The 57671-nt window shown below is 46.9% G+C and carries 52 protein-coding genes and 7 pseudogenes (1 of these 59 running past the window's edge); 53 read left to right on the plus strand and 6 right to left on the minus strand.

Annotated features, from left to right (window positions below):
- Window positions 1-597: 597 nt before the first annotated feature.
- The 3 genes from DXA13_RS15520 to DXA13_RS15530 all read left to right on the plus strand — a co-directional run bounded on the left by DXA13_RS15520 (window position 598) and on the right by DXA13_RS15530 (window position 4225).
- A complete protein-coding gene (locus DXA13_RS15520; RefSeq protein WP_118245760.1) occupies window positions 598-1266 on the plus strand; it encodes a response regulator transcription factor in 669 nt (222 codons plus the stop codon).
- Window positions 1263-2615, plus strand: a complete 1353-nt coding sequence (locus DXA13_RS15525) for a HAMP domain-containing sensor histidine kinase (RefSeq protein WP_118245762.1) — start codon at window positions 1263-1265, stop codon at window positions 2613-2615. Before DXA13_RS15520 ends, DXA13_RS15525 begins: the two co-directional genes overlap by 4 nt.
- Window positions 2616-2770: 155 nt before the next feature.
- Window positions 2771-4225 carry a DUF6034 family protein gene (locus DXA13_RS15530; protein ID WP_147348041.1) on the plus strand — a complete coding sequence of 485 codons (1455 nt, stop codon included), beginning with the start codon at window positions 2771-2773 and terminating at the stop codon, window positions 4223-4225.
- A 109-nt stretch (window positions 4226-4334) separates the two neighbouring features.
- On the opposite strand, the gene DXA13_RS15535 is transcribed toward DXA13_RS15530, so the two are convergent.
- Window positions 4335-5117 (minus strand): PhzF family phenazine biosynthesis protein, encoded by a 783-nt coding sequence (locus DXA13_RS15535; protein WP_118245766.1) that lies wholly within the window; start codon window positions 5115-5117, stop codon window positions 4335-4337.
- A gap of 431 nt (window positions 5118-5548) precedes the next feature.
- Here DXA13_RS15535 and DXA13_RS15540 point away from each other — a divergent pair, with 431 nt between their 5' ends.
- The 9 genes and pseudogenes from DXA13_RS15540 (at window position 5549) to ugpC (ending at window position 13346) form a co-directional block, all read left to right on the plus strand.
- On the plus strand, window positions 5549-6256 hold the full coding sequence (locus DXA13_RS15540) for an SIS domain-containing protein (protein ID WP_118245768.1): 708 nt from the start codon (window positions 5549-5551) through the stop codon (window positions 6254-6256).
- A gap of 69 nt (window positions 6257-6325) precedes the next feature.
- Window positions 6326-7654, plus strand: coding sequence for an FAD-dependent oxidoreductase (locus DXA13_RS15545; RefSeq protein WP_118245770.1), 1329 nt, complete (start codon window positions 6326-6328; stop codon window positions 7652-7654).
- Window positions 7655-7678: 24 nt separating this feature from the next.
- Complete coding sequence (locus tag DXA13_RS22535; protein ID WP_118245772.1) at window positions 7679-8428, plus strand: FAD-dependent oxidoreductase; 750 nt, start codon at window positions 7679-7681, stop codon at window positions 8426-8428.
- A complete protein-coding gene (locus DXA13_RS22540) occupies window positions 8350-9060 on the plus strand; it encodes an FAD-dependent oxidoreductase (RefSeq protein ID WP_181995705.1) in 711 nt (236 codons plus the stop codon). Before DXA13_RS22535 ends, DXA13_RS22540 begins: the two co-directional genes overlap by 79 nt.
- Window positions 9041-9304 (plus strand): sugar ABC transporter permease, encoded by a 264-nt coding sequence (locus DXA13_RS15560; protein WP_118245774.1) that lies wholly within the window; start codon window positions 9041-9043, stop codon window positions 9302-9304. Before DXA13_RS22540 ends, DXA13_RS15560 begins: the two co-directional genes overlap by 20 nt.
- Before the next feature lie 23 nt (window positions 9305-9327).
- Window positions 9328-9927, plus strand: a complete 600-nt coding sequence (locus tag DXA13_RS15565; protein WP_118245776.1) for a sugar ABC transporter permease — start codon at window positions 9328-9330, stop codon at window positions 9925-9927.
- A gap of 13 nt (window positions 9928-9940) precedes the next feature.
- Entirely contained in the window at window positions 9941-10774 is an 834-nt protein-coding gene (locus DXA13_RS15570; RefSeq protein WP_181995706.1) for a carbohydrate ABC transporter permease, read from the plus strand.
- Window positions 10775-10870: 96 nt separating this feature from the next.
- Window positions 10871-12208, plus strand: a complete 1338-nt coding sequence (locus DXA13_RS15575; protein WP_118245780.1) for a sugar ABC transporter substrate-binding protein — start codon at window positions 10871-10873, stop codon at window positions 12206-12208.
- A 30-nt stretch (window positions 12209-12238) separates the two neighbouring features.
- A pseudogene (ugpC, locus tag DXA13_RS15580) lies at window positions 12239-13346 on the plus strand (sn-glycerol-3-phosphate ABC transporter ATP-binding protein UgpC).
- 116 nt (window positions 13347-13462) lie between these two features.
- Here the strand turns inward: ugpC and DXA13_RS15585 are convergent.
- Window positions 13463-14128 carry a hypothetical protein gene (locus tag DXA13_RS15585; protein WP_118245781.1) on the minus strand — a complete coding sequence of 222 codons (666 nt, stop codon included), beginning with the start codon at window positions 14126-14128 and terminating at the stop codon, window positions 13463-13465.
- Between the two features lie 226 nt (window positions 14129-14354).
- Here DXA13_RS15585 and DXA13_RS21995 point away from each other — a divergent pair, with 226 nt between their 5' ends.
- The 10 genes and pseudogenes from DXA13_RS21995 (at window position 14355) to thiI (ending at window position 24349) form a co-directional block, all read left to right on the plus strand.
- A complete protein-coding gene (locus DXA13_RS21995) occupies window positions 14355-14594 on the plus strand; it encodes a helix-turn-helix domain-containing protein (RefSeq protein WP_243009173.1) in 240 nt (79 codons plus the stop codon).
- 92 nt (window positions 14595-14686) lie between these two features.
- Window positions 14687-14839 carry a hypothetical protein gene (locus DXA13_RS22000; RefSeq protein WP_243009174.1) on the plus strand — a complete coding sequence of 51 codons (153 nt, stop codon included), beginning with the start codon at window positions 14687-14689 and terminating at the stop codon, window positions 14837-14839.
- Between the two features lie 4 nt (window positions 14840-14843).
- Window positions 14844-16586, plus strand: a complete 1743-nt coding sequence (locus DXA13_RS15595; RefSeq protein ID WP_118245784.1) for an ABC transporter ATP-binding protein — start codon at window positions 14844-14846, stop codon at window positions 16584-16586.
- Between the two features lie 134 nt (window positions 16587-16720).
- A pseudogene (locus DXA13_RS15600) lies at window positions 16721-18492 on the plus strand (ABC transporter ATP-binding protein).
- A 57-nt stretch (window positions 18493-18549) separates the two neighbouring features.
- The gene (locus DXA13_RS15605) at window positions 18550-18936 is read left to right on the plus strand and encodes a hypothetical protein (protein ID WP_118245786.1); all 387 of its coding nucleotides are present in this window, start codon (window positions 18550-18552) and stop codon (window positions 18934-18936) included.
- A gap of 471 nt (window positions 18937-19407) precedes the next feature.
- On the plus strand, window positions 19408-20166 hold the full coding sequence (locus tag DXA13_RS15610; RefSeq protein WP_118245788.1) for a TSUP family transporter: 759 nt from the start codon (window positions 19408-19410) through the stop codon (window positions 20164-20166).
- Between the two features lie 78 nt (window positions 20167-20244).
- A complete protein-coding gene (prmA, locus tag DXA13_RS15615; protein ID WP_118245789.1) occupies window positions 20245-21201 on the plus strand; it encodes a 50S ribosomal protein L11 methyltransferase in 957 nt (318 codons plus the stop codon).
- A 43-nt stretch (window positions 21202-21244) separates the two neighbouring features.
- A complete protein-coding gene (locus DXA13_RS15620; protein WP_118245857.1) occupies window positions 21245-21982 on the plus strand; it encodes a 16S rRNA (uracil(1498)-N(3))-methyltransferase in 738 nt (245 codons plus the stop codon).
- A gap of 26 nt (window positions 21983-22008) precedes the next feature.
- Window positions 22009-23163, plus strand: a complete 1155-nt coding sequence (locus DXA13_RS15625; RefSeq protein WP_118245859.1) for a cysteine desulfurase family protein — start codon at window positions 22009-22011, stop codon at window positions 23161-23163.
- Window positions 23164-23168: 5 nt separating this feature from the next.
- Window positions 23169-24349: pseudogene (gene thiI, locus DXA13_RS15630) on the plus strand (tRNA uracil 4-sulfurtransferase ThiI).
- 455 nt (window positions 24350-24804) lie between these two features.
- Here thiI and DXA13_RS15635 read toward each other — a convergent pair.
- On the minus strand, window positions 24805-25038 hold the full coding sequence (locus DXA13_RS15635) for an HPr family phosphocarrier protein (RefSeq protein ID WP_118245791.1): 234 nt from the start codon (window positions 25036-25038) through the stop codon (window positions 24805-24807).
- A 118-nt stretch (window positions 25039-25156) separates the two neighbouring features.
- Here DXA13_RS15635 and mtaB point away from each other — a divergent pair, with 118 nt between their 5' ends.
- From mtaB to DXA13_RS15665, 6 genes are all read left to right on the plus strand, one after another.
- Window positions 25157-26506: a tRNA (N(6)-L-threonylcarbamoyladenosine(37)-C(2))-methylthiotransferase MtaB gene (gene mtaB / locus DXA13_RS15640; protein ID WP_118245793.1), complete on the plus strand. Its 1350-nt coding sequence runs from the start codon at window positions 25157-25159 to the stop codon at window positions 26504-26506.
- Window positions 26507-26576: 70 nt separating this feature from the next.
- Window positions 26577-26840: an IreB family regulatory phosphoprotein gene (locus DXA13_RS15645; RefSeq protein WP_118245795.1), complete on the plus strand. Its 264-nt coding sequence runs from the start codon at window positions 26577-26579 to the stop codon at window positions 26838-26840.
- A 115-nt stretch (window positions 26841-26955) separates the two neighbouring features.
- Window positions 26956-27390: a Holliday junction resolvase RuvX gene (ruvX, locus tag DXA13_RS15650; protein WP_118245797.1), complete on the plus strand. Its 435-nt coding sequence runs from the start codon at window positions 26956-26958 to the stop codon at window positions 27388-27390.
- On the plus strand, window positions 27384-27659 hold the full coding sequence (locus tag DXA13_RS15655; protein ID WP_118245798.1) for a DUF1292 domain-containing protein: 276 nt from the start codon (window positions 27384-27386) through the stop codon (window positions 27657-27659). The genes ruvX and DXA13_RS15655 overlap by 7 nt, the downstream gene beginning before the upstream one ends.
- Window positions 27660-27675: 16 nt before the next feature.
- Window positions 27676-28134, plus strand: a complete 459-nt coding sequence (locus DXA13_RS15660; protein WP_118245800.1) for a Fur family transcriptional regulator — start codon at window positions 27676-27678, stop codon at window positions 28132-28134.
- 16 nt (window positions 28135-28150) lie between these two features.
- Entirely contained in the window at window positions 28151-29827 is a 1677-nt protein-coding gene (locus tag DXA13_RS15665; protein WP_118245802.1) for a ribonuclease J, read from the plus strand.
- Between the two features lie 173 nt (window positions 29828-30000).
- Here the strand turns inward: DXA13_RS15665 and DXA13_RS15670 are convergent, their stop codons facing one another.
- On the minus strand, window positions 30001-30240 hold the full coding sequence (locus DXA13_RS15670) for a ribonuclease HII (RefSeq protein ID WP_118245804.1): 240 nt from the start codon (window positions 30238-30240) through the stop codon (window positions 30001-30003).
- 357 nt (window positions 30241-30597) lie between these two features.
- On the opposite strand from DXA13_RS15670, the gene DXA13_RS15675 reads away from it, so the two are divergent.
- From DXA13_RS15675 to DXA13_RS15765, 20 genes and pseudogenes are all read left to right on the plus strand, one after another.
- The gene (locus tag DXA13_RS15675) at window positions 30598-30999 is read left to right on the plus strand and encodes an endolytic transglycosylase MltG (protein WP_118245806.1); all 402 of its coding nucleotides are present in this window, start codon (window positions 30598-30600) and stop codon (window positions 30997-30999) included.
- Window positions 30996-31658 (plus strand): O-methyltransferase, encoded by a 663-nt coding sequence (locus DXA13_RS15680; protein ID WP_118245808.1) that lies wholly within the window; start codon window positions 30996-30998, stop codon window positions 31656-31658. The genes DXA13_RS15675 and DXA13_RS15680 overlap by 4 nt, the downstream gene beginning before the upstream one ends.
- A 110-nt stretch (window positions 31659-31768) precedes the next feature.
- Window positions 31769-32998 carry a U32 family peptidase gene (locus DXA13_RS15685; protein ID WP_118245810.1) on the plus strand — a complete coding sequence of 410 codons (1230 nt, stop codon included), beginning with the start codon at window positions 31769-31771 and terminating at the stop codon, window positions 32996-32998.
- Between the two features lie 39 nt (window positions 32999-33037).
- Window positions 33038-33844 carry a YdcF family protein gene (locus DXA13_RS15690; RefSeq protein WP_118245812.1) on the plus strand — a complete coding sequence of 269 codons (807 nt, stop codon included), beginning with the start codon at window positions 33038-33040 and terminating at the stop codon, window positions 33842-33844.
- Between the two features lie 27 nt (window positions 33845-33871).
- A pseudogene (locus DXA13_RS15695) lies at window positions 33872-36804 on the plus strand (insulinase family protein).
- A gap of 12 nt (window positions 36805-36816) precedes the next feature.
- Window positions 36817-37721, plus strand: a pseudogene (gene era / locus DXA13_RS15700) (GTPase Era).
- Between the two features lie 113 nt (window positions 37722-37834).
- Window positions 37835-38428, plus strand: coding sequence for a DNA repair protein RecO (recO, locus tag DXA13_RS15705; RefSeq protein WP_347559886.1), 594 nt, complete (start codon window positions 37835-37837; stop codon window positions 38426-38428).
- 153 nt (window positions 38429-38581) lie between these two features.
- On the plus strand, window positions 38582-39217 hold the full coding sequence (locus tag DXA13_RS15710) for a hypothetical protein (RefSeq protein ID WP_118245816.1): 636 nt from the start codon (window positions 38582-38584) through the stop codon (window positions 39215-39217).
- 69 nt (window positions 39218-39286) lie between these two features.
- Window positions 39287-40674, plus strand: a pseudogene (locus DXA13_RS15715) (glycine--tRNA ligase).
- Between the two features lie 238 nt (window positions 40675-40912).
- The gene (locus tag DXA13_RS22005) at window positions 40913-41752 is read left to right on the plus strand and encodes an MATE family efflux transporter (protein WP_243009175.1); all 840 of its coding nucleotides are present in this window, start codon (window positions 40913-40915) and stop codon (window positions 41750-41752) included.
- Window positions 41753-41799: 47 nt separating this feature from the next.
- Complete coding sequence (locus DXA13_RS22010) at window positions 41800-42225, plus strand: MATE family efflux transporter (protein WP_243009176.1); 426 nt, start codon at window positions 41800-41802, stop codon at window positions 42223-42225.
- A 16-nt stretch (window positions 42226-42241) separates the two neighbouring features.
- Window positions 42242-42826 carry a hypothetical protein gene (locus tag DXA13_RS15725; protein WP_118245818.1) on the plus strand — a complete coding sequence of 195 codons (585 nt, stop codon included), beginning with the start codon at window positions 42242-42244 and terminating at the stop codon, window positions 42824-42826.
- A 240-nt stretch (window positions 42827-43066) separates the two neighbouring features.
- A pseudogene (gene ppdK, locus DXA13_RS15730) lies at window positions 43067-45693 on the plus strand (pyruvate, phosphate dikinase).
- 510 nt (window positions 45694-46203) lie between these two features.
- Window positions 46204-47247 carry a sigma-70 family RNA polymerase sigma factor gene (locus DXA13_RS15735; protein WP_118245820.1) on the plus strand — a complete coding sequence of 348 codons (1044 nt, stop codon included), beginning with the start codon at window positions 46204-46206 and terminating at the stop codon, window positions 47245-47247.
- A 23-nt stretch (window positions 47248-47270) separates the two neighbouring features.
- Window positions 47271-48851 (plus strand): hypothetical protein, encoded by a 1581-nt coding sequence (locus DXA13_RS15740; protein ID WP_118245822.1) that lies wholly within the window; start codon window positions 47271-47273, stop codon window positions 48849-48851.
- A gap of 138 nt (window positions 48852-48989) precedes the next feature.
- Entirely contained in the window at window positions 48990-49307 is a 318-nt protein-coding gene (locus tag DXA13_RS15745) for a hypothetical protein (protein WP_118245824.1), read from the plus strand.
- Window positions 49308-49393: 86 nt separating this feature from the next.
- Window positions 49394-49954 carry a hypothetical protein gene (locus DXA13_RS15750; RefSeq protein ID WP_118245826.1) on the plus strand — a complete coding sequence of 187 codons (561 nt, stop codon included), beginning with the start codon at window positions 49394-49396 and terminating at the stop codon, window positions 49952-49954.
- A gap of 183 nt (window positions 49955-50137) precedes the next feature.
- Complete coding sequence (locus DXA13_RS15755; protein WP_118245828.1) at window positions 50138-51223, plus strand: hypothetical protein; 1086 nt, start codon at window positions 50138-50140, stop codon at window positions 51221-51223.
- 40 nt (window positions 51224-51263) lie between these two features.
- Window positions 51264-52109: a hypothetical protein gene (locus tag DXA13_RS15760; RefSeq protein WP_118245830.1), complete on the plus strand. Its 846-nt coding sequence runs from the start codon at window positions 51264-51266 to the stop codon at window positions 52107-52109.
- Between the two features lie 159 nt (window positions 52110-52268).
- Complete coding sequence (locus DXA13_RS15765; protein WP_118245832.1) at window positions 52269-52622, plus strand: TnpV protein; 354 nt, start codon at window positions 52269-52271, stop codon at window positions 52620-52622.
- Window positions 52623-52665: 43 nt separating this feature from the next.
- Here DXA13_RS15765 and DXA13_RS15770 read toward each other — a convergent pair whose 3' ends face one another.
- Both DXA13_RS15770 and DXA13_RS15775 read right to left on the minus strand, forming a co-directional pair.
- On the minus strand, window positions 52666-53568 hold the full coding sequence (locus DXA13_RS15770) for a hypothetical protein (RefSeq protein WP_118245834.1): 903 nt from the start codon (window positions 53566-53568) through the stop codon (window positions 52666-52668).
- A gap of 59 nt (window positions 53569-53627) precedes the next feature.
- Window positions 53628-54380 carry a sigma-70 family RNA polymerase sigma factor gene (locus tag DXA13_RS15775; protein WP_118245836.1) on the minus strand — a complete coding sequence of 251 codons (753 nt, stop codon included), beginning with the start codon at window positions 54378-54380 and terminating at the stop codon, window positions 53628-53630.
- A gap of 336 nt (window positions 54381-54716) precedes the next feature.
- Here DXA13_RS15775 and DXA13_RS15785 point away from each other — a divergent pair, with 336 nt between their 5' ends.
- The 5 genes from DXA13_RS15785 to mobC all read left to right on the plus strand — a co-directional run.
- A complete protein-coding gene (locus DXA13_RS15785; RefSeq protein WP_181995707.1) occupies window positions 54717-54920 on the plus strand; it encodes a transposon-encoded TnpW family protein in 204 nt (67 codons plus the stop codon).
- Window positions 54920-56731, plus strand: coding sequence for a recombinase family protein (locus tag DXA13_RS15790; RefSeq protein WP_118245840.1), 1812 nt, complete (start codon window positions 54920-54922; stop codon window positions 56729-56731). The genes DXA13_RS15785 and DXA13_RS15790 overlap by 1 nt, the downstream gene beginning before the upstream one ends.
- 75 nt (window positions 56732-56806) lie before the next feature.
- On the plus strand, window positions 56807-57079 hold the full coding sequence (locus DXA13_RS15795; protein WP_118245842.1) for a hypothetical protein: 273 nt from the start codon (window positions 56807-56809) through the stop codon (window positions 57077-57079).
- 285 nt (window positions 57080-57364) lie between these two features.
- Entirely contained in the window at window positions 57365-57574 is a 210-nt protein-coding gene (locus DXA13_RS15800; protein ID WP_118245844.1) for an LLM class flavin-dependent oxidoreductase, read from the plus strand.
- Between the two features lie 60 nt (window positions 57575-57634).
- Window positions 57635-57671, plus strand: the start of a protein-coding gene (gene mobC, locus DXA13_RS15805; RefSeq protein WP_118245846.1) for a plasmid mobilization relaxosome protein MobC. It continues 299 nt past the right edge of the window; 37 of the gene's 336 nt are visible here — the first part of the coding sequence; the start codon lies at window positions 57635-57637; its stop codon lies off the right edge, out of view.

A 57671-nucleotide genomic window follows, 5' to 3' on the forward strand; every position in this document is an offset into this window, starting at 1 on the left:
GAACACGATCGAAGAAAAATATCCTGTCTCTTCAGGAGTCGAAAAAGACCCTGGCAGAGCAGATCATATCAGAGGGAACCGTTTCCCTCGCAAGCCTCTCAAAGAGCGACCTGATGGAGCTCCTTGGGGATTAATAGAACCGGGGCATGGTACTCTGTGCAGAAGCAGAAGGATACCGTGCCCCGATTTTTATGAGTTTTTCATGAATTCTACCGTCTGCTGTTACAACGTGAACACACCTCAGCTGTGGAAAGCCGCCGAATTCCGCTATTGTCTTACCATGACTTGATTATCGGCAACAGCAGACGGATGAGCAGCCGGCATGTCATGTACATTATAAAATATTTAGCTACAAAATATTTTACATTTCGATAAAGATTTCGCGACGGGGAAATGATATAATGTCCGCAAAGCGGCATTATATCGGCGCATTAACGGTTTCTGCGCCTGCCGCAGAAAGCCGTGCGCTAAAATCCGCCGGAGGCACATGACCGCGCAGCGGTTATGATATAATGACCGCAAAGCGGCATTATATCAGCGCATTAACGGTTTCTGCGCCTGCCGCAGAAAGCCGTGCGCTAAAAAGGGGAACGATTGATGAAAAATAGAATCTTAGTGATCGAAGATGATATAGATATATCCGATTTAATCTGCATGAATCTGGAAGCGGCCGGCTACGAGGCTGATCCTGTATATGAAGGTGATCAGGCAGAGTCCCGTTTGCTGGAAGGCGGTCGCTATGACCTGGCACTGTTGGATTTGATGCTGCCTGGAAAAGATGGATTTTCTCTTATTGAACCGTTGAAAAAACAAGACATTCCCGTCATATGCCTGACCGCCAGGGCAGACGTGCTCAGTAAGGTACAGGGGCTTAAAATGGGAGCAGAAGATTATATGGTAAAGCCATTTGAAGTTCTGGAGCTTCTGGTACGCATGGAAAAAGTACTGGAGCGTACGGGAAAAAGAAAAAATGAACTTACCTGCAGGGGCCTGACTGTGGATTTAAAACGCCATACAGTTTATGAGGATGGGAAAGAAGTGCATTTAAAACCGACAGAATATAAGCTTTTGACAGTATTTCTTCAAAACCGCAATATTATGCTGGGACGAGAAACCCTTCTTGACCTCGTGTGGGGAGAAGAATTTTACGGAGAGACGAGAACCGTTGACGTCCATGTAGCAAAACTGAGAAGGAAGCTGAAAACCTGCGGAAATATTGTGACGATTCCAAAAGGCGGATATTTATTTGAGGATGACGGAGTATGAAGATCAGGACAAAAATAATAGGTCTGGTGACAGCAGTACTTTTTCTGTCTTTTCTAATCTGCGGAGCGTTTTCCGTCAGCCAGTTTATGAAAGCGAGTATAGAAGGCATTGTTCAAAATGAAACGGAAAAGCTGGCCATTGCGGAACGTGCATTTCGTCAGGTTGGAACGAGAGAAGATTTTGATGAAATGGGGGAACTGGCTAGGGATGCATATCTGAAATATCAGTTTGAACGATGTTATCAGAGAGGATATGCGCTGTTGAAGGACGACATCTGTATGAAAAACATGACGGATTACGACATTACAAATCCCTCGGCGCTAAAAGAGGCGTATACAATACAGAAGATAAGCGGCAGGTACATACTGATTATGAAAGGAGAGCTGGAATATCCCCAGGGATTTTCCGTGCTGTCGGTAAAGGATATCTCATCTGCCTGGACATCGGCCAGAGACCAGATAAAGATGTACTTCCTGATCTTCTTACTGGTATTCGGAACGGCAGTCTCCGTTCTGATTCTGTTGATCCGCCGTATTCTGAAAGCGCTGGAGGACCTGCGGATTCAGGCGGAAGCCATCAGCCGTGGGGATTATTCCAGAAAAGTAAATATAACCTCAGGTGATGAGCTTGCTGCTCTTTCCGGCAGTCTGAACCGTATGTCCGACCGTATTGAGCAGCAGATTGAAGACCTTGAACTCCTTTTAGGGGCGCTTTCACATGAAATGAAAACTCCGGTAACGAACATTATGGGATATTCAGATTCCCTTCTGCATGTCCGGCTAAACGAGCTGCAGAAGGAAAAGGCGCTGGAGGCGATTTACCGTTCCGCAGGCCGTCTGAATCAGATGTCGGGGAAACTGCTGCAGTTGATCGGACTGTATGAAAATCAGGAGATTGCTATGAAGGATATTGAACTGGGAAAAGTCCTGATACCGGTTCTTGAAGAACATAAAACTTCATTATCAGATAAAAAAATCCGCATCAGCCTGGACAATGAGGCGGTTAGTCATTTTATTGTAAGGGGAGATGAAATTCTGCTGGGCAGTCTGCTGGACAACATTATTTCCAACAGCATAAAAGCTCTGGACCAAGGAGGCAATATCCGGATTACGTGCCTGGACAGGATGGTTATCATACAGGACAGCGGCTGTGGAATACCGGAAAAAGATATTCCCCATGTGAGAAAGGCATTTTATATGGCCGACAAATCCAGAAGCCGGAAGCAGCAGGGGGCAGGACTGGGGCTCGCACTGGCAGACAGGATTGTATCTTTCCACAGGGCTTCAATGGAGATTAAAAGCAAGGAAGGGGAAGGGACAGAGGTAGGCATCACGTTTCCTGAAGTTTGATCAGGATATGATTTACAAAAGGTTTACATGACGGTGAATTCTTCTGCAGGAAATTCTGCTATGATAGTTTCAGCAGACAGAAATGCAAAAATAGAAAAAAGAGCAGAGGAGGATGCGGTGTGAGGAAGAAATGCTGTAGGTACTTGAGGAAAACAATGAAAAGTATGAGAAAGAAGGGATTACGTATTTCGGTCATACTTATGACTGGATTCGTGATATCCTGCTTTACAGGGTGTATCCCACAGACGGAGGTACCGATTATTTCTGAAAAAACAGGAGAAACAGAAGGGAAAAAAATCGTATCCGAAGACGAAACGCCGCCCGATAATGAAACGATATCAGGAAAAAAGCAAGAAGAGGAAGAACAGGAAAAGGGACTTATAAAAGATATAACAGAAGCGCCCGAACGTTACAAGGCAGAAGTATCCGGAGACCAGATCAAGGTAACGGCAGACGCTTATGTGGATATTCCAAAGGTTTCAGAAGCACCTGTAATTGAAATTGAAGCCTCCTGTTATCAAACGGAGGATTATACAAAATACCTGACACTTTTAGAAAATGAAATTGGAACGTTGGAGTGGACCGCTAATACCGGTCTCATAAAAGACACGAAAAAAGATACCAAAAAAGATACGGAAGGATTTGACGTGGATGAGACATCGTCTAATGGACAGTATCATTTTTCGTTCCATACGGGGATTAATCGAAACGGAACACCGATGATATGGCTGACAAATACGAAGTTGAGGGACGGGACCAACGGGGAGTTTGATAACCGGGATCTGTCGGGATTTTCATTAACAGAAGAAGAAAGAGAAAAACGGGAAATTGAGCTGAAAAAGCGGAGCGAGGAACTGATAGCAGATTTTTCAGAAGGAGACTTTCGTCTGGAAAGCGGTCAGTGGAAAAGGCTTTCTTCGAGTGAAAGCGGCCGATGGGTTCCAAGTTCCCAATACGGCTACCGAATGGTCTATGTGCGTTCGGTCGGTGAAATTCCAGTAATTAATCACAGATATAGAAGTGCTTTTTCAGAAATATCCGCCCCCGTACAGTATATGGAGATCCTGTATACAAGCGACGGAACGCTCCTGGAATTTAAAAATATAAATAAAGAGGTTGTAAAGAAGAATGAAACTGGTACGGATAAAAAAGAAAATTTTCTTCTGCCGTTTTCAGCTGTCAGCCAGATTTTTGAGCAGTATATGAAGTCCTATTATTTCGTACACAACATGAAACCGGAGTATTCCTATCCAAATGACGAAAGCCTGTACAGCATAGCAGCTGAGGGGATGGAGTCATGTGTTTATGCGGATGTTACGAAAGTAGAGTTTGGATACCGGCTGGAGTATGACGGGTGGGATTATCAAACGGGAGATAAAGGAAGTGGAACGGGAAGGCTTGTTCCGGTGTGGTCATTCTATGGAACAGCCTCCATTGGATACGTGAATAAAGACGGTACGGACTCAGGAAGTACAAAAGGACAGCTGAGCGCGGAACAGGAGAGCCTTCTGCTGGCTGTGAACGCTGGGGATGGAACTATATATGGAAGGGATGATCTCAGGATAAGCGACGGGGTCAACCAGGAGTACCAGAAGATTAAAAGGGAGTAAATGTACCTAAAAAAGGGACTTTGACAGGCAGTTTATAGCAGCCGGTACAAAGTCCCTTTTTTAATTCCATAGGAAGTTTTTCTGGCAGGATATCGCTTCTGTTATTTTCCTAAAGAATACCTTTGATTTGCGCAGCATAAAACAGAACGGCTCTTCCGCTGATCAGCACCCGGCCGCCCAGGTCCTGGCAGTACAGCGTGCCGCCCCGCTCCGACAGCTGCCTTGCAATCATTTTTTCTCTGCCAAGCCGCCTGCTCCAATACGGAATCAGATTGCAGTGGGCGGAACCGGTTACAGGATCCTCATTAACGCCGCATTTTGGATAAAAACAGCGGGATACGAAGTCAAAATCGTTACCCGGAGCAGTCACGATGACGCCGTCCCCCTGAGCGAGCGCTTCCAGCCTGGAGAAATCAGGCTCCATTTCTTTTATCATATCTTCGTTTTCCACCACAGCGATCAGATCTCTGGAAAGGTAAAATTCCTGAACAGGAATGCCAAGTGCCTGCTCGGCAGCCTCCAGCCGGCCAATCGCCGGGGCAGGGCGGGATGGAAAGTTAAGCGTATACAGACCGTCCCTGCATTCCACATACAGATTACCGCTTTGAGAAGTGAATACGGCGGAGGAAATACCTTTGTCAATAAAGTTGTGAATTACAAAAGCGCTGGCGAGTGTGGCATGGCCGCAGAGGTCAATTTCATATCTTGGAGTAAACCAGCGGATTGCATATGTTTCCCCTTCTTTTACAAGAAACGCTGTCTCAGGCAGGTTGTTTTCTGCTGCAATTTTCTGCATGATTTCGTCGGCAGTCCATTCAGAGGCGTAACAGACGGCGGCAGGATTGCCTGTGAACAGTTGATCAGCAAATGCATCTACAAAATACATGTTCATGTGTGATCCCTCTTCTTTCGTCAATCGATTTATATTACGGGAACCGCCTTGACCAAAAGCAAGGCGTAGCGAATAGTACCGCGCTTTTCCTGCGCGTTACTATTTTTTTATTCCGCTCGAACCGAGCTCCATAAAAACATACGGGAACCGCCTTGACTATAAAGTCAAGGCGTAGCGAATAGTATCGCGCTTTTCCTGCGCGTTACTATTCTTCATTTTACTATAATCTGGAGGTAAGTGAAACAAAAAAATAAATCTTATAATGGCGCATAATAGGAGGAAAAATAGTGAATTTTCTCACGAATGCATGAACAAAGACATGATTGTCTTGAAAATATTGAAAAAGGCTGACAGTATATCTATAATTGCGGTATAGAAACCGGAGATATAAAGGGTGAAGCAGACGGATGAGGCGTAAAGGAAGATAACAGATGCAGAGGATGATCATTGAGAGGCTTTCCGTATTAGAGAAGGATGTATTAAATTCCATCAAAAACGACGTACAGGATGAAAAAATGGACATGACAATCAGCGCCGTAGCCAGGAGAAATTTTGTTTCTCAGGCTCTGTTAGTAAAGCTGGCGAAGAAAATGGGATTTTCCGGTTATCGTGATCTGTTGTTTTATCTGCGTCAGGCGCAGACAGAGGAGGAAAACCAGAGCGGATTTTTGGGATCGGGCACAGAACCGTGCAGGTCAATTATCCGCAATTACAGCGAGACCTTACAGCAACAGTTCACAGAATACTTTGAAATGAGCAAAGGAACCGTCATTTCTGTTTTTGGAATCGATGATTCCGCTTTGGTTGCAGACTTTTTTGTCAGACACATTATGGAAAAAAAGAACGGCTGTATCGCATACAGGGGCAGGCCTTTGGAGGCCCGAAGCAAGGAAGGACAGGCGGGTCTGGCGGTAATCGTATCGGATACGGGAGAGACAGAAACGAGTGTGGAAATGGTAAAACATGCGAAGCGTCTGGGGTATCACACCATTGTCTTTACAAGCAATGAGAGGAGCCGGGCGGCTGCAGAGACCGATCTTCCTGTGATTATATCGGAAAGAAGCGTAGAGTTTCCGGAGTCCAATATGTTTGTGCCATTTGCCATTACCGCGTTTATCCTGCTGTCTGAGAAGTTGTAACAGTTTGGACGAGACGTCTGAATTGTTACGAATGAAGTGTAAATTTGTGAGAAGGAGGAAATATCAGGGATGCTGGAGTATGATATCGTAATTGTAGGCGGGGGAACCGCGGGAGCGGTAGCGGCGCTGGCAGCGGCCAGAAACGGATGTCAGAGGGTACTTTTAGTGGAAGCAGGTTCCCATGTGGGAGGGCTTTCGGCGATCGGAATGACGTGGGGAGGATTTTTTGATAATAATTATAGGCAGGTAATCGGAGGAATTCCTCATGAACTGGTGAAAAAATGTCAGGAAATTGCAGGGAGAGGGTATTTCCAATATCATGGGGACGGTGATAAATGGATCACAGGGCTTGCTTCCGTAGATGGGGAAACAGCCCGCTACGTGATTGAGAAGGAACTGTATGACACAGGCTGCGATATCATGCTGTTTTCCATTCTGGACGGGGTGAAAATGGAAAACGGGCGCATTGAACAGATCGAAGTCGTATCCCGCCTGGGGAAGGAATCTATCCGCGCCAAATATTTTATCGACGCCACGGGGGAACTGGTACTGGCGGATAAGGCAGGCGTCCGGTGGGAACACGGGCGGGAAGGCGAGACCCAGTGTACGTCCAACATGTTCCGGGTTTTAGGCGTGGATATGGACAAGTACGAAAAATTTCTCAATCAGTACATAAACACGGAAGATCTGGATCCGTGGAAAAAGGAGACAGGAGCGATCAGAAGGGGAATTGAGTACTGGTGCCCGTGGAAGCCCAATGGATTCAGCAATATGCCGAAATCTCTGGGAATCTACTATCACGGCAAGAATAACGACGTGATCTTAAACTGTACGAGCATCAGTATCAATCCTCTGGATATTATGGAACTGAGCCGCGCCAGCTATATGCTGAGAAAAGAGGCGTTCCAGGTGCTGGAATATCTGAAGGAACATGTGGACGGATTCCAGGAGGCATATATCGCGGCCGTTTACGACCTGGCGGCCAGGGAGACGAGACGGATGATCGGAGATTATGTGTTGACCATGGACGATATCGTGGTCCACAGAAGATTTGACGACGCAGTAGGGATGGGAGCTTATCCACCGGATATTCACGATGTGGAAGGGTCTGTCCATATTCCGTCAACGAGGGAGTTTAACGAAAAGAGCGACGGCGCTTATGACATACCGCTGAGAAGCATGACTACTTCCATTGCCAACCTTCTGGTGGCGGGAAAATGCATTTCAGCCACTTTTGAGGCACAGTCGGCGGCGAGAGGGATCGGCCCGTGTATGGTAGAGGGACAGGGAGTGGGGACGGCCGCGGCCCTGGCGCTTGATTCAGGCGTTTCGGATATTCATGAGATCAGTATCCGGAAGCTCCGTCAGATGCTGGAAGAGCAGGGAGTTATTTTTTAATCAACAGTCCGGGAGGAAGCAGTTATGCTGGAATATGATGTGGTAGTTGTCGGGGGAGGGACGGCCGGTTCCGTAGCCGCCCTGGCGGCGCTTAGAAATGGCTGCAGAAAGGTACTGATCGTAGAGGCGGGCGCTCACATCGGCGGCCTGTCCGCGATCGGAATGACGTGGGGAGGATTTTTCGACAATAATTATGAGCAGGTAATCGGGGGAATTCCCAATGAACTGGTAAAAAAATGCCAGGAAATAGCGGGACGCGGTTATTTTGAATATCATGGGGACGGTGATAAATGGATCACAGGACTTGCCTCAGTCGACCCGGAAACGGCCAGGTTCGTGATAGAAAAGGAGCTTTACGACGCAGGCTGTGAGATCATGCTGTTTTCCATTCTGGACAGCGTAAAGATGGAAAACGGAAGGATAAAGGGAATTGAAGTGGTGTCGAAGCTGGGAAGAAAAGAGATTCGTTCCAGATACTTTATCGATGCCACAGGCGACCTTATGCTGGCGAATATGGCGGGAATCCGCTGGGAACACGGCAGTCAGGGAACGACCCAGAGCACGTCCAATATGTTCCGGGTGGTTGGGGTGGACATGGACCGGTATGAACGATATCTGGACAAATACATCAACACGGATAACCATGACCCATGGAAAAAGGAAACGGGCGGCATACGGCGGGGGATTGAATACTGGTGTCCCTGGAAGCTGGACGGGTTCGATTATATGCCAGATCCCTGGGGATTTACTATCACGGAAAAAATGACGACGTGATCCTCAACTGCACCAGCGCCAGTATCAATCCGCTGGATATTATGGAGGTCAGCCGGGCCAGCTTCCTTTTGAGAGAGGAAGCGTTCCGGGTGGTGGCATATCTGAAAAAGCATGTGGACGGATTTCAGAACGCGTATATCGCCGAAGTCTATGACCTGGCTGCAAGAGAAGCCAGGAGAATGATCGGGGACTACGTGCTGACTATGAAAGATATCGTCGAGCACAAGACGTTTGAGGACGCCGTCGGCATGGGCGCTTATCCTTTAAATTTCCATGATGCCACAGGCGCCGTACATATCCCGTCCACAAGAGAATTTAATGAGAACAGCGACGGGGCGTACGAGATTCCTCTGCGGTGCCTGACGTCTTCTATGGCGAACCTGATGGTCGTGGGAAAGTGCATATCGGCCACCTTTGAGGCACAGTCGGCGGCTAGGGGAATCGGTCCGTGTATGGTAGGAGGCCAGGGGGCCGGAACGGCCGCCGCTCTTGGAACACTGGAAAATATTGACGATATCCATGAAATCGATATAAAAGAACTGAGATCGAGCTGGAGGAACAGGGCGTTCTGTTCTCTTCCGGAAAGTCGCAGAGAGATGAGGGGGGACCGCAGTGAAAAGAAAGATAACTGAGGCGGAAGCGAGGCGCAGGAGAGAAGGATGGCTGTGGATTGCTCCGGCATTTATCATCGTCAGCCTGGCGACGATTTTTCCTCTTATATTCGCCTTTGATTACAGCCTTTTCGAAAGCAACGTGTTCCAGAAAGTCCGGTTTGTAGGCTTTGGACAGTATTTGAAGCTTTTCCATGATTCCCGGTTTTGGGCAAACGTGTTTAATTCCATGTTTTTTACCGTAGTCGGCATATTGATCGCCTGATCGCAGGCTTTATACTGGCGCTCATGATACGGAAGCCGGGCAGGGCCAATTCCGTATACAGAACGATCATTCTGATCCCATGGGTGACAAACGAGGTGGTTCTGGCTCTTATGTGGACCTGGGTCCTGAATCCGCAGATGAGCATCATTTATTACTGGAGCGACCTGCTGGGAGTCACCCTTCCCAATTTTTTTGAAGGGAAACTCACACCTCTTGTGACGGTAACCGTGCTGAACGCATGGCGTTCCCTCGGATTTTCCCTGGTCATGATCCTGGCCGCCCTGTCGGCCATACCGAAAGAACTGGAAGAAGCGGCTCTTGTAGACGGATGTTCCAGGTTTCAGAGAATCTGGTATATTACTCTGCCTCTGATACGGTCGGTTGTGCTCGTTATGATTATCGTTCTGACCATGAGCTTTTTCAATATCGTTTCCTTCGTACTTTCCATGACAGGCGGGGGACCTATGTATACGACGGAAATTCTGAGTATCAGACTGTATAAGGAGACGTTTACATTTTTCAATATATCGCTGTCGTCGGCGCTCACTACAGTTATGCTCGTACTGAATCTGGTGTTTGTTTTTATCTATAAAAAGCTGATTACAGATGAGGATTATTATTGAGAGGGGGAGTGATATGAAACTAAAGCTTGGAGAAAAAATACTGATACAGGCCCTGCTGGTGCTGTTTATTGTGCTGACGCTGGTGCCGTTTTTATGGACGATCAGTACGTCGTTTAAAGAAACCTCGGAGATTTTATCGTACCCGCCGAAGCTGTTGCCGTCCCACGCCACGATGAAAAACTATATCAAAGTGCTTATGCAGGATCATTTCCTGAAATTTATGCTGAACAGCACGATCGTCACCGTCGCCTCTGTGGCGGTAACGCTGCTGGTTTCCATGTTTGCAGGTTACGGGGCGGCCAGATATAATTTTCCGGGAAAAGGATTTGTGATGTTCGTAATCCTGGCAGGCATGGCGGTGGGACGTTTTGCCAATGCGATGCCCATGTATTTTATGGCAAATAAACTGGGACTTCTGGACACATACGTCATTCTCGTATTCGTCTATTCTGCTTTTATCATACCTCTTGTGACATGGCTTATGCAGTCCTATTACAGGACCATACCAAAGACGCTGGAAGAGGCTGCGAAGCTGGACGGCTGCAATTCATGGACTGCTTTCTGGAGAGTGATTGTGCCCCTGATGAAGCCGTCGATCATAGCGGGAGGGATCATCGCGGCTACAAATGCGTGGAACGAGTTTATACTGGCCCTTAATCTCACAAAATCAGAAGGGATGAGGACGTTGCCGGTAGCCCTTCATCTGTTTCAAACAGATTATGGGGTAGAATGGGGAGCGCTGTCGGCGGCCAGTATCATTTCAATCCTGCCCATCGTCATAATCTTTCTGATTCTTCAGAAATATTTTGTACAGGGAATGACCGCAGGCACGTTGAGCGCCAGCTGATCGGGAACATATGAATTTTGTACACAAGGTGTTGGGGTCGAAAGGTCTTTTGATCCTGTAATATATATACGAATCTAAGAAAAGGAGAGGGAACTTATGAAGAAAAAATGGATGAGTTTACTGGTGGCGGGGATTATGGCAGGTTCACTGGCGGCGTGCGGAGGCGGCCAGGACGGCGCGAAGGAAGAGGTTCCTGGAGAAGCTAAGGCAGAAAGCAGGGAGGAAGCAAAAACGGAAGGGGAAAAGACATTGTCCCTCCTTGGATTTTTAAAGCCGGGAGGAGATTCTCCAAGGGAAAAGGGGGCTGGAGAGCTTTTAAAGACATTTACAGAGAAAACAGGATACGGCCTGACGTCGGAAATCGTCGGATGGGAGCAGGTAGAACCGAAACTTCTCGTGTCTGTGGAATCCGGTAATCCTCCTGATGTTACATTTGTCCGCATGCAGTCTCTGAGCATCGAAGCAAACGCCGATGCGCTGATGCCGCTGGATGAATTCATAGAGAGGGATTTCGACGAGGCTACAAAAGCGGACTTCCTTATGTGGGATGAGATCGGCACTTTTAACGGAAAAAAATATGCGCTTCCCATGTCGATTATTCCTTACGGCCTGTACGTAAGAGACGATATCCTGAAAGATGCTGGAATTACGGAAGATCCTAAAACGTGGGACGAATTCATAGAAGTGGCGAAAAAGGCGAACAGCAATGCGGCCTCCGGCTTTATGCTCTGGGGATCTGCGGCACAGCCGGCTGCCATTGATTACCTTCAGCCCATGGTGGAAAGCTACGGAGGAAAGCTGCTGGATGAGAGCGGAAAGGCGGTATTCGACTCTCCGGAAGCGATGAAAGCATTTAAAATGATTAAATCGATGGTTTTTGACGCTAAAATTGTACCAGGTAATGTAGCCAGTCTCAAATATGACGAAACATCTGACATGTTTACGGCAGGCAGAGCCGTTATGTACTGGGATGGAAGCCACAGATCATCGAAATATATCGAGGGAATCGGTCAGGAAAAACTGCGGTTGATTCCGCTTCCAAGCGAAGATGGAACCGTGCCGGGGCCGTCATACATCAGTTACTGGGCGTTGGGAATACCGAAAAACAGCAAAAATCCGGAGATGGCATGGGAATATATAAAGAATTTTGTAGAAGCAGACAGTCAGGCCACTTATGCAAAAATATCGGGAGAGGTTCCGATCCGCAAGTCGGCCATGGAGGATGAGTTTTTTAAAACCGACCCTAACGGACAGAGAATCAAATGGTTTGTAGACTATGTTTCAGAGAGCGGAACGATCGGAGTCGCTCCGGTAGACTTCAGCAATCTGAGTGAAATTCTGTCTCTGGCGGTGCAGCAGATCATTACAGACCCGGACAGCGATGTGGAGGCGATCGTAAAACAGGCATGTGAAGACTACAATGCGGATAAGTAACTGAGAAAAGACGAGAAGGAGATGAGGATTATGGCAAGTGTCTCTCTAAAAAATATCTGCAAGGTCTATCCGAACGGCGTAAACGCGGTGAAAGACTTTGATCTGGAGGTAAAGGACAGGGAATTCGTTATCTTTGTGGGCCCGTCAGGCTGTGGAAAATCTACGACGCTGAGAATGATTGCAGGTCTCGAAACGATTACCTCAGGGGACCTCAGATCGATGGGAAAACGGTCAATGATATGGAACCGAAGGACCGCGATATTGCCATGGTATTCCAGAATTACGCGTTGTATCCTCATATGACGGTTTACGGAAATATGGCTTTTTCCCTGAAGATGAGGAAGATGAAGAAAAAGGATATTGATACTGCCGTACGGGAAGCTGCGAAAATTCTGGATCTGGAAGAGCTTCTTTCAAGAAAACCGAAAGCTCTCTCCGGAGGACAGAAACAGAGAGTCGCCATGGGGCGGGCAATTGTGCGTAATCCGAAAGTGTTTCTCATGGATGAACCGTTGTCCAATCTGGATGCGAAGCTCAGAGTGCAAATGAGAACGGAAATCGCGAAGCTCCATCAGCGACTTGGAGCGACGATTATTTACGTAACTCATGACCAGACGGAGGCCATGACGCTGGGAACCAGAATTGTAGTTATGAAGGACGGAATCGTACAGCAGATCGATTCGCCGCAGAATCTGTATAACAGACCGGTGAACCAATTTGTCGCTGGTTTTATCGGATCGCCTCAGATGAATTTTTTGAATACGGTTTGTGAACGCAGAGGAAATGTGGCTGTTCTTTTATCAGCAGGTAATGAATTTGCACTTTCAGAAGGAAAGTCGGAAAAGCTGCTGAAGGGCGGCTATGAAGGCAAGGGTGTTGTCATGGGGATCAGACCGGAAGATATAACAGAAGGCAGAGACTGCGCAAAATCAGGCAGCGGGGCAATTCCTGCGGCTGTAGACGTTTACGAACTGCTGGGAGCGGAAGTATTCCTGTACTTTGAGGTTAATCAGACACAGATCGTTGCAAGAGTCAGTCCAAATACGAAACTCAGGCGGGAGACCGGGCCGTGTTTCAAATGGACATAGAGAAAATACATGTTTTTGATCAGGATACAGGAAAGACAATTACAAATTAAAATACAGTTCCATATGACAAAATACAGGCCGTGTGAAACTGCTGTATGGAAATCAAGAAAGAGAGCGACGAAACGCTCTCTTTCTTGATTTTACATTGGATAAGATGAAAGTAAGATCAGATATCTCCGTCTCGGCCTTCCGGAAGGATGTATCTGACCGCATATATTCGGCTGCCGAATTGTGACAGGGGTACAGGCTGCTTTTCTGAATTCAGAGGATCCATACACCAGAACTGCCGGCCATCACTTTTTGTAATCAGCACATAATGAAAACTTCCAAGGCCTTTTACCCGGACGCGCACGATTGGACATATATTTTGGGAAAGAAGCATTTCCAGTCCGCCGGCCGTAACTTCTGAAGCCGACTTTGTAACTACCGTTCTGCCGATTGCGGCTTCCAGCTGTTTCCACTGAATATTTCCGGCACCGTCGTATACGTGATGTGTAGCGAAGAATCGGTTCAGGCTGCCGGGATTTACCGCTTCCAGTTCAGGAATTATGATGCCTGTCAGTTTTATGACGCCTGTAAGGCAGGAAGTAAGGCAACCGGAAGAAGCCATTGTAAATTCAGAATCGCCAAGGCGGTCACCGGCCCATAAGGGGTCCTTCTGGAGATAATAAACGCTTTCGGAAAAACCGGCGCTTTGGAGTGGTTTTACGGAAATGCTGCCCCGCAGCCGGAAAAACAGGGCGCAGAAGGCGGCAGCCGCCAATATGAAAAACAGTCCAATGCAGAATCGGATGACCGGTTTCTTTTTTCCAGCTTTCATAATCGTATTCATATAAGTACCTCACTGCTTTCATCGGAAGAATCTCTGAAGATTTATATTATCACATACAAAAGAGAAAGTCACTTATTTTTCCTGTTGCATTTTCCCATGTGTAGGAATATAATATAATAATTAGCTAGCTAATAATAAGAAGGCTAATTGTTAATAGGCTAATTATTGCGGCGGTTTCGGCTGGCTGATCAAGCGGATGTGAAGAGTGGAGAAAGAAGGAGTGAATATGAGATACAGAGAGAATAGAGGGGAATCGGCTGCAGAATTCAGCGTGCATAAAACAGTGGAAAAGGCGGTCTATGTCGTACGCCTCCACCGCCTGCTGCTGGAGCGGCTGCTGAATAAGACGGGAGTCTACAGAAGCCAGCATCAGATCCTTATGGATATCGCCCGTTTTCCGGAAGCTTCCCAAAAGGATATCGCCATGCGCCACCACGTCTCAACGGCCACAATTGCAGTTCCTTAAAGAAACTGGAAAAAGGCGGGTATATTATAAGAGAGGCGGATAAAGCAGACAACCGTTTCAACAATATCTACATGACAGAAAAGGGACGCGCAGTGATTGAGAAGAGCAACATTGTGTTCCAGAAGGTGGAAGAGGCTATTTTCGCCGGCTTTTCACAGGAAGAGGTTGAGCTGTTTGCAGCCTGCCTGGAACGGATGCAGAACAATCTGCTGAATGCCGTCTCTCAGACAGAAAGAGAGGAGTGATATTATGAAACGATATGGAAAATACGTAAGGCCTTATATGAGTGCATTCATTCTTGGGCCGATTCTCATGCTTACGGAAGTATTCGGCGAGATCATGCTTCCTAAGCTGATGTCGATGATCATCAATAACGGAGTCACGGAAAAGGATGTCGGATACATCATACGGATCGGAATTGTCATGGCCCTTGTCGCCGTCGTTATGGCTGCAGGAGGAATTGGCGGAGCCTATTTTTCGGCAAAGGCATCGATCTGCTTTACAAGCGACCTGAGAAATGACCTCTTTGCCAAAGTGCAGAACTTTTCATTTAAAAATATTGATGACTTCAGTACAGGTTCCTTGATCACCAGGCTGACGAACGACATTCAGCAGGTGCAAAACGTCATCATGCTGGCGCTGCGCCTGATGATGAGGGCGCCGGGAATGCTGGTGGGAGCGCTGATTATGGCATTTTTAATGAATGCGAAACTGGCTATGGTAATCCTGGTGGTAATCCCTGTGCTGAGTCTTGTGATCGGCCTGATTTTAAAGACCGCGTTTCCAAGATTCCAGGTTATGCAGAAAAAACTGGATAAACTGAATTCCGGTATTCAGGAGGCGTTTACCAACGTCCGTGTAATCAAATCATTCGTAAGGGAAGATTACGAGGAAGAGAAGTTTAAGGAGAATAATACAGATTTAAAGGAAACGAGCCTGAAAGCCATGAAAATCGTTATCGTCACGATGCCGGTCATGATGGTGGCCATGAACGTAACCACACTGGCTGTCGTCTGGTACGGAGGAAATATTATCATAGCAGGAGATATGCAGGTGGGGGATCTTACAGCATTTACCACATACATCGTGCAGATTCTCATGTCCCTGATGATGCTTTCCATGGTATTCCTTCAGAGTTCCCGTGCCATGGCATCGGAAAAGCGTATCCGCGAAGTGATGGAAACGGAAATCGATCTGACGGACGATACGGCGGAACAAAAGGATGCAGTTGTATCAGAGGGAAGAGTGGAATTTTGTGATGTGAGCTTCTCTTATGAAAAGGAAGACAATGAGAAAGTTCTGGAACATATTACTTTTACGGCGGAGCCGGGAGAGACGATCGGAATTATCGGAGCCACAGGCAGCGGAAAAACGAGTATGGTACAGCTGATTCCAAGGCTTTACGACGCTGCAGAGGGACAGGTGCTGGTCGACGGCATCGATGTGAAGGATTATTCCCTGGACAATTTAAGAAGCGGAGTTGGAATGGTGCTTCAGAAAAATGTCCTGTTCTCCGGTACGATTGAAGAGAATCTCAAGTGGGGGGATGAAGGCGCTTCTATGGAGGAAGTAAGAAAAATGGCGGACAGCGCTCAGGCAGACGGCTTTGTTTCCTCTTTTCCGGACGGGTATGAAACGGAAATGGGTCAAGGCGGTGTCAACGTATCCGGCGGCCAGAAGCAGAGGCTCTGTATTGCCAGAGCTCTCTTGAAAAAGCCAAAAATTCTCATTCTGGACGACAGCACCAGCGCTGTGGACACGGCTACAGAGGCGAAAATCCGCGAGTGTTTCCAGACAGGGCTGAAAGATACGACAAAATTTATCATTGCCCAGAGAATCGGTTCTGTAGAAGGGGCCGACAAAATTATTCTGCTGGACGACGGTAGGATTCTGGCGATGGGAACTCATAAAGAATTGATGGAAACGTGTGAAGCCTACCAGGAGATTTATTATTCACAGAGAGACAGAGAGAAACAGGAGGTGGGCGCATGAGTATGAAAAATCAGAATCAGCTTACCTTGCAGCCGGGCACTTCAGAACGTGCTGCGAGCCTGAGAAAACGATACGGCGGCCGTGCAGCGGAGGCGCCCAAACGCCGCGGACCGGGGCACGGGCCGGGAGCCAGAATGGCGGCCGGAGGCGGAAAGCCCAAGGATATGGGGAAAACCATAAAAAGACTTCTTTCCTATATGGAGGAATACCATTTGAAAATGGTCATGGCATTTCTGTTTGTCATTGTCAACACCGTTGCTATGCTGGCAGGTTCCTATATGCTTCGTCCGATTATAAACAGATATATCGCTCCGACGGACGGGAGTCGGGGAAATGCGGCAGGACTGGCGGGAGCACTGGCTGTGCTGGCAGTAATCTATGCGGCAGGCGTTGCGGCAAACTACCTGCAGGCCAGGATTATGCTGACAATCGCTCAGGAAGCTCTTCAGAAAATCCGCGAAGACCTGTTTACAAAGATGCAGAGCCTGCCGGTCCGATTCTATGATACGAACAGCAACGGCGATCTGATGAGCCGGTTTACGAACGACGTGGATACGATCGGACAAATGCTGAGCAATACGCTGATCCAGCTGTTTTCTGGGGCTCTGAGTATCGTGGGAACATTGTTTCTTATGGTGTATACGAATATCTGGCTGGCGGTCATTACAGTTGTCATGATCCCTCTTATGATGAAAGCCGGGGGATATGTGGCAGGAAGAAGCCAGAAGTATTTCAGTGCCCAGCAGGCATCGCTGGGGGCTGTGAACGGATACATTGAAGAAATGGTGGCAGGACAGAAGGTCGTCAAGGTGTTCTGCCATGAGAAGACGGCGGAAGAAGATTTCGGTATTTTAAACGAGGACTAAAACAAAATCAGATAAGGGCACAGTTCTTCGGCGGAATTATGGGGCCGGTCATGGGAAATTTAAGCCAGGTAAACTATGCGCTTACTGCATGTATCGGAGGCGTACTGTGCGTATTAAAGGGATTTGACGTGGGCGGACTGACGGTATTTCTGAATTTTTCCAGGCAGTTTTCAAGGCCGATCAACGAGATTTCTATGCAGGTAGGCAATGTATTTTCCGCGCTGGCAGGCGCAGAACGCGTTTTTGCAGTCATGGATGAAGAGCCGGAGCCTGTGGACGGGCCGGAATCGGTGGAACTCCATCCGATGATAGGCCATGTAGTGCTGGACGACGTTACGTTTGGATATGTTCCGGAGAAGACGATTCTGAAGCATGTGAGCCTCTATGCAAAGCCTGGTCAGAAGATCGCGTTTGTCGGTTCTACAGGAGCAGGAAAGACGACGATCACTAATCTGATCAACCGTTTTTATGATATTCAGTCGGGAAGTATCCGTATTGACGGCGTGGATATCCGCAGCATTAAGAGGAATAACCTGAGAGAGAACATCGCTATGGTCCTTCAGGACACCCACCTGTTTACAGGGACGGTAATGGAAAATATCCGGTACGGAAGGCTGGACGCTACGGATGAAGAGGTGATAGAGGCGGCGAAAACAGCATCGGCCCATTCCTTTATTAAACGTCTGCCTCACGGCTATGACACGATGCTGGAGGGCGACGGGGCCAACCTGAGCCAGGGTCAGAGACAGCTATTAAATATAGCGAGAGCAGCCATATCGAAGGCGCCTGTGCTGATTCTGGATGAAGCTACCAGCTCCGTGGATACGAGAACAGAAAAGCATATCGAGCGGGGAATGGATCGCCTGATGGCCGACAGGACCACCTTTGTCATCGCCCACAGGCTGTCTACAGTGCGCAACGCCAATGCGATTATGGTCCTGGAAAACGGAGAAATCATCGAACGAGGAAGCCACGATGATCTGATTGCAGCGAAAGGTAGATATTATGAGCTTTATACCGGATTAAGCGAACTGGACTAAGCGGACTGGATTCGGCGAAAGAAATCGGATTACGGACAGAAAAGGAGCGGATAGTAGATGAGTTATGATTTAATGGTATTTGACAGGTCAAAAGCGCCTGAGACAAAGGAAGAATTTATGAAATGGTTTGAAAAACAGACGGAATGGGCGGAGGATCACGGATATGACGATATCCGCACAGCTTCTCCGGACCTCCGGGACTGGTTCATGGAAATGATTAAGAATTTCCCTCCGATGAACGGGGAATTCGCACCGGAAGATGAGGCGCTGGAAGACAATCCGGAGCTGGAAATGCATCTGACCGATTACACCATCGGCCGCAGCGTGATCTATGCCGCTTTTGCGTGGAGCGTGGAAAAACAGGCGCGCGACGTAGCAAAAAAACTGGCAATGGTATATGACGTGGGATTTTATGACGTCAGCGGCGGAGGAAAAATTGACTGATCAGAAGTCGGATTATGACATTCTTTGCGGGAAATCCTTGCGGCAGCCCTTTTTCTATGATATGATATGCGCGAAAACGGATATCATATCATGCGCATACCGGTTTCTGCGTTCACCGCAGAAAGCCGGGCGCTAAGTTCCGCCGGAGGCTCATAAGCGCGGCAAGGAGAAAGGTCTGTGTGTCAGCACGGCCTTTTTGCCGTGAACAGAAATGTCTGCTGACGCAGACTCATGGCTGCCATCCGGGACTTTCATCAAAATGTGCGAGGATTCCCCCACCTCTACAAGTGGATGGATGAATCGCCAAAGGCAAGTTTAACGGCAGTGGTGGGCATATATCCCCCACTGACATGAGGTCAAAACATATCCGGCACCGGATAAAAGGCAGCAAAACTGCCGTGTCATCTTGAGCGATATATGGGCTCAAAATGTGGACTGAAATAAAGTAAAATACAGATAAGGATAAATGTCATGGAACAGTATTTGATTGTATGCCCGCTAATCTTTCTGGCCGGCCTTGTAGATTCGATTGCAGGAGGCGGAGGACTGATTTCTCTTCCAGCCTATTTGATTGCAGGAGTTCCGCCTCATTCCGCGCTGGCCACGAATAAGATGGGATCGACGATGGGAACGGTTGTTTCCACAACGCGGTTTATCAGAAACGGATATGTGGATTTTAAAGTGGCCATCCCCGCTGCCGTCGCTTCCGTGATCGGGGCATTTCTGGGAGTTAAGATCACGCTCCGCATGGACGAATCGGTCGTCCGCCACATGATGCTGATTATTCTTCCGATCGTGGCCATCTATGTTTTGAGAAATAAAAATATGGGTGACAATGAAAGAACAGGAACGCTGACGCAGGGAAAGAAGACTGCCGTAACGATCGCCGTAGCATTGGCTCTCGGAATTTACGACGGATTTTACGGCCCTGGAACGGGAACGTTTCTTATTCTCCTGTTGACGGGAGCAGCCAGAATGGATATCAAGAGCGCTTCCGGCGTTACGAAAGTTCTGAACCTGTCGTCAAACGTGTCGGCATTGATCACGTTCATTTTCAGCGGAAAAGTCTATTTTTCTCTTGGCCTTGCAGCGGGATTATTCTGTATTGCCGGCCATTATATCGGATCAGGAATGGTTATGGCAGGTGGAAAGAAGGTCGTAAGGCCAATTATCCTGCTTGTCCTTATCATCTTATTTATAAAAGTAATCAGCGAACTGATAGCGAAATAGCCGCTACATGGATTCGATAAAAGAAAAAATATTAAAGAGAAATCATAGAGGAATAATGAAGAAAGGCAGGAAAGCCATATGAAATGGAAGAAATTCACACTGAATACAACCACGGCAGCCGTGGATTTTATCAGCAGCATGTTCGATGAAATCGGCATTGAGGGAATTGAAATTGAGGATAATGTACCTCTGACCGAATCGGAAACGAAGGGGATGTTTATTGATATCCTCCCGGAGCTGCCGCCGGACGACGGAAGGGCCAGGGTCAGTTTTTATCTGGAGGATTTAACTGATCTGGAACGGATTTTAGGCGCAATTGAAGACGGTCTGGATGAGATCAGCCAGTTTGTAGACGTGGGAGAACGGACGATTACTACATCTGAGACAGAGGATAAAGACTGGATCAATAACTGGAAACAGTATTTTAAACCGTTTACAGTGGACGACATCCTGATTAAGCCGACATGGGAAGAAATTCCGGAAACGGATAAAGATAAGCTTTTGATACAGATTGATCCGGGAACGGCATTCGGTACGGGTCAGCATGAAACGACGCAGCTGTGCATCCGCCAGCTGAAAAAATACGTGACTCCAGGCTGCAGCGTGCTGGACGTGGGCACCGGAAGCGGAATTCTCGGAATTACGGCGTTAAAACTGGGAGCAGGAAGCGTATTCGGCACGGATCTGGATGAAAATGCGATTACGGCCGTAGGAGAAAATATGGAAGCCAATGATATCGACGAGGAACATTTTACCGTTGTACAGGGCAATATCATCGATGACAGAACGATACAGGACGCAGCAGGCTATGAACGATATGATATTGCAGTTGCAAACATACTTGCTGATGTGATCATCATGCTCCAGAAGGAGATCCCGGTTCATATAAAAAAAGACGGGATATTTATCACTTCCGGCATTATCAATATGAAGGAAGAAGCTGTCAGAGAGGCGTTTGCAGCCAATGATGGGTTTGAGATCGTGGAAGTGACATACCAGGGAGAATGGGTGTCTGTTACGGCCAGAAAGAAGTAAGAGCTTTCCGTGCAGATTTGCAGGGATGGGTAAGGAGGAAGACGTGTTCCATTTTTTTGTGACTCCGGACAAGATCGGAGATAATGAAATCACGATTACCGGGCCGGATGTCAACCATATGAAAAATGTACTCCGCATGAAAGCGGGAGAAAAGATTCGGGTCAGCGACAGTGAAGACATGGATTATCTCTGCGAGGTAAAAGAGCTCGGTGACGATTATGTCTCTGCTGCCATACTCTCCGCAGAACGGGGCAAAACGGAGCTGAAGACGAAGCTGTATTTATTTCAGGGCCTGCCCAAAGGCGACAAAATGGAGCTGATTATTCAGAAAGCCGTGGAGCTTGGAGTATGGGAGGTGATTCCCGTATTCACGAAAAGAACGGTCGTAAAGCTGGATAAAAAGAAGGAAGAAGCGAAAGTGAAACGGTGGAATACCATTGCAGAAAGCGCTGCGAAACAGTCTGGCCGCGTTGTGGTCCCGAGGGTGACGCATGTTATGAGCCTGAAAGAGGCTTTCTCATACGCCGAAGAGTTTGACAGAAATCTGATCCCATATGAACATGCGGAAAATATGGCTGAGACGAGAGAATTAATCGGCGGGATCCGCACAGGCATGAAGGCGGGGATTTTTATCGGCCCGGAAGGTGGTTTTGAAGACTCGGAAATTGAGGCTGCCTTGAAGAAAGGGATTTGCCCTATTACGCTTGGAAAGAGGATACTGAGGACGGAGACGGCAGGTATGGCGGTGCTGTCCATACTGATGTTTTCACTGGAGGATTAAGGGATTGATACAGGATGGAGGAAATCATGGAAGTATATTTTGACAACTCGGCGACGACCAGAGCTCTCGATGAAGTAGCGGAGCTGGTGGTGAAGATGATGACGGAAGAGTATGGAAATCCTTCAGCCAGACATCTGATGGGCATGCGGGCGGAACAGGCCGTAAAACAGGCAGCAGAGGATATAGCTGGTACACTGAAGGTTAAAGATAAAGAAATTCTCTTTACGTCAGGAGGCTCTGAGTCCAACAACATGGCGCTGATCGGTACGGCTTTGGCCAACCGGAGGGCCGGAAACCACATTATCGCTTCCTGCATTGAACATCCTTCCATATATAATACACTCAGTTATCTGGAAGAGCTGGGATTCGATGTGACATATCTGAAAGTAGACGGCAGGGGCCATGTAGACATGGATATGCTGAAAAATGCCGTCCGTCCCGACACGATACTGGTGTCTGTCATGTATGTCAACAATGAGATCGGGGCTGTGGAGCCGGTTGAGGAAATCAGCCGTATGATTCACGCCGTCAACCCGGGGATTATATTCCACGTAGACGGAATCCAGGCCTACGGAAAATTTGTAATCCATCCGAAAAAACAGGGGATTCAGCTGATGTCGGCCAGCAGCCATAAGTTCCATGGACCAAAGGGAGTGGGATTTTTATACATTGATGAAAAAGTAAAGATCAAACCGCTGATCTACGGTGGAGGCCAGCAGAAAAACCTGCGCTCAGGTACCGAAAATGTGCCGGGAATCGCTGGGATGGCTCTGGCTGCGAAAGAAGCGTACAGAGATTTCAGAGAAAAAGAAGATTACTTATATGGGCTCAAGGATTACATGCTGACCAGGATGGAAGAGATTCCGGGCACATATCCCAACAGCTACAGAGGAAGAGATAGCGCTCCTCAGATCGTCAGCATGAGCTTTGAAGGAGTCAGAAGTGAAGTGCTCCTTCACGCGCTGGAAGACAGGGGAATCTATGTATCGTCCGGCTCCGCCTGTTCATCGAATCATCCGGATGTGAGCGGAACCCTGAAGGGAATCGGCGTGCGCCGCGAACTTCTGGACGCCACGCTGCGGTTCAGCTTCGGCAGATTCAGCACGAAGGAAGAAATAGATTATTGTATCGACGCACTGAAGGAACTCCTTCCTGTGCTGCGCCGTTATCAGAGAGGATAAAGAATATGGTATACAAATCATTTTTAATAAAATATGCGGAAATCGGAACAAAGGGAAAAAACAGATATCTGTTTGAAGATGCACTCGTTAAGCAGATCCGCCATGCCCTGAAAGAGGTGGACGGGGTGTTTAAGGTGACAAAGGAATCAGGCCGTATCTATGCAGAGGCAGAAAGCGAATACGATTACGACGATGTGATTTCAGCCTTAAAGCGGGTATTTGGAATCGTCTGGATCTGTCCTATGGTGCAGATTGAAAATAAGGATTATGAGAACCTGAAAAAAGAAGTGGTATCCTATATGGATGAAGTCTACCCGGATAAGAATCTCACATTTAAGGTATATGCGAGAAGAGGAGACAAGCAGTATCCTCATACATCGGAGCAGATCAACCGTGATATGGGGGAAGTGATCTTAAATGCATTTCCGGAAATCCGCGTGGACGTCCATCACCCGGATGTGCTGCTGAGCGTAGAAGTCCGTTCCAAGATTAATATCTATTCTCTGATGATTCCCGGTGCAGGCGGAATGCCGATCGGAACAAACGGCAAGGCGATGCTCCTGCTTTCCGGCGGAATCGACAGCCCGGTAGCAGGATATATGATCGCAAAGAGGGGCGTTAAAATCGAGGCGACTTATTTCCATGCTCCGCCCTATACGAGTGAACGGGCAAAGCAGAAAGTGGTAGACCTGGCTAAACTGGTCGCAAGATATGCGGGACCGATCGCCCTCCACATTGTAAATTTTACCGATATCCAGCTTTACATCTATGACAAATGCCCTCATGAAGAACTGACGATCATCATGCGCCGCTATATGATGAAGATCGCTGAACGGATTGCGAAAGAAAACGGCTGTATCGGGCTGATCACAGGCGAGAGCATTGGCAGGTGGCATCTCAGACGCTCCAGTCTCTTGAAGTGACGAACGAAGTCTGCACACTGCCGGTTTACCGTCCTCTGATCGGATTTGACAAACAGGAAATTATCGACGTATCGGAAAAAATCGAGACGTATGAGACATCCGTACTCCCATATGAGGACTGCTGTACGATATTCGTCGCAAAGCACCCTGTCACAAAGCCGAATATCAACGTGATCAAGAAGTCGGAGATGAAGCTGGAAGAGAAGATCGACGAACTGATGGAAACAGCAGTTCAGACAGCAGAGTCCGTTATTTGCAGCTGATTCATATCGTAAGAGGCCGCAGATCCGAGAACCGCCCTGCCGTGGATACCAGATTCCGTTCCGAGGCAGTGGCCAAGTCACTCCATCTGGTATCCACGGCAGGGCTTTTGGCCTCTCCGCTTAGTAAATGACTGCGGGGGATAACGTGATGTGGGATACGATAAAGAGGACGTGCAGCTGTATTCGTATTGGTACAGGTGCAGCTTTTTTGAAGAGAGAGCGCCCCGCCTTGTGCGTAATCCTGCGCAACAGCTTCCCCCTGTGCGTCCATAGCGTTGCTTTTTGTTGTGGGTGATGTTAAAGGAGAAGAGAGCATTGCAGTGATACCAGATGGAGTGACTTGGCCACCGCCTGGAACGGAATCTGGTATCACTGCAATGCGGACTAAGCCTTTACAGTTCTTTCAACAAAAAAAGAAGCGCTTCCAAGCGCTTCTTCTGTCCCGCATTTAATACTTATTTAATGATGTATGGGGATAAAATGCTGATGATTTCATCAACATTACTTTCTGCATGGATATTCAGGTCGATTGGCTTGGACAGGTCAAGGCTGAAGATGCCCATGATAGATTTTGCATCGATTACGTATCTTCCTGACACTAAGTCGAAATCAACATCAAATTTGGTCAAATCGTTTACAAAGGATTTAACTTTATCAATGGAATTTAAAGAAATGCGAACTGTTTTCATGTGAAATAACCTCCTTATGTACGGTTTTATTATTGAACCGTTTTCATAAGTCAATACTATAAAAAGATGAGACAAAAGTCAATAGAAATTGGAAAGAAAAGAGGACAGGAGAGGAAAAATGAGAAAAGCTGCCCTTCATAATCTGGGATGCAAAGTAAATTCTTACGAGACAGAAGCCATGCAGCAGATGCTGGAAGCTGCCGGCTATGAAATCGTTCCCTTTGCTCCTGGCGCAGATGTTTATATCATAAATACGTGTTCTGTAACGAATATCGCCGACAGGAAATCGCGCCAGATGCTGCATAAGGCGAAAAAAATGAATCCTTCTGCCGTTGTCGTTGCAGCCGGCTGCTATGTGCAGGCCGCAGGAGAGAAAATAGCAAAAGATGAAGCGGTCGATATCGTGATCGGCAACAACAAAAAGACAGATCTGATCGAAATTCTGGAAAATCATTTCAGGGAAAACGAAATCTGTCAGGAAACGCCTGAAATGGAAGAATCATATATCATTGATATTGCACAGACTCATGATTATGAGGACATGCATATCGAAAAGACTGCCGGCCATACGAGAGCATTTATTAAAGTGCAGGACGGTTGCAACCAGTTCTGCAGCTACTGCATCATCCCCTACACGAGGGGGCGGGTCAGAAGCCGGAGTATGCAATCGGTTGAAAAAGAAGTAAGAGCACTTGCAGAGCGTGGATATAAGGAAATCGTATTGACGGGGATTCACCTCAGCTCTTACGGCGTGGACTTTCCAGAAGAAGAGCGTACAACACTTCTGGAACTGATTGTACGGCTTCATGAGATCGAAGGTCTGGAACGAATCCGTCTGGGGTCTCTGGAGCCCAGAATTGTAACAAGGGAATTTGCAGGCGCTCTGGCCGGAATGAATAAGATTTGTCCACATTTTCACTTGTCCCTGCAGAGCGGCTGTGACGAGACGTTGAAACGGATGAACCGCCGGTATACGACGGAGGAATATCTGGAAGGCTGCCGCATACTGAGAGAGGCTTTCGACAGACCGGCCATTACCACGGATGTGATCGTAGGATTTCCGGGAGAGACCGAAGAAGAATTCAGAACGACAGAAGCGTTTTTAAGAAAAGCCGGTTTCTATGAGATGCATGTGTTTAAGTACAGCAGGCGGAAGGGGACGAAGGCCGACCGTATGGAAGGCCAGCTGACGGAAGCTGTCAAGGCGGAGAGAAGTGACAGGCTGCTCAAACTGGAAAAAGAAATGTCAAAATCCTATCGTGAGAGTTTTCTTGATAAAAATGTGGAAATACTATTGGAAGAGAAAGCGGAAATTGATGGAAAGCCGTATCTGACAGGCTATACAAAGGAGTATGTCAAGGGCGCCGTACCATATGAAGAAGGCAGGAAAGGCGGGTTTGCCAATGGAAAAGGAGCCGCCATGCTGAATGATGAAATCATGCTTCTTTCTGAAGAATCAGAATTTTAAAAATATTCCTCTTTACGAATGAATGTTTTTGGTTTAGAATGATATAGAACAGTTAAAGGACGTGAATAAGATGGGCGAAATTCGAAATACACAATATTTTCAGGCAGTACAGGAAAACAAAATGGATGTAAGTCAGATTCTGGAACAGGTTTACGTGGCGCTGACGGAAAAGGGATACAATCCGATCAACCAGATCGTAGGCTATATTATGTCCGGCGATCCGACTTATATTACAAGCCATAAGAATGCGAGAAGCCTGATTATGAAGGCAGAGCGTGATGAGATATTAGAAGAGCTGATGGCTGTATACATTGATGCAAAATTAAAGAAATAACTGTACGCATACGTGAGGGCTGCCATTTTCCGTCAGTGGAGGTGGGAGTCCCTAATTAAATTGTGCAGATTTTCATTCCTGCATGAAAAATGAAGAAGGTTTGGTAAATAATAGTATGAGAATAATGGGACTGGACTACGGCTCAAGAACGGTGGGAGTCGCTGTAAGCGATGCGCTTGGAATTACTGCACAGGGAGTTGAGACAATCACCAGGGAAGAAGAGAATAAGCTTCGCAAGACTCTGCGCAGAATTGAAGAACTGGCCGTTCAGTATGAAGTGGACCGCATCGTGCTGGGTCTTCCTAAGAATATGAACAATTCCATGGGAGAGCGTGTAGAGCGATGCCAAGAGTTTAAAGAGATGATTGAAAGAAGGACGAGTCTGCCCGTCATATTCTGGGATGAACGCCTGACAACTGTTGCGGCAGAACGGATTCTTATAGAGAGCGGAGTTCGCCGGGAAAATAGAAAAGAAGTGATCGACAAGGTAGCCGCAGTGCTGATTTTGCAGGGATACCTGGATTCATTACAGGAGAACGGAACATGTTAGAAGAGAAAAAGATTACGATGACAACCGACGATGGAGAAAATGTGGATTTCTATATTCTGGAAGAGACCAGAATCAATGGAATGAATTATATACTCGTTACAGACAGCGGAGAAGATGACGGAGACTGTTACATTCTCAAGGACCTTTCTGAGGCTGAGGATGCGCAGGCAGTGTTTGAATTCGTGGAAAATGATGATGAATTAGACTATTTATATCGGATATTCACAGAACTTCTGGGGGATTCCGATGTGGAAATAGAAAAGCAGTAAGACCTGGAGGGAAGGTATGAACGAGGAGTACGTAAAAAATCTGTTGAGAAACAAAGGGCTGAAGGTGACATCCCAGCGTCTGCTTGTGCTGGAAGTAATGGCAGGACACCCTGGAGAACATCTGACGACAGAGGAGATTTACGATTTAGTCCGCATTTCCTGCCCTGAGATAGGCCTTGCTACGATTTACAGGACCGTTCAGATCCTGTCAGACCTGCATTTGATTGATAAAGTAAGCTTTGATGACGGAATTGCTAGATATGAGCTGGGAGATGAGGGCTCTGATATGAGACACCACCACCACCATGTCATCTGCCTGAAATGCAAAAGTGTGAGTTCCTTTGAGGACGATTTACTGGAACAGCTGGAAGATGCGTTAAAAGACAGAATGGGCTTTGAGGTTGTGGATCATGAAGTAAAATTATACGGTTATTGCAGCAAATGCAGGAATAAAACGGAAATAGACAAAGAATAACTATGGAGGTATCAGATTGAAGAAACAGAAACAGGACAACAGTGATGCAAAAGTAAAAATCATTCCATTAGGAGGTCTGGAACAGATTGGAATGAACATCACGGCATTTGAGTACGAGGACAGCATTATTGTCGTAGACTGCGGTCTGGCATTCCCGACCGACGATATGCTGGGAATCGATTTAGTAATTCCGGACGTAACCTACTTAAAACAGAATTTGAGCAAGGTCAAGGGATTCGTAATTACTCATGGACATGAGGACCATATCGGCGCGCTTCCTTACATCCTGCAGCAGGTAAACGTGCCTGTTTACGGAACGAAGCTGACGATTGGATTAATCAATAATAAATTAAAAGAGCACAATCTGCTGAAGAATACGAAGAGAAAGGTAGTTAAGCACGGACAGTCCATTAATCTGGGATGCTTCCGGATCGAATTTGTAAAGACAAACCACAGTATCGCAGATGCTTCCGCCCTTGCGATCTTTACACCGGCGGGGATCATTCTCCATACAGGTGACTTTAAGATCGATTATACACCTGTATTCGGTGAGCCTGCAGACCTTCAGAGATTTGCGGAGCTGGGCAAGAAGGGCGTACTCGCGCTTATGTGCGACAGCACCAACGCGATCCGTCCTGGATTTACCATGTCGGAGAGAACCGTTGGTAAGACATTCGATACGATATTTAACGATCATAAGGACAGGCGTATTCTGGTGGCAACCTTCGCCTCCAACGTGGACCGTGTCCAGCAGATCATCAATTCGGCATATAAATACGGCAGAAAGGTAGTCGTAGAAGGACGAAGCATGGTCAATGTTATCGGCACGGCCAGCGAACTCGGATATATCAATATTCCGGACAAGACCCTGATTGAAATCGAACAGCTTAAGAATTATAAGGACGAGCAGACCGTTCTGATCACGACGGGAAGCCAGGGAGAAGCTATGGCGGCTCTGTCCCGTATGGCAGCAGGCCTTCACAAGAAGGTGACGATTAAGCCAGGCGACGTGGTGGTTTTAAGCTCGACACCGATTCCTGGAAATGAAAAGGCCGTTTCCAAGGTAATCAACGAGCTTTCCATGAAGGGGGCGGAAGTTATTTTCCAGGATACTCATGTATCCGGCCATGCCTGCCAGGAAGAGATTAAGCTGTTATATTCCCTGATTCATCCAAAGTACGCGATTCCTGTCCACGGAGAATACCGCCATCTGATGGCTCAGAAGGGCCTGGCGGAATCTATGGGAATTCCAAAGGAAAACATCATTATCATGTCTTCCGGAGACGTGGTGGAAATCGGTCAGGACTCCTGTGAGACCGTAGGCCGAGTGCCGGCCGGCGGAATTCTGGTAGACGGACTCGGAGTCGGAGATGTTGGAAATATTGTGCTGAGAGACAGACAGAATCTGGCCCAGAACGGTATTATCATTATTGTGCTTACGCTGGAAAAATACAGCGGTCAGCTGCTTGCAGGTCCGGATATCGTATCAAGAGGATTCGTATATGTACGCGAATCAGAAGATCTCATGGACGAGGCACGACACGTCGTAATCAATGCAGTAGAAGACTGTCTCCAGCATCATGTCAATGACTGGGGCAAGATCAAGAACATTGTCCGCGACAGTTTAAGCGATTATCTGTGGAAGAAGATGAAGAGAAATCCGATGATCCTTCCGATTATCATGGAAGTTTGAGAAAAAGCGCAATAAAAAATCCTCATGGAGATCTGGCAGCCGCCGGAGCACCATGAGGATTTTTACGGTTTTACGATGATAAGTCTTCTGAATATAAAACTCCCGATATACGGAGAAAGCCCGGCTGGTGCGGCCGGGCAACGAATATGATGAAATACTGTTTGGCTTGTGGATCAGCAGTTTGATATAAAGAAATAGACGAGTTTTAGATAATCATCGTAATTAGGAGTATCGAGGGTAAGCCTCAGATAATTTTTGTTTTCTTTATGCTGCTTTCTCAAATCCTGCTGAATATCATATTGCTTATTGATATTTTTTTTAGTACCGTCCCGGCACACCAGATATACCGCATCTGTACAACTGTCTGCCGCACGCAGGAAGGCATTCATGTGAAAGATACTGAGTTTAATCATAGCACACCTCCGGTTTTTCAAACTGCAGCAGACTCTGGCAGCTGCAGTCCGCGTGATATAAGCGGTTGACATCTTCTTTATATATATCATTATAGTGCATTGTTTTTGAAGAATATATATAATTTCTGCCCATTTATATCACAATCCTGCCAGACATAGGGCGGAGCGGCTGGCCGAAAGCGGATGGAGCAGCTGGACTGGACGTGAATTAACTGGGGAAAAATGGTTCCATATTTTGAAATAAGTTGATTAAATGGAAGAAAATCGTTATAATCTATACAGCGTACCTGAATTTCCCAGAATTAATCAGGGAAAGATAGAAAGATAGATAGAGACTACGAATCAGAAGGAATTACTATGAGCCATAGAAGAGAAGAAAGCAGGGCGGCAGGTCTCCTGGGATTTGCCGGAAAAATCATTGTTTATGCGGTTATCGGATTCATGCTGTTTGAAGGCGTAACAAAGGGATATGCCTTCGGCCATGAAATATTCTGTCCTACGGCTGTTGCCGCGGAACCAGGAACGGAGAGGAATGTGACGGTGGGCGAGGGGACGACAGAATCCCAGGCTGCCAAAATCCTGAAGGATAACGGCCTGATCAGAAATGAGGCAGTATTTATTATTCAGGCAAAATTATACGAATATACCATACATCCGGGAACGTATGTCCTTAATACGTCCATGACTTCCAGGGAGATGCTGGAGATTTTAAATGAAGTGCCGGATGAGGACGGGGAGAAAAAGGAAACAGGTTCATGATAGTAAATGACAGAATTACTGAATATATTCATTCTCTTGACAGAGGTAACGGGGAGCTGTGCGATTCCATAGAAAAAGAGGCTTTGAAAGGGCGCGTGCCGATCATCAGGAAGGAGACGGCAGCCCTTTTAAAGACGTTGATTGCTGCGAAAAGACCCCACGAGATCCTGGAGGTAGGAACAGCCGTGGGATATTCGGCGCTTTTAATGAGCCGTGTTATGCCTGCAAAATGCCATATTACTACGATTGAAAAATATGAACCGCGGATTCCCGTAGCGAAAGAAAATTTCCGAAAGGCGGGAATGGAAGACAGGATTACCCTGCTGGAGGGAGATGCAGAAGGACATTTAAAGCAGCTTTCCGACGAAAAGCGGGTCTACGACTTTATTTTTATGGATGCAGCCAAGGGACAGTATCTGCACTGGTTGCCCATGATTCTTTCCATGCTTCCGGAAGGCGGAATGCTATTTTCCGATAATGTGTTTCAGGATGGGGATATTGTGGAATCGCGGTATGCAGTGGAGCGAAGGGACAGGACCATACACAGGAGAATGAGGGAATACCTGTATGTGCTGACCCATCATGAACAGCTGGAGACGTCATTGATTCCCATAGGAGACGGGACGGCAGTCAGCGTCAAGGTACAGAAAAATTTATAAAACATAACTGTTCAGGGCGAAGGAACCCCTGATGTCTCTTGAAACGGCCGCAGGTTATGCCAAGAAGATACGCGGGACGGAACAGTTATAAGAGAATGAGAGGAATATACATGAGAGATACAGAATTACTGATTCCGGCAGGAAGCCTGGAGGTGCTGAAGGTAGCCGTTCTTTACGGAGCGGACGCTGTATACCTGGGCGGAGAGGCATTCGGCCTGAGAGCGAAGGCGAGGAATTTTACGAATGAAGAGATAGTGGAAGGCATAGCCTTTGCCCATGAACACGGAGTAAAGGTTTATATTACAGCGAATATACTGGCCCACAACGATGATCTTCCGGGAGTGGAATCGTATTTTAAAGAACTGAAGGAAATTAAGCCGGACGGTCTTATTATTTCAGATCCGGGCGTGTTTGCCATTGCCAGAAAAGTGGTGCCCGAAATTGAAATCCATATCAGCACCCAGGCTAATAACACGAATTACGGAACGTACCTCTTCTGGGAGCAGCAGGGGGCGAAGAGAGTCGTATCTGCCCGTGAGCTGTCACTGGCGGAGATTAAGGAAATACGTGAACGGATTCCGGATGACCTTCAGATCGAGAGCTTCATTCACGGAGCCATGTGCATTTCCTATTCCGGACGCTGCCTGCTGAGCAACTTCTTTACGGGCCGCGACGCCAACCAGGGGGCATGCACCCATCCGTGCCGCTGGAAATATGCGGTTGTGGAAGAGACGAGGCCGGGAGAATATATGCCTGTATATGAAAATGAAAGAGGAACGTATATTTTCAACTCCAAAGACCTCTGTATGATCGAACACATCCCGGAGATGATTGAAACGGGAATTGACAGCTTTAAGATTGAAGGGCGTATGAAGACGGCGCTTTACGTAGCTACGGTGGCGAGAGCATACAGAATGGCGATTGATGCCTATAAACGCAGCCCGGAAGAATACAGGTCAAACCTGGAGTGGTATAAAGAAGAGATTGGCAAATGTACCAACAGGGAATTTACCACAGGTTTTTATTTTGGAAAGCCGCTGGAAGATTCCCAGATCTATGACAACAATACGTATGTTACAAACTATACGTATCTCGGAACGGCAGGAAGAATAAATGATCAGGGCCTCTGCAGGTTGGAACAGAAAAACAAGTTTTCCGTCGGGGAAACAGTGGAAATCATGAAGCCGTCGGGAGAGAATATTCAGGCGGCCGTAGAAGCTATTTTCGATGAAGAGGGAAATCCTCAGCAAAGCGCGCCTCATGCGCGCCAGATCATCGATGTGAAACTGAGCACAGTTCCGGAACCATTTGATATTCTCAGGAGAAAAGAACTTTTATAAGTATTCAGGAATGAACAAAAGAAACGGAGAGCGGACGGTATGGGAATGATATTAGTCATTGGTGCAGCTGTTTGCCTGCTGTATTTTATAGCGATCATAATATATTCGGGAATCGGTACATCATTTGCATTTATATGGCTGTTCATGTCCGCCGTCCTGTTTGCAGGGGCGGGATGCCGCAGATACGGACGCATAGCGCCTGGAAAAATACCGCTTTGGATGACGGTGTCGGCCCTTACTTTAGGCGGCGTTTCCGTTCTGATTTTTGTAATAGTGGAAATCCTTATTTTTACGGGAGTAACCTCATCGGCGGAACCGGACCTGGATTATGTGATCGTGCTGGGAGCAAAAGTCAAGCGGGACGGAATCAGCAAATCCCTCAGAATGCGTCTGGACCGCGCCATCGAGTACGTGGAATTCAACCCGGATACCGTGCTTGTAGTATCCGGAGGAAAGGGGCCTAACGAGCCGGTGTCAGAGGCGGAGGCCATGAGAGACTATCTGATTTACAATGGAATCAGAAAGGAACAGATTATACTGGAAGACCGGTCCATGAGTACGGTGGAGAATATCGCATACAGCCGCGTGGCCATTGAAGAAGATATGGCACGAAAAGAAAAAGAAATGGAAAAAGATACAGAGGAAGATATAGAGGAAAGCAGGCCGGTAAAAATCGGCGTTGTTACCAGTGATTTCCATGTATTCCGCGCCAAGCAGATTGCTAAAAAATGGGGAATTCCCCATATTCACGGGATTGCAGCCCGTTCGGATATCTGGCTGCTGCCTCATTTCTGCGTCAGAGAATGTGCGGCGATATTAAAAGATAAATTAATGGGCAATATGTAAGAAAAGCGAGAAAGGTGAGAACAGTTAATGAGAGATTTGGAAAAGTTAAAAAGCCTGAAGGCTTATGAAGTGAAGGAAGAGCGAAAGGTAAAGGAGCTGGATTCCGACGGAGTGATTCTGGAGCACAAGAAGACGGGAGCCAGAATATTCCTGCTGTCCAATGACGATGACAATAAGGTGTTCTGCATCGGATTCAGAACCCCGCCTGCTGATTCCACTGGTGTGCCCCACATTTTGGAGCACAGCGTTCTCTGCGGATCACGTAAGTTCCCTGTGAAGGATCCTTTTGTAGAACTGGTAAAAGGTTCTTTGAACACATTTTTAAATGCCATGACATATCCGGACAAGACCGTTTATCCCGTTGCCAGCTGCAATGAAAAGGACTTTCAGAATCTGATGGATGTCTATATGGATGCCGTGCTCAATCCCAATATCTATAATGAGGAAAAGATATTCATGCAGGAAGGCTGGCATTATGAACTGGAAGCAGAAGATCAGCCTCTGAATCTTAACGGTGTCGTATATAACGAGATGAAGGGCGTGTTCTCGTCTCCGGAAAGCGTTCTGGACCGTTACATCCAGAAGCTTTTGTACCCGGACAGCTGTTATACTCATGAATCAGGTGGAGATCCCCAGTATATTCCGGACCTGACATACGAAGATTTTCTGAATTTCCACAGCACCTATTACCATCCGTCCAACAGCTATATCTACCTCTATGGAAATATGGATATGGCGGAAAAGTTGGAATGGCTGGACAGGGAATATTTAAGCAGCTATGAGAAAAAAGAAGTGAATTCCAAGATTGTTATGCAGAAAGCATTCGACGAGCCGGTGGAAGAGGAAATTTTCTATTCCATTACAGAGGAAGAACCGGAGGATCATGCCACATATCTCTCAGTGAATACGGTGGTTGGCACCGATCTGGAACCTAAGCTCTACCTTGCTTTTCAGATACTGGAATATACCCTGATCGATGCCCCTGGAGCACCCTTAAAACAGGCGCTTTTGGATGCAGGCATTGGACAGGATATCATGGGAGGATATGAGAGCGGCATTCTGCAGCCTTATTTTTCCGTGATTGCAAAGAATGCGGAAAAGGATCAGAAGGGAGAGTTCCTGGCAGTACTCAAGGGTACATTGAGGAAGCTGGCGGACCAGGGGCTTAACAGAAAGAGTATCCTGGCAGGAATCAACTACTATGAGTTCCGGTACAGGGAAGCAGACTACGGCTCTGCGCCAAAAGGTCTGATGTACGGCCTGCAGTCTCTGGACAGCTGGCTTTACGACGGAGACCCGATGATGCATCTGGAATATCAGGAGACCTTTGACTTCCTGAAAAAAGCGGTGGAGGAAGGATATTTTGAAAGCCTGATTACAGAGTACCTTCTGGATAATCCTTTTGAAGCGGTGATTATTGTAAGCCCTGAGAAAAACATGACGGCAAAAAAGGAAGAAGCTCTGGCGAAGAAACTGGCAGATTACAAGGCATCTCTGAGCGGGGAAGAACTACAGCGTCTCATCCGGGAAACGAGGGAGCTGAAGGAGTATCAGGATATGCCGTCTTCAAAAGAAGAGCTGGAAAAAATTCCGATGTTGAAACGTTCCGATATCCGGAAAGAAGCGGAAAAACTGGTGTGGGAAGAGACGTCGGCAGACGGAATCAAGATAATCCGCCACAAGATGTTTACGTCGGGAATCGGATACCTGAAAGTTCTGTTCGGAACAGACAGAGTGCCGACAGAGGATCTGCCGTATGTTGGACTTCTGAAATCGGTTTTGGGATATGTGGATACGGAAAATTACAGCTACAGCGAACTGACAAGTGAGATTCACTTAAACAGCGGCGGTGTAAACCTGAGTGTCACATCCTACCCGAATCTGGTGAAACCGGATGATTTTACAGGAGTTTTTGCAGCGGATATCCGCGTATTATATGAGAAACTCGATTTCGGATTTTCCATCCTGTCTGAAATCTTTATGAAATCCATCCTGGACAATGAGAAGCGCCTTGGGGAAATCCTCAATGAAACCCGCTCCAGAGGCAGGATGAAAATTGAAAGCGCAGGCCATTCCGCAGCCGTTTCCAGGGCGACGTCCTATTTCTCCCCGACGTCTGCATTCAATGAGATGACAGGCGGAATCACCTATTATCATTTCCTGGAAGATGCGGCCAAAAATTTCGATGAGAAAAAAGGAGAGATCATCAGCAAGCTGAAAGACGTGTGCAGGAGCTGTTTACCAGGGATAACCTGCTGATCAGTTATACCGCTGACGACGAAGGACTCAAAGATCTGAACGATAAGGCGGCGGCATTTATTAACGGACTTTATGAAGGCGGCTGTGAACGATATCCATTTACATGGGTAAAGGGAAACAGAAACGAAGGCTTTAAGACGTCTTCCCAGGTCAATTACGTAGCACGCTGCGGCAATTTCCTCAGTGAGGGCTTCCGATATACAGGTGCGCTTAAAATTCTGAAGGTCATGATGAGCTACGATTATCTTTGGACCAATATCCGTGTAAAGGGTGGAGCTTACGGCTGTATGAGCGGTTTCGGGCGCTCCGGCGAGGGGTATTTCGTATCCTACCGCGACCCGAATTTAAAAGAAACGAACGAAGTATATGAGGGCGTCGTAACATATCTGAAGAACTTCCAGACGGACGAAAGGGACATGACAAAGTTTGTGATCGGAACAATCAGTGATCTGGATATGCCTCTGACACCTTCTATCCGGGGGGCCAGGGGACTGTCAGCCTATCTTTCCGGAGTGACACAGGAAATGATGCAGCAGGAAAGAGACCAGGTACTGGAGGCAGAGCCGGAAGATATACGGGCGCTGGCAGGACTTGTCAAGGCAGTGCTGGATACGGGAAGTTTCTGTGTCGTTGGAAATGAAGAGAAAATACTGGCAAATAAAGAGATGTTCAGGGAAATTAAAAACCTGTACCATGCATAAGAGGAGAATTAAATGGAAAAACAGCTGAAAACTGGCTTTGTTACGCTGATCGGCAGGCCGAACGTAGGAAAATCTACACTGATGAACAGCCTGATCGGACAGAAAATCGCGATTACGTCGGATAAGCCTCAGACGACGAGAAACAGGATACAGACGGTTTACACCGACGAGAGAGGACAGATCATATTCCTTGATACGCCTGGAATCCACAAGGCAAAAAATAAGCTCGGCGAATATATGGTCAATATTGCAGAGCATACTTTGAAAGAAGTCGACGTCATTCTGTGGCTCGTGGAACCGACCACATTTATCGGGGCGGGAGAACGTCACATCGCGGAGCAGCTGAACAAAGTCAGCACTCCCGTGATTCTGCTGATCAACAAGATCGACACGATAAAAAACCAGGATGAAATTCTGACCTTTATCGCAGCGTACAAAGACATCTGCAAATTTGCGGAGATCGTTCCGGTTTCAGCATTAAAAAAGAAGAATACCGATCTTCTGACAGAATTGATTTTCAAGTACCTTCCTTACGGGCCGCAGTATTATGATGAGGATACGGTTACGGATCAGCCCATGCGCCAGATTGCCGCAGAACTGATACGTGAGAAGGCGCTGAGGCTTTTAAATGATGAGATTCCTCACGGAATCGCCGTCACCATTGAGCTGATGAAAGAAAGAGACAACGGTATTATGGATATTGAAGCAAGTATCGTCTGCGAGCGGGATTCCCACAAGGGAATTATCATCGGCAAGGGCGGAAGCATGCTGAAGAAGATTGGAAGCGCGGCCAGGAGGGAAATTGAAGATCTGGTGGAGACACAGGTCAACTAAAACTCTGGGTCAAGGTTCGCAAGGAATGGCGCGACAGTGAAATGTATATGAAAAATTACGGTTACGATGTAAAAGACATGTAGAGGAAAGAGGCCAAAAGGCCGGAACAGGTGGCAGCGGTGAGGGAGAGTGTGACGGTGAGCGGCGTGGTGCTGAAGCTGCGCCTTCCGGGGAGACAGACAGGCGGCTGGTTGTCCTGACAAGAGAACGGGGAAAGATAACCGTTTTCGCCAGGGGAGCCAGAAGGCCCCAGAGCGCGTTTATGGCAGCCTGCCGCCCGTTCGTGTTTGCAAAATTCGCCCTTTATGAAGGAAGGGACGCGTACAATATGAAGAGCGCAGAGGTGGCGGAATACTTTGAAGAACTGGCCATGGATGTGGAAAGCACATGTTACGCTTCCTACTTTCTTGAAATAGCCGATTACTATACGAGGGAAAATATCAGGGAAAGCCAGATGATGACCCTGATTTATCACGCGCTGAAAGCGCTTTTAAAGCCTGTGTTCCCCAAGGAGCTGGTTCGCCGTGTGTTTGAACTCAAGGCCATGGTGATCAGCGGTGAATATACGGAGATTCCCCCAAAGACGGTGAGCCAGTCGGCTGCATATGCATGGGAATTTGTAGTCCTGTCACCGTCAGAAAAACTATATACGTTTACGCTGACTCAGGAAGTCCTGAAGGAGTTTTCCGCATGTGTGGAGATGAACAGAAAACGTTTTATTGACAGGGAATTCAAATCACTGGAAATCCTGGAAACTATGACAGGCCCTTATGGACAGGCGGGATGGTAATTTTTTGACAGTCCGGGTATTGAAAATATCAGTGAAACCCGGTATAATGTCACCTATATGTAAAAAGAATCCGCCGAAGCGGACCATTTTCGGTATTTTATGGAGGATGTCGGATATACCGGGCATGGCGTGAGGCAGATCGGGAGGAGTAGAATGAAGAAAGCGGCAGCAGTGCTTCTGCTTGCTCTAACAGGTTCCATGTTATTCGGCTGCGGAGGCAAGAATACGGGCAGCAGCGGATTTCATCCGGAGAGCAGCAGTATTTATGTGACGGGAGACGGAAGAGTATCCAGCGCTCTCGTAGAGGCATATGAAAAAGATAATTACGATGAGAACAGTCTGAAAACTTACCTGGACAGCGAGATTTCCCGATATGGGGAAGCAAATGAGGGACAGGGAGACAGCGCGCCTGTTTCGTTAAAGGAATGCACCGTAAAGAATGGAAAGATGACGGCAGTATTTGAATATGCTTCGCCGGAAGATATGATAAAATTTGCCGAGGCGCAGCAGGATGACAGCATGAGCCTCACTTCTCTGGAAGTTAAGAATGCAGTAGATGCCCTTTCAGGAGGCGACGTATCTGACGGGACATTTTTTAATGCCAAGAAGGAAGCGGTGAAGCTTGACGATGTTAGAAAAGAGAATGAAGCGAAAGCGGTCATTGCAAGCGGAGAAGGACTGATACGGACAGAAGGAAAAATCCTTTTTGTCTCCGAGGGCGTAGAGCTGGATTCTGCAAAGAATACGGCAAAGGTCACTGGAGAAACATCTTATATTATTTTTAAATAAAGGCAAACGATAATCTGCGCGCTCCGCGCACAGGTCACGGCCTCAATAAAAGGAAAGAGGTTAAGTCAAATGGAAAAGACAATGGAAAAAATCGTAGCTCTTGCTAAAAACCGCGGATTTGTATATCCCGGCTCCGAGATTTACGGCGGTCTTGCCAATACATGGGACTACGGCAACCTGGGCGTAGAGCTCAAGAATAACGTAAAAAGGGCATGGTGGCAGAAATTTATTATGGAAAGTCCATATAATGTAGGTGTGGACTGTGCGATTCTCATGAATTCCCAGACATGGATTGCATCCGGCCATTTGGGCGGATTCTCCGATCCGCTTATGGACTGTAAGAACTGTAAGGAGCGCTTCCGCGCTGATAAGCTGATCGAGGATTATCTTGCTGAGAACAACATTACGATTGAAGGATCTGTAGACGGCTGGTCCCAGGAAGAGATGATGAAGTTCATTGACGAGAAAAATATCTGCTGTCCAAGCTGCGGCAAGCATGACTTTACCGATATCCGCCAGTTCAACCTGATGTTCAAGACTTTCCAGGGCGTTACGGAGGATGCGAAGAATACGGTTTACCTGAGACCGGAGACGGCTCAGGGGATCTTTGTTAACTTTAAGAACGTACAGAGAACATCACGTAAGAAAGTGCCTTTCGGAATTGGTCAGATCGGTAAATCTTTCCGTAACGAGATTACGCCAGGTAATTTTACCTTCCGTACACGTGAATTTGAGCAGATGGAGCTGGAATTTTTCTGCAAGCCGGATACGGATCTGGAGTGGTTCGCTTACTGGAAAGAATTCTGCATTAACTGGCTGAAGACTCTTGGAATCAAGGACGAAGAGATGCGCGCTCGTGACCATTCGGCAGAAGAACTTTCCTTCTACAGCAAAGCGACGACAGATCTGGAATTCCTGTTCCCGTTCGGATGGGGTGAACTTTGGGGAATTGCCGACAGAACGGATTATGACCTTACCCAGCATCAGAATGTATCCGGCCAGGATATGACGTATTTTGATGATGAGTCAAAAGAAAAATACATCCCATACGTAATCGAGCCGTCCCTTGGTGCAGACCGTGTTACGCTTGCATTCCTCTGCGCTGCATATGATGAGGAAGAGATTGGGGAAGGTGATGTTCGTACCGTTCTTCACTTCCATCCGGCCCTTGCTCCTGTGAAAGTCGGCGTGCTGCCTCTTTCCAAGAGCTGAACGAAGGCGCTGAGAAAGTGTTTACGGAGCTGTCCAAGTACTATAACTGCGAATTCGATGACAGAGGAAACATCGGAAAACGTTACAGGAGACAGGATGAGATCGGAACTCCATTCTGCATTACTTATGATTTCGATTCAGAGGAAGATCACGCAGTGACTGTCCGCGACCGTGATACCATGGAACAGGTTCGAATCCCGATTGCAGAGCTGAAAGCTTACTTCGAGGATAAATTCCGTTTTTAATGGAATCCCGGCGTAGTGTATCCATAGTTCTGCTCCGCACAGAGATTCTTTCTGCATGATCTGTCTGACGAACAGCTGCGAATCAATATCAATAAAGAGGGTGCTGCAAAAAGGAGAGCCAGTCCTTTTCCTTTTTTTGCAATACCCTCTTAATTTTATAGTATTGCATCAATATTTATAGCATTGCATCAATCATTGAATTCCCGTGTCCAATGACATGGATGAAGAGGTAAGGAGTATGAAAAAACAGCCGGATTTATTAACAGGAGACGTTAAAAAACTATTTTTCCACTATCTTATTCCGTCGATCAGCGCCACACTTGTGACATCGATCTATATTCTTGCGGATACGGTAATGATTGGACGAGGCGTAGGTGCGATCGGCATTGCCGCACTGAATATCCTGCTTCCTCTGTTCAGCGTCTTTTTTGGCACAGGAATGATGTTCGGCGTGGGGGGAAGTGTCTATTTCTCTGTTGAAAAGGGAAAGGGAAACAGCCGGGAGGCCAGGAATTACTTTACGGCAGCTCTGGCCGGGGCTGCGGCCGCAATGGTGTTTTACCTGGTTGTCTGCAACGTGTTTTTCGATGAGATTACCGGTTTTTTGGGACGGAATGAAACGATGGACAGCCTTGTACGGGAGTATGGAAAAATTCTCATAGCGGGTATCCCGGTATTTGTATTCTCGTCGTTTCTGCAGGCATTTGTGAGAAATGACAAGTCTCCAAGGACGGCGATGCTGGCCGTTATTACCGGCGGCGTACTGAACGTGGTGCTGGATTACATTTTTATTTTTCCCATGGGAATGGGGATGGCCGGAGCGGCGATCGCCACGGTGATCGGATCAGCCGTGACCGTTCTGATTCTGCTCAGCCACTTCTTCAGCCCTCACAATACGCTGAAAATGTCGGCGCATCTGTCCTTGGGAAAAATGTCGGAATCCCTGGTGAGCGGTTTGTCCAGCTTTATGATCGAGCTGTCGGGCGGAATCGTCATTTTCCTGTTCAACCGGCAGCTGCTCCGATATGTGGGAGATATTGGAGTCGTTGTCTACGGCATCATTTCCAACAGCGCCTGATCGTAAATTCCATCAGCAATGGTATTTCCCAGGCGGCGCAGCCGCTGATGGCGGTCAATTACGGCGCAGGAGCGGCAGAGCGCACCGTGCGTACCAGGAAAATGGGGGAGAAGGCGGCGATCTGTACGGGAATCGTATTTGCAGCGGCCGGTATTGCGAGACCTGACATCATTATCGAATCATTTGTAAAGCCGACGGAGGAAATTGTCACGATGGCTGTTCCGGCGGTGAGGATGTATTTTATATCGTTTCTGGCAACAGGAATGAATCTGCTGAGCAGCACATATTTTCAGTCCATACTCAAGCCAGGCCGCGCGCTGCTGATCTGCCTGATGAGAGGAATCGTGCTGAACGGATTTTTCGTAATGGTGCTGCCTGTATTTTTCAATGTGAACGGAATCTGGGTGACAATGGCACTGACAGAGTTTGCAACACTGGCGGCAGGAAGATTTATGATAGTAGAGAACAAATGATTAAGGGGGAAGAAATATGGAGGGAATTGACGAAAAGACAATCCAGAAAATGAACGAGGAACGCCGGCAGATTGAAGCCGCAGAAAAGCTGCTGAAGGTGCTTCTGGGCATATGGGTGGCATCTCACTTTATCAACAGCCTGGCGGCCCTTTTGGGATCGATTCACTATGGCGACGGGGAATTAACGTACAACATGACCCAGATAACCCTTCCGGTTGTTATGTCCTTTCTCTTTGCAACATGGATCATGAAGAACAAGGGAATTGCTGCGCTTCCAGCGATCGGAGGACTGGCTACGTTTTTAAATGCCTTCAGGCAGTGTGAATATTCTTTCGACTGGCTGGCTTTTCCTGACCCTGCGGTTAAGGCGCTCATAGCGGCTCCCTTTATTCAGGGCATTCTTCAGACGTCCATCATGATGTATATTCTTTTTGGAAGCCGTCTGAAAACGTATTTCCACCATATGGAAAAGAAAAACGAGCTGATGGGTAATTCTATACAGCCGGAAGTGAGGAAAAAACAGAAGACGATTCTGATTATAATAGGAATTTTGATAGTGATAATCATTGCATTTGCCTTGTCTTTAAATTTTCTTTTATAGAAGATAAACATAAAATGACGTCCGACAGGAGGGAATCAGGCGCCATTTGTTTATGTTTTTTCTAGGAAACAAGGCGTTTTCAGCCAAAAATTATGGCAAATAAACGCAAAAAACCCTTTACTAGAAATTAGTTTATGTTATAATAAATTCAGACCGTCTTAATGTCAAACGGCATAGGAGATGGAATAGAAAATGAATTGTAGACCATTTATCTACAAAAACATTAGGAGGAAACTACTTATGGCAAAATGGGTTTATTTGTTCAAAGAAGGCAATGCCGGCATGAGAAACCTGTTAGGCGGAAAGGGCGCTAACTTAGCAGAAATGACTAACTTAGGACTGCCGATTCCACAGGGCTTCACTGTAACTACAGAAGCTTGTACAGATTACTACAACAGCGGAAAGAAAATCACTGAAGAAATTCAGGGACAGATTTTTGAAGCGATCGCTTGGTTAGAGAAAGAAAATGGAAGAAGTTTCGGCGATACTGAGAATCCATTACTCGTATCTGTTCGTTCTGGTGCAAGAGCATCCATGCCAGGTATGATGGATACCATCTTAAACTTAGGCTTGAATGATGTTTCTGTAGAAGGCTTTGCTAAGAAAACAGGCAATGCCAGATTTGCATATGACTCTTACAGAAGATTTATTCAGATGTTCTCAGACGTAGTTATGGAAGTTCCGAAGTCCTTCTTCGAGAAGATCATCGATGAACTCAAGGAAGCAAAAGGCGCTAAATACGATACGGATTTAACTGCTGATGACTTAAAAGAATTAATCGCAAGATTTAAACAGGTTTACAAGGATGCAATGAACGGTGAAGAATTCCCTCAGGATCCAAAGGTTCAGCTGATGGAGCTGTAAAAGCTGTTTTCCGTTCTTGGGACAACCCACGTGCAATCGTTTACCGTCGTATGAATGATATTCCAGGCGATTGGGGTACTGCAGTTAACGTACAGACTATGGTATTCGGCAACATGGGTGAGACATCTGGTACAGGCGTTGCTTTCACACGTAACCCATCTACTGGTGAAAAGGGAATCTACGGCGAGTACCTGATTAATGCACAGGGCGAAGACGTAGTTGCCGGTGTTCGTACACCACAGCCGATCAGCAAATTACACGATGACCTTCCAGAGTGCTATGACGAGTTTATGGAACTGGCTATGAAGCTGGAGAACCATTACCGCGATATGCAGGATATGGAATTCACAATCCAGGAAGGTAAATTATACTTCTTACAGACACGTAACGGAAAGAGAACTGCTCAGGCAGCTATCCAGATCGCTTGCGATTTAGTAGATGAAGGCAAGATCACTCCAGAAGAGGCTGTTTGCAGAATCGAAGCTAAATCCTTAGATCAGTTACTTCATCCAACCTTCAATGCAAAGGCATTAAAGGCAGGCGAAGTAATCGGTTCCGCTCTTCCGGCTTCCCCAGGCGCTGCTGCTGGTAAGGTTTACTTCACAGCTGAAGACGCTAAGGCAGCTCATGAGAACAAGGGCGAAAGAGTTATCCTGGTTCGTCTTGAGACATCCCCAGAAGATATCGAAGGCATGCATGCTGCACAGGGTATCCTGACAGTACGCGGCGGTATGACATCTCACGCAGCCGTTGTTGCACGTGGTATGGGTACATGCTGTGTATCCGGATGCGGCGAAATCAAGATCGATGAAGAAGCTAAGAAGTTCGAACTTGGCGGACATACATTCGTTGAAGGCGATTACATCTCCTTAGACGGTTCTACAGGTAAGATCTACAAGGGCGACATCGAGACAGAAGAAGCAGCTGTAGGCGGCAACTTCGGACGTATTATGTCCTGGGCTGACAAGTTCCGTAAGTTACAGGTTCGTACAAATGCAGATACACCTGCAGATACAGAGAACGCTGTTAAGCTGGGCGCTGAAGGTATCGGCCTCTGCCGTACAGAGCATATGTTCTTTGATCCGGAAAGAATTCCGAAGATCCGTAAGATGATCCTTTCTGATACAGTAGAAGCAAGAGAAGAAGCTCTGAATGAGTTAATCCCATTCCAGAAGGGTGACTTCAAGGCTATGTATAAGGCTCTTAAGGGCAGACCTATGACAGTTCGCTACTTAGATCCGCCGTTACATGAGTTCGTACCAACAGATCCGGAAGATATTGCTGAATTAGCAAAAGATATGGGTCTTACAATTGAAGAAGTTCAGTCCAAGTGTGACGAATTACACGAGTTCAACCCGATGATGGGCCATCGTGGATGCCGTCTGGCTGTAACTTATCCGGAGATCGCCAAGATGCAGACAAGAGCCGTAATCGAAGCTGCTATCGAAGTGAAGGAAGAAGACGGATACGATATCGTTCCGGAAATCATGATTCCATTAGTTGGCGAGAAGAAGGAATTAAAGTATGTTAAGGATGTTGTAGTTGCTACAGCAGAAGCAGTAATGAAGGAAAAAGGACTTTATATCAACTATCATGTTGGTACAATGATCGAGATTCCTCGTGCAGCTCTGACAGCTGATCAGATTGCAGAAGAAGCTGAATTCTTCTCCTTCGGTACAAACGACTTAACTCAGATGACATTCGGTTTCTCCCGTGATGACGCTGGCAAGTTCTTAAATTCTTACTATGCTGCAAAGATTTATGAGTCTGATCCATTCGCAAAACTTGACCAGACAGGTGTTGGTCAGTTAGTTCAGATGGCAGCTGAAAAAGGAAGAAAGACAAGACCAAACATCAAGTTAGGTATCTGCGGCGAGCACGGCGGAGATCCATCTTCCGTAGAGTTCTGCCACAAGGTAGGATTAAACTACGTATCCTGTTCACCATTCCGTGTTCCGATCGCAAGATTGGCAGCAGCTCAGGCAGCATTAAACGATAAATAATATATAAATAAATCAGTACCCATTCATCAGAGCGGGGCGTGTCCAAGCGAGATAAATCGGGCCATTCGACAGGGAAACCTGCCGGATGGCCCGTTTTTGTTACTTTCCAGGAAAAAACTTGTTCTTGTATAGTGTTAAATTGATTGACTTCTGGAAAGTAACAAGGGTACTGATAATGAAGAACAAACAAAATGCAGACATATAGGCAGGTTGAATTAAAAACTATTAGTAGAATTAAATTTCATTTGATTGAAAACGCAAACCCTTTGGTATATAATGGGGAAGAGAATAGTCACAAAATAAAAAAAATTTGTAAATTATAAAACTGTGTGGATCTGAAATGGTACTAACTTATATAAAAGAGAAAAGAGGAAGGGCAATATGGGAAAGGAGCAGACAATTTAAATTTAATCGTTATAGTACCCATAAAAATACAAAATGATTTATAATAGTATATATTATTAGATACTTGGCGGGTAAAGAACGAACTTTTACTGGGAGAAGAAGAGTATGAGTATGAACGAAGATATGCAATTACAGGTTGCTGTGAAATTAGCAAAGCAAGGATACGCAAAAGCATTTGAGGATTTATATAACCTCACTTATAAGTACGCTTTTTTTCATGCGAAATCAATATTAAAAGATGAGAATGAGGCATGGGATTTAGTACAGGATACTTATATAGTTGTTTATCAGTATATCGGAACGTTAAAGGAAGATAGGTATATTAAATCATGGATAGGAGGAATCGTATTTAATTTAGGGCATAAAAAATTGAGAAAGAAAACAGAAGTATTAGTAGGAGAAGATGATGAATTCTTATTTGAAAACATTGAAGACAGGAATAAGGATTTATCACCAGAAGATGCACTCGATTCGAAAGAAACAATTTCTATAGTAAGAGAGGTAATCGATAGTTTACCAGCGCTTCAAAAGGCAGCGGTTATAGCATACTATTTTGATGAAAAGAGTATAGCAGATATTGCAGATGAAGCCATGTGCAGTACTGGAACAATAAAGAGCAGATTAAATTATGCCAGAAAAGCAATGAAAGACTCTATCGAGCGAAAAGAAAGAGAGATGGGAGTTGCCCTTCATACAGTTACAGGACCGGTTATTATACTGGTATTAAAGAGCATGTTTACCCAGCTCAAAGTGTCCGAACAGAAAGCGAATGGCGTTTTGGCACTCGTAGAAAAACATGTAGGTTTATTAGGCGCGGCAGGAGTAAGAACAGGAACTACGGCGACAGAAGGTGCAGCGCAAAGCGGAAGCATCGGAACAGCAGCAATAACAGGGACAGCAAAAGCCAATGCTGGAATATTCTCTTTACTATTTGGAACAGCTAAGATGAGGATAGTAACAATTATATTATCAATAGCAATCATTGGCGGAGGAATTTGGGGAGTATCTTCAGTAGCGAACAATAATAAAAAAGCGGATGCACCTGTAGAGACATCAGTGCAGACAGAGCCGGAAACAGAACCAAGGCCAACAGTGCAGAAACAACAGAGCCAACGGAAGCGGAACCTGAACCTGAGCCAGGTTGGATAGAGGCAGAAGATGGCTGGAAATTCATGGAAGAAGACAGAACCTATGTAAGCCATACATGGAAAGAAATTGATGGAGAATTATATTATTTCATGAAGAATGAGATGATGGCCGTAGGAGATGTTTATTTAGGCAGACAGGTATTTTCATTTAATAGTTCAGGAATATTGGAAAGAATAGCACCAGCTGATGGAGATACCATCAATACCGTCTATTATGACGAGAATGTAAAATATTACGTGGATGGAAACAGTATACATTTTCTAGGAGAAGATGGACAGGACAAAATAGTATATGGCGTACCACAGAAGATATTTAGTTTAAGTGTGGATGGAGATACGATCTATTTCATGATGGAAGAAAAGCTATGTTCAATAAAGACGGATGGAACAGGATTTAAAGAAGAAGCGGGAGCAGGAGGATGGTTGACGTCTGTAAGTATTGCATCAGAAAAGGGAAAGGTAAGTTTTTGTTATACAGATGAAGCGGAAGATGATGCAGACCTCATGTTCGGATTTATAAACAGGTTAGAGAATGGAGAGATACTATGGAGTCAAGAAATAGAAGGATATCCGCGTAAGTATGAAAAGCTGCAGCAGAGTGGAGATTGGACATATTGTATACATAGCAATGCGGATTGGTATGGAATGGGAGAACCATATAGTAATGTTGTTTACAGGGTGGCTGGAGATACAACAGAACGAGTGACCGGAGAAGGCATAGAGGAATATTTTGTTTATGGAGATACGATTTATTACATGCAGAATGGAGTGTTTAAAACGGATTCCATAACAAAAGCAACCAAGGCAGAGCGCGAGCAGAAAGATTTAGTAAATAACAATCCGGTAGAAGCCTATAACAAATATGTGAATGATGTGCTGATCAATGAGTATGGGAAGTTTAACAGTTTCCATGTGGAATATGGGTATGGTATGGGAGAATATGGATTTAGGAGAATACCAGCAGTTTTAGATACAGGAATTATCAGCACACACATCGAGGATATGGATTTAGATGGTATGCCAGAGCTTATGGTATTTACAATGAAGCCTTCACAAGATGAGGGGATGGACATAGACTTGCATATGTATCATATAGAAGATGGGAAAATTAAATTTCTAGGTGAAAAAAGATTGTGTACAAGATTATTATGGGCTGAGGAACATAAATTTCGGATATATATCAAAAATTTTGGTGATAGGAAAGTTATTGGGGCATCATCAAAGGGGTATGTATATGTAAGCGGTGATGGAACAGGTTTCGAATTTAATTTGTATCAGATAGATAAAGTGAGTGGTTTGAAGGAATTGTTATTAAAAGAAGAAAGCGCATCAGATTGGTCTGATGAAAGTAAAGCTTCTTGGGTAGATGATATTATGCAGCAGGGATTTGAGGTAACAGCGAGTGAATGGATACAGCAAGGGAATGAAGATTTTTTTATCTCGGATAATGAACCAAACTGCAAATTATTAATTGCAGGACAAGTTGCAATGAATGTGAGTAAAGAAGAGTTTTTTGCGTCTGAATGGAGTAGTAATGGTTTTGAAAGTGGAGGCAATGTTGAATGCCCATATAAAGTAGTCGGAGACATAGTAATTAACGACTAAATAATGAAGGGTGCTTGACAATAGTATATATCAAGCACCCAAAAGTAAGAATAAAAAAGTATGAACAAAAAATGTGTATTTTTATAAGCAACATATCAACTAAATGAAATTTAAAACGATTATAAGTTTGATGGAGGCGTGAGTAGACATGGAACAGAGAATATAGCGTATGGCCAGGAGAAAATAAATCCAGACAAATTGGTAAAAGGTAAGTCCAGTGAAGAAAAGATAAAAAGCGATGTATTAGTAGATAGCAATGGAGAGATAAAGGCAATATTAGGAGATACTTATTTAAAAAATTATTTCAAAACAGGAATGTTAAAAAAGTCATTTTCAATATTAACAGATAGAAGAGTATACATGAGAGGCAGGTGTTATGAGAAGAAAGGTTTATTTGGCTTAATAGATAAGAGTGTATATATGTCTAATAAAAAAGGATATAACTATTATGCGTAAATAAAAATTGAGTTACCTAAAATATGTTCAAATTAGGTAGAAAAAATGAGAAAATAAAAAATATAGAAATAAAGGAGAAGAATAGTATGAAAAAGATAATGAAAGGTTTTGCAGCATTAGCTACAGCTTTATGTTTAACATTATCCACCTCTATCGTTTCGCTGGCAGGTGAATGGAAGAAAGATAATGATTATATGGAAATATGGTGGTATCAGAGGGATGATGGTAGTTACCCGTCTGACTGTTGGGAAACGATAGATGGGAAGACCTATCATTTTGATATTTTAGGATATTTAGAAAGAGATATGGCAACTCAGGATGGTTATGTTGTTGACGAAAATGGTGTCTGGGTAGAGAGCATTCCGCAAATGACCAAGGAAGAAGTATACGATTATAATGATCAAAAAGGACTGGTAGGATATTATAAACAGGTGAAAATAAACACATTTATTAGATGTTATACCACAGGCTTCTATTACGATCAGGCAGAGTTTGAAGAGGATGTCCACGCATACTTTCCTGATAATGTCTCAGAAGCAGAACGGATCATAGGAATGATTCGTATTAAGTACACCTTTGTTTCTCTGCTGGAAACATACTTACGGATGTATCAGCGAGATGATGGTACATACGCAGAAGACTGTTGACTATGAATATGATATCTATGGTTTAAATGACTAACCGCTAATAATAGGGGGCGTTGCAAAAGTCGAATCCGCATTGCTACCAATACCAGATTTCGTTCCAGGCAGTGGCCAAGTCACTGCATCTGGTTTCGGCGGCAATGCTCTATTCCTTTTTGCAACATCCTCGTTTATAAGGAGGACAACATGAGAAAATTATACAAAAGGGTAATGGCTTTAGCAATGACATTATGTTTATCAGTCGCATTACCAATTACATCATTTGCAGATTATGACAGTAAAAGTGGTTTAAAAGATGAGGATTATCCCAGCAGGTATGTAAACAGTGATGGAGAAGTTATATTACAATCGGAAGATTGGGAAGGAACACAGCCCTTTTTCGCAGGATATGCAATAGTGCGTACTTCAAAGCAAGCTGTACAGGAAGGTGAGTCTTGGATATTCAATTATTCTATTATTAATGAAAGTGGAGCAACAATATCAACATTTAGCTTTGAAGGTTCTTATCTGTTAATACATGTTAAGTTTAACAGGTTTGTTGAAAATCCAGATGGTTATATATACTGGATTAGTTCATCAAACAGTGATGGGTTATATTATGTTATTGGTAAATTGGATGGTACTCGAGAATTGCATATTATACCAGAATTATGTGCGTCATTTTCAGAAAAAGTTGATACAGTCTATACGATTGGAACATTTAGGGATGGGTCAGCAAATGTATATAAGGTAAGAACCGAAAAAAATAATATGTTTGACTATAGAGAAAGCCATATAGTAGTAGGAAGTATTACTACAAATGGGGAGTTTTCAACCCAAATCAATCAGAAATCACAATATAAAACCGAAATTATTCCTAAGTATGGCACTAAACAGTTTGCAGAAAACAAGGTCACTGGAGGCTGGAGAGAGGATGAAACAGGAAGGTGGTATGACAATGGGGATGGTACATATCCGGTTAATCAATGGAAAGAGATAGGAGGAAAGCATTACTATTTTGGCGAAGATGGATACATGTTAAAGGATTGCTATACACCAGACGGGTATAGTTTAGATTTTGATGGCGCATGGAAAGAGGAAATCCCACAGATGACAGATGATAAGTTTAATGAGCTATATAAAAATGAACTCATTAATTTATATACCACAGGAATATTTGCTAATCAAGAAATATTCAGAGAAGCGGCAAGAGAATTTTTTGAAGATCCTGCATATGCAGAGCAAGTCATACAAGAGATAGAATCCAATTATACTTTTGTGCCAGCACAATAAGGTGGGTGGCAGCAAAGACAAATATAAAGAGGGGCAGAAGATGAGGCGATTAATAACAGTAATACTGGTAACAGCAGTATATTTATCTGGTTGTAAAGAGAGCAATGTGAAAAACGCGAGTGTAGCTGGGACATCCACAGAAGAAACAACCATCAAAACAACAGAGGAATCGGTTGAGGAAACAACAGAAGAGGTAAAGAGCGAAACAGAAGAAGCTATTGAAGAACAGGAAACAGAGGAAATAATTAAAGGACCAGAAACAGAGGAAAGCAGTATAAGCAGCAGCCAGGAAACTATTGCTGCAGAAACAGTATTAGGAGGGAAAAAGGAGGATAAAAAAGAAGAGCAACAGTGGAAACAGGCGTATATCAAATATATAACAGAAGAGTGGGAAGCGCTGGAATTAGAGCGTGGGAACACAGACGCTATTTATTCATATAGTTTAATATACTTAAATAATGATGACATACCAGAGCTATTTGTTAAATATGATTCAGGTGGTGCTTTTTGCTATTATAATGGTGAACAACTGGAGCATGTAGTGTTAACTGGATGGGGAGAGGTTCCTTTATATATAGAGCGCCAGAACCTTTTTTTCGCATCAGGAGGTAAGATGGGGGTATATGATGATGTTATTTATTCTATAAGAGATAATCACATAATAGAACTATATCGTGGAGATTTTTGGACTCTTATGGGAGATGACTTCAAATTGGACGAACAGGGCAACCCATGCTGGCAATATTTTTGGAATGGTGAAGAAGTGGCTTCGGAAGAAGAATATAAGCAGAAGATATCTTCAGTATTTGATGAGAGTAAAGCCATAAGCGTTGTTGGTAATAGCTATGACAAATATGAAATCATAGAAGCAATTAATAGTTTTTAATCACAAGAGTTATGTTGTAAAGGGTGGATTACCCCACCAAATACAACATGACTGGCGGCTCATTTGTGGCGAATGGAAAGGCAGTTATGGGAAAGGAGCAGAACCTTAGCGAAAGCTGTCACATCTGAACTTTTATTACCACAAAGGAAGGAGCCAGATATGGAACTGACTTATACAAAGTGCGGGGACTATTATATCCCGGACATCGCCCTGTCGGACACGGCGGACTATCAGATCGGCAGATATGGCCGGATGCGGCTTCGCTGCTTAAAGGAACACCACCCCGGCGTCTACTCCCACATGCTCTTGTCGGAAACGCTCTGGCGGCATCTGGCGGAGATCGACGCGGCCTGCAACGAGCGGCTGGACAGGCTCATCCCGGCTATGGCGGCGCGTGAGGGCGTGACGGAGGCCCTGAAAGCGTCCAATCAGATGGAATGGGTGGGCCGTATGAACAGCATCCGGCACCGTGCCGAGGAAATGGTTCTGGACGAGCTGGTCTATGCACGGTGATAAATCCACAAAAACAGGCGCAGTCAAGATGCTGCGCCTGTTTTTATGTCTTGGACCCCTTGGCCCGGCTCTTGTAGACGTTGTACCGGTTTTTGCACTGGGGGCCGCAAAAGACGGCGCTGGGCCGGGTGGCGACAAACGCCTTTTGACATTGCCTGCATACGCGCAGGCTGTTTTGCTCGTCCGTCAGCGCGAAGCTGAACATCATCTGGACGCCCAGCAGCAGGGAATGGAAATCCCACACGAGGGTCGGCCTGTCCAGCAGGGCGATGTGGTAGGAGGGCGCTATACCGTCAAAGGCGGTCATGGCCTGCCGCATCAGGCCGCGCGTCTCCTCATTCAGCGTATCTTCATCCTCATAATAGAACCTCGCCGTCCAGAACAGAAAGGCCCAGTCCTTGAACTGCTTGAGAAGCCAGTCATACGGCTCGGCGTACTCCCTCTGAAAGCTCATGTTCATGGCCATAGGCTTGTCACTGAAGGTCATGGCCAGCGCCAGCATGGTCCGGTCGCCTGTAATATTCCACATGGATTCAATCCCCTGCTTCTTGAAATCCGGCTTCCCAAAGGGATAAAAATGTGAGATGTAATCGTCCGTCCCCAGAGATTCCTCCTTGATAAAGTTGTTCTTCGGCAGATAGACTGCCTCGTAGTCCATAAAATTGGGCGTGGTGGGCAGCGCGGTCATGAAACCCAGCAGCCCGTAACGGGACACAAAATCCAGTGCGGCCTTTTGAATCTCCAAATCCTCCGAGCGCCTCATCAGCAGAAGCCCCACGTTCAAGGCGTCCAGCACCAGCGCCTCCGCCACTTTCAGGGGGTCGTATACCTCCGGCTTCGCGTCCTTGGCCGGGGTCACATACCGGCTCTCGTCCGCCGCCGACCTCAACTCATATCGGTCATAGCGCACCCAGTGGGCGCTTGTCTTTTGAAACAGATTGTTCATTGTCTCCCCTTCCGTCCTTCTATGTAATCTAAACGACAAAATATGATATTACTATTGTATCAGCCGTCCCCGCCGCCGTCAAGGGCGGCGTTTATCCCGCCCTCCAGAAACGCGCGCTGGCGGATAGAAAGGCCGCGCCCCGCTTTCGCTCTGGCAGCGAGCACCCGGAGCAGCTCTTTTTGCAGCTTCCTGACGATCACCGCCCGCGTCTTTCGGATGTTCCGGTCACACTGGCCCCGTATCCGCCCCACCTCGGCGCAGGAGAGCTGGCGGATAAAATGCCAGTAGAAAATTTCCTTGTGATCGTCCCGCAGGCGGCGCAGCATCCCGGAGAGCGCCGCGTCCGCCGTCAGCTCGTGCAGCTCAAAGGGGCAGTCGTGAATGAGGTCTATAAAATTGCCGCTCATCAACTGCCTCTGGCGCGGCTCCATGAAGGAGGCTGGAAAAACGGCCCCGTCCATCGCCCTCCCATACTCCAGCGGAACGTCGCCCCGGCTTATTTCGTGATCCCGAAGCCTGCGGGCCTCGTTGCTTGCCAGCTTGTCCCATTCGGCAATCACTTTCTTGAATTCTTCCGGCGTTCTGGCGGCGTTCTCCAGACGGTCCAGCGCGGCCCGTTTCAGCTCGCGCTTGAGCATCGCCCTTTCCGGTTCCGGTTCGTCCTCCGGCTCCGGTTCGGGAGGACGTTCCTCCCGCTCCAGCTCCGCTTCAAGGGCCTGCTCCCGCTCCAGCGCCAGCTCCGCCTCGATTCGTTCTGGCAGTCCGGGGGCTGAACCCTCGTCCTCCCACTCCACCGTGCCGTCAACCGTCATGATCTCACCCCCTGAAAAATAATTTCACAATTTCGTGTAAACAGTTCCGCTTTGCCCCCTGTTTTTCTCCTATCAGTATAGGGAGGTAATCTGCTGCTGCATTTAACAGGTTACTTGCTCTATGGAGAGAGGCCGTAAGGATCATTTGTAGGCCCGCCGCTGGGGAGAGCGCGGCATGGGCCTGCACGACCGGCGCGGCATACAGTCCCGGACGCATTGACATCAGGTGTCCGGGACTGTTTTTTCTCCCTCCCCAAAAACGGCATACATCGCACGGAACGCTTTTACCAACATTATACAGGGGTTGCGGCCATAACGCAAGAAAGAGAGGTACGATTGACAGAGAAGGGCTTTGCATATCTGACACGCCGTATTGGTTCCACCACCTACAAGGTCAAGGTGCATTTCAGCGACGCCGGCACGGAGACGATGGCGGATAAAATCATGCGGATGATTCAAAATGAGGCGCTGACAAACAGCCCGGATTGTGGTACAATGAAAGCGCCACAAATGAGCCGTCAGTCTGGAAGGAGCGCCTAATGGCAACCAGACAGACGGAAACAGAGCTTATCACCGCGCTATACGAGCGCCTGTCCCGCGACGACGAGCTTTCAGGGGACAGTAATTCCATAATGAATCAGAAAAAACGGCTGGAGGACTACGCAAGGCAGAACGCCTTCCCCAATCCCCGCCACTATACGGACGACGGATTTTCAGGCGGAAACTTTGAACGGCCCGACTGGAAGCGGCTGATCGCGGACATCGAGGCGGGCAGGGTAAACTGCGTCATCGCCTGTGACATGAGCCGGGTGGGACGCGATTACTTACAGACCGGCTTCTATACGGAGGTTTTGTTCCGCCAGCGGGGTGTGCGCTTTATCGCCATCGGCAACGGCGTGGACAGCGCCGACCAGAACAGCGGCGAGTTCGCCCCGTTCCTCAATATCATGAACGAGTGGTATCTGCGCGATTGCAGCCGGAAACAGAAAGCGGCCTATCAGGTGCGTGGCAAATCCGGCAAGCCGACCACCAACAGCGTAATCTATGGCTACCGGAAGGACCCGGAGGACAAGCACCACTGGCTGATCGACGGGGAGGCCGCCGCCGTGGTGCGGCGCATCTTCCGGCTGAGCATCGAGGGGCACGGCGGTTATGAGATCGCAAGAATTCTGCGTGATGAACGGGTCGAGTGCCCGTCCTATTACATGGCCGCGAAGGGCTATGGGCGCTGGAAGAAAGCGTTAGAGAAAGCGGAACCATATAACTGGTACGGCAATACTGTGTGCACGATTCTTTCCAAACCGGAATACATGGGCCACACGGTCAACTTCCGTTCCCACAAGGAATCGTATAAGGACAAACGGGCGGTGCGCCACCCGCCGGAGGAGTGGCTGGTGTTTGAGAACACCCACGAGGCCATCGTGGACGCGGAAACGTGGCGGCTTGCCCAGCAGGTGAAAAGGACGGTGCGGCGCACGGACACCACCGGCGAGGCCAATCCCCTGACGGGGCTGGTGTACTGCGCGGACTGCGGCGCGAAGATGTACAACCACCGTGGCGGGCGCAAAAAGTACCCGGACAAGGGACAAGACCCCGCCACCGGCCTTTACCCCGCCGACAGCTATGACTGCTCCACCTATACCCTGACGTTCCAGAACATGACGAACAAGTGCTGTTCCCATCACATCAGCACAAAGGCGCTGCGGGCGCTGATTCTGGAAACCATCCAAATGGTGAGCCGCTACGCGATTTCCAATGAGACGGAATTTACCCAGCGGGTGCGGGAGGCGTCACAGCTCCGGCAGGCGGAGGCCGCGAAGGACCGGAAACGGAAGCTGAACCGCGACCGCAAGCGGAGCGCCGAGCTGGACGGCTTGATTAAGAAGCTCTATGAAGCCTTTGCCACGGGCAAGCTCACGGAGAGGCGGTTCGAGCTGCTGTCCGGCGAGTATGAGCGGGAGCAGGCGGAGCTGGACGAGGCCATCGGTAAGGCGCAGGTGGAGCTGGACGCTTTCAATGAGGACACGGCGAAAGCCGGACAGTTCCTCGCGCTGGCGAAGAAGTACACAGACTTTACCGAACTTACAACGCCGATGCTCCATGAGTTTATCGAGAAAATCCTCGTTCACGCGCCGGACCGCTCCAGCGGGGAGCGTGTGCAGGAGGTGGAGATTCACTTGAAATTCATCGGCAAATTTGACGTGCCGCTGCCGGAGCCGACGCCGGAGGAACTGGCGGAGGAAGAACGGCGGCGCAAACGCCACGCTGCCAACCACAGGAAATACCTGCGCAAGAAAGAGCGGGAGCGGCAAAAGAAGCTGGCCACCGGACAGGAACCTGAAACAATTTAATAACCAACCTTACGCCAAGTGGCCCGTGATTTTTCACGGGCCACTTTTGCGTGCAAAAAAAATGGAGGTAGTGGAATGAAAATCATCAGAAGGAATGAATATATCGCCGTGCCGGTTCGCCCCCTTCGGAGCGGCGCGCTGTCCGTCCGGGCCAAAGGGATGCTTATGGTGCTGTTCAGTCTGCCGGAGGACCGGGCGCTGACGGACTACGAACTTGTCTCCGCCTGCCGGATGACGCTGGAGGACGTGTCCGAGGTGGCGCGGGAGCTGGAGCAGGCCGGGTATCTCGTCCGCGAGGGCGGCGCGCTCCGTGTATTTGACGCCCCTCTGGACGACGGCGAACTTTAACGCTTGTGGGAACAGCGAACGAAAGCGGCCTTTTGTGCCGGTTCTTCACGGGACAGCGCCACGCCGGTCAGCGAAGCCGGTTCCCTGTTCCGCTGGTAAATTCACGGTTCCGCACGGCTTCACGCGAAACGGCGAAACCCAATATGCGCCCCCATGAACTGGACTACGCCGGAGGCGCTTTTATTTGATGGAGACAACTCACCAGACCGCGCCGGACGGCGAACGCGGCTCGCCGCAGAGAAAAACCGTTTCGCCGTCCGGCGCACCAAAAAAGGAGGCAGCTTGATGAACACGAGGAACGAAATCAAGGCTTACATCGTCCGCGAGGGCATGACCATGAGCGAGGTGGTGGAGAAGCTGGCGGAGGAACATGGCTGGAGCGCCAGCGTCCCCAACCTGTCCGGCAAGCTCCGGCGCGGCTCCCTGCGCTACCGGGAGGCCGTGGAGCTGGCCGACGTGCTGGGCTATGAAATCGTGTGGAGGAAACGAAAGTAACAACATCATCGGGGCGGTCTGCGTCAAGCGGGCCGCCCTTTTTCTGTTTATGGAGGATTCATGGGAAAAGAAAAAACAGGCGGCATTTATTTCAAGG

Source organism: Clostridium sp. AM58-1XD (assembly GCF_003464085.1).
GTDB lineage: Bacteria > Bacillota > Clostridia > Lachnospirales > Lachnospiraceae > Lachnoclostridium_A.

Excerpts from the sequence above, each read along its gene's own strand:
- DXA13_RS15520 (WP_118245760.1), top strand. The coding sequence starts at position 598 with ATGAAAAATAGAATCTTAGTGATCGAAGATGATATAGATATATCCGAT.
- DXA13_RS15525 (WP_118245762.1), top strand. The coding sequence starts at position 1,263 with ATGAAGATCAGGACAAAAATAATAGGTCTGGTGACAGCAGTACTTTTT.
- DXA13_RS15530 (WP_147348041.1), top strand. The coding sequence starts at position 2,771 with ATGAAAAGTATGAGAAAGAAGGGATTACGTATTTCGGTCATACTTATG.
- DXA13_RS15535 (WP_118245766.1), bottom strand. The coding sequence starts at position 5,117 with ATGAACATGTATTTTGTAGATGCATTTGCTGATCAACTGTTCACAGGC.
- DXA13_RS15540 (WP_118245768.1), top strand. The coding sequence starts at position 5,549 with ATGCAGAGGATGATCATTGAGAGGCTTTCCGTATTAGAGAAGGATGTA.
- DXA13_RS15545 (WP_118245770.1), top strand. The coding sequence starts at position 6,326 with ATGCTGGAGTATGATATCGTAATTGTAGGCGGGGGAACCGCGGGAGCG.
- DXA13_RS22535 (WP_118245772.1), top strand. The coding sequence starts at position 7,679 with ATGCTGGAATATGATGTGGTAGTTGTCGGGGGAGGGACGGCCGGTTCC.
- DXA13_RS15565 (WP_118245776.1), top strand. The coding sequence starts at position 9,328 with ATGATACGGAAGCCGGGCAGGGCCAATTCCGTATACAGAACGATCATT.
- DXA13_RS15570 (WP_181995706.1), top strand. The coding sequence starts at position 9,941 with ATGAAACTAAAGCTTGGAGAAAAAATACTGATACAGGCCCTGCTGGTG.
- DXA13_RS15575 (WP_118245780.1), top strand. The coding sequence starts at position 10,871 with ATGAAGAAAAAATGGATGAGTTTACTGGTGGCGGGGATTATGGCAGGT.
- DXA13_RS15585 (WP_118245781.1), bottom strand. The coding sequence starts at position 14,128 with ATGAATACGATTATGAAAGCTGGAAAAAAGAAACCGGTCATCCGATTC.
- DXA13_RS21995 (WP_243009173.1), top strand. The coding sequence starts at position 14,355 with ATGAGATACAGAGAGAATAGAGGGGAATCGGCTGCAGAATTCAGCGTG.
- DXA13_RS15595 (WP_118245784.1), top strand. The coding sequence starts at position 14,844 with ATGAAACGATATGGAAAATACGTAAGGCCTTATATGAGTGCATTCATT.
- DXA13_RS15605 (WP_118245786.1), top strand. The coding sequence starts at position 18,550 with ATGAGTTATGATTTAATGGTATTTGACAGGTCAAAAGCGCCTGAGACA.
- DXA13_RS15610 (WP_118245788.1), top strand. The coding sequence starts at position 19,408 with ATGGAACAGTATTTGATTGTATGCCCGCTAATCTTTCTGGCCGGCCTT.
- prmA (WP_118245789.1), top strand. The coding sequence starts at position 20,245 with ATGAAATGGAAGAAATTCACACTGAATACAACCACGGCAGCCGTGGAT.
- DXA13_RS15625 (WP_118245859.1), top strand. The coding sequence starts at position 22,009 with ATGGAAGTATATTTTGACAACTCGGCGACGACCAGAGCTCTCGATGAA.
- DXA13_RS15635 (WP_118245791.1), bottom strand. The coding sequence starts at position 25,038 with ATGAAAACAGTTCGCATTTCTTTAAATTCCATTGATAAAGTTAAATCC.
- mtaB (WP_118245793.1), top strand. The coding sequence starts at position 25,157 with ATGAGAAAAGCTGCCCTTCATAATCTGGGATGCAAAGTAAATTCTTAC.
- DXA13_RS15645 (WP_118245795.1), top strand. The coding sequence starts at position 26,577 with ATGGGCGAAATTCGAAATACACAATATTTTCAGGCAGTACAGGAAAAC.
- ruvX (WP_118245797.1), top strand. The coding sequence starts at position 26,956 with ATGAGAATAATGGGACTGGACTACGGCTCAAGAACGGTGGGAGTCGCT.
- DXA13_RS15655 (WP_118245798.1), top strand. The coding sequence starts at position 27,384 with ATGTTAGAAGAGAAAAAGATTACGATGACAACCGACGATGGAGAAAAT.
- DXA13_RS15660 (WP_118245800.1), top strand. The coding sequence starts at position 27,676 with ATGAACGAGGAGTACGTAAAAAATCTGTTGAGAAACAAAGGGCTGAAG.
- DXA13_RS15670 (WP_118245804.1), bottom strand. The coding sequence starts at position 30,240 with ATGATTAAACTCAGTATCTTTCACATGAATGCCTTCCTGCGTGCGGCA.
- DXA13_RS15675 (WP_118245806.1), top strand. The coding sequence starts at position 30,598 with ATGAGCCATAGAAGAGAAGAAAGCAGGGCGGCAGGTCTCCTGGGATTT.
- DXA13_RS15680 (WP_118245808.1), top strand. The coding sequence starts at position 30,996 with ATGATAGTAAATGACAGAATTACTGAATATATTCATTCTCTTGACAGA.
- DXA13_RS15685 (WP_118245810.1), top strand. The coding sequence starts at position 31,769 with ATGAGAGATACAGAATTACTGATTCCGGCAGGAAGCCTGGAGGTGCTG.
- DXA13_RS15690 (WP_118245812.1), top strand. The coding sequence starts at position 33,038 with ATGGGAATGATATTAGTCATTGGTGCAGCTGTTTGCCTGCTGTATTTT.
- DXA13_RS15710 (WP_118245816.1), top strand. The coding sequence starts at position 38,582 with ATGAAGAAAGCGGCAGCAGTGCTTCTGCTTGCTCTAACAGGTTCCATG.
- DXA13_RS22005 (WP_243009175.1), top strand. The coding sequence starts at position 40,913 with ATGAAAAAACAGCCGGATTTATTAACAGGAGACGTTAAAAAACTATTT.
- DXA13_RS22010 (WP_243009176.1), top strand. The coding sequence starts at position 41,800 with ATGGCGGTCAATTACGGCGCAGGAGCGGCAGAGCGCACCGTGCGTACC.
- DXA13_RS15725 (WP_118245818.1), top strand. The coding sequence starts at position 42,242 with ATGGAGGGAATTGACGAAAAGACAATCCAGAAAATGAACGAGGAACGC.
- DXA13_RS15735 (WP_118245820.1), top strand. The coding sequence starts at position 46,204 with ATGAGTATGAACGAAGATATGCAATTACAGGTTGCTGTGAAATTAGCA.
- DXA13_RS15740 (WP_118245822.1), top strand. The coding sequence starts at position 47,271 with ATGGAAGAAGACAGAACCTATGTAAGCCATACATGGAAAGAAATTGAT.
- DXA13_RS15750 (WP_118245826.1), top strand. The coding sequence starts at position 49,394 with ATGAAAAAGATAATGAAAGGTTTTGCAGCATTAGCTACAGCTTTATGT.
- DXA13_RS15755 (WP_118245828.1), top strand. The coding sequence starts at position 50,138 with ATGAGAAAATTATACAAAAGGGTAATGGCTTTAGCAATGACATTATGT.
- DXA13_RS15760 (WP_118245830.1), top strand. The coding sequence starts at position 51,264 with ATGAGGCGATTAATAACAGTAATACTGGTAACAGCAGTATATTTATCT.
- DXA13_RS15765 (WP_118245832.1), top strand. The coding sequence starts at position 52,269 with ATGGAACTGACTTATACAAAGTGCGGGGACTATTATATCCCGGACATC.
- DXA13_RS15770 (WP_118245834.1), bottom strand. The coding sequence starts at position 53,568 with ATGAACAATCTGTTTCAAAAGACAAGCGCCCACTGGGTGCGCTATGAC.
- DXA13_RS15775 (WP_118245836.1), bottom strand. The coding sequence starts at position 54,380 with ATGACGGTTGACGGCACGGTGGAGTGGGAGGACGAGGGTTCAGCCCCC.
- DXA13_RS15790 (WP_118245840.1), top strand. The coding sequence starts at position 54,920 with ATGGCAACCAGACAGACGGAAACAGAGCTTATCACCGCGCTATACGAG.
- DXA13_RS15795 (WP_118245842.1), top strand. The coding sequence starts at position 56,807 with ATGAAAATCATCAGAAGGAATGAATATATCGCCGTGCCGGTTCGCCCC.
- DXA13_RS15800 (WP_118245844.1), top strand. The coding sequence starts at position 57,365 with ATGAACACGAGGAACGAAATCAAGGCTTACATCGTCCGCGAGGGCATG.